This window comes from Streptomyces sp. YPW6 (assembly GCF_018866325.1).
In the GTDB taxonomy this organism is placed as follows: Bacteria; Actinomycetota; Actinomycetes; order Streptomycetales; family Streptomycetaceae; genus Streptomyces.
This window is the reverse complement of sequence record NZ_CP076457.1, coordinates 624,949-681,541: the sequence shown is the minus strand read 5'-3', so window position 1 is coordinate 681,541 and position 56,593 is coordinate 624,949. Positions and strand designations below refer to the sequence as shown.

Annotated in this window: 54 protein-coding genes, 1 tRNA gene, 1 pseudogene and 1 riboswitch (2 of these 57 running past the window's edge); of the genes and pseudogenes, 40 read left to right on the top strand and 16 right to left on the bottom strand. The window is 72.1% G+C overall.

Translation table 11 applies throughout. The features are described from left to right. Both KME66_RS03070 and KME66_RS03065 read left to right on the top strand, forming a co-directional pair. Nucleotides 1-486 carry the 3' portion of an HdeD family acid-resistance protein gene (locus tag KME66_RS03070; RefSeq protein WP_073226443.1) on the top strand. It extends 138 nt beyond the left edge of the window, so only the last 486 of its 624 coding nucleotides appear in the window; its start codon lies beyond the left edge, outside the window; it ends in the stop codon at nucleotides 484-486. A gap of 145 nt (nucleotides 487-631) precedes the next feature. Next, nucleotides 632-1,087 carry an ATP-binding protein gene (locus tag KME66_RS03065; protein ID WP_073226440.1) on the top strand — a complete coding sequence of 152 codons (456 nt, stop codon included), beginning with the start codon at nucleotides 632-634 and terminating at the stop codon, nucleotides 1,085-1,087. Nucleotides 1,088-1,332: 245 nt separating this feature from the next. Here the strand turns inward: KME66_RS03065 and idi are convergent, their stop codons facing one another. From idi to galE, 4 genes and pseudogenes are all read right to left on the bottom strand, one after another. Next, the gene (gene idi, locus KME66_RS03060; protein WP_073226435.1) at nucleotides 1,333-1,926 is read right to left on the bottom strand and encodes an isopentenyl-diphosphate Delta-isomerase; all 594 of its coding nucleotides are present in this window, start codon (nucleotides 1,924-1,926) and stop codon (nucleotides 1,333-1,335) included. A 148-nt stretch (nucleotides 1,927-2,074) separates the two neighbouring features. Next, nucleotides 2,075-2,584 (bottom strand): annotated as a pseudogene (locus tag KME66_RS03055) (GNAT family N-acetyltransferase); the annotation flags it as partial. Nucleotides 2,585-2,712: 128 nt separating this feature from the next. Next, nucleotides 2,713-3,654, bottom strand: a complete 942-nt coding sequence (locus KME66_RS03050; protein WP_073226427.1) for a cation diffusion facilitator family transporter — start codon at nucleotides 3,652-3,654, stop codon at nucleotides 2,713-2,715. A 182-nt stretch (nucleotides 3,655-3,836) separates the two neighbouring features. Further along, nucleotides 3,837-4,826 carry a UDP-glucose 4-epimerase GalE gene (gene galE / locus KME66_RS03045; RefSeq protein WP_216318613.1) on the bottom strand — a complete coding sequence of 330 codons (990 nt, stop codon included), beginning with the start codon at nucleotides 4,824-4,826 and terminating at the stop codon, nucleotides 3,837-3,839. A gap of 327 nt (nucleotides 4,827-5,153) precedes the next feature. Here galE and KME66_RS03040 point away from each other — a divergent pair, with 327 nt between their 5' ends. The 17 genes from KME66_RS03040 (at nucleotide 5,154) to KME66_RS02960 (ending at nucleotide 23,110) form a co-directional block, all read left to right on the top strand. Next, entirely contained in the window at nucleotides 5,154-6,908 is a 1,755-nt protein-coding gene (locus KME66_RS03040; protein ID WP_216318610.1) for a DUF5941 domain-containing protein, read from the top strand. Beyond that, entirely contained in the window at nucleotides 6,905-7,642 is a 738-nt protein-coding gene (locus KME66_RS03035) for a sugar phosphate nucleotidyltransferase (RefSeq protein WP_073226416.1), read from the top strand. Before KME66_RS03040 ends, KME66_RS03035 begins: the two co-directional genes overlap by 4 nt. Then, a complete protein-coding gene (locus KME66_RS03030; RefSeq protein WP_073226412.1) occupies nucleotides 7,630-8,691 on the top strand; it encodes an iron-containing alcohol dehydrogenase family protein in 1,062 nt (353 codons plus the stop codon). Before KME66_RS03035 ends, KME66_RS03030 begins: the two co-directional genes overlap by 13 nt. Next, nucleotides 8,669-9,448, top strand: coding sequence for a CDP-alcohol phosphatidyltransferase family protein (locus KME66_RS03025; RefSeq protein ID WP_216318608.1), 780 nt, complete (start codon nucleotides 8,669-8,671; stop codon nucleotides 9,446-9,448). The genes KME66_RS03030 and KME66_RS03025 overlap by 23 nt, the downstream gene beginning before the upstream one ends. Nucleotides 9,449-9,456: 8 nt before the next feature. Then, nucleotides 9,457-10,329, top strand: coding sequence for a glycosyltransferase (locus tag KME66_RS03020; protein ID WP_178379124.1), 873 nt, complete (start codon nucleotides 9,457-9,459; stop codon nucleotides 10,327-10,329). Nucleotides 10,330-10,430: 101 nt separating this feature from the next. Then, complete coding sequence (locus KME66_RS03015) at nucleotides 10,431-11,360, top strand: ABC transporter permease (protein ID WP_073226402.1); 930 nt, start codon at nucleotides 10,431-10,433, stop codon at nucleotides 11,358-11,360. Further along, complete coding sequence (locus KME66_RS03010) at nucleotides 11,353-12,138, top strand: ABC transporter ATP-binding protein (protein WP_073226398.1); 786 nt, start codon at nucleotides 11,353-11,355, stop codon at nucleotides 12,136-12,138. Before KME66_RS03015 ends, KME66_RS03010 begins: the two co-directional genes overlap by 8 nt. A gap of 424 nt (nucleotides 12,139-12,562) precedes the next feature. Continuing rightward, on the top strand, nucleotides 12,563-13,474 hold the full coding sequence (gene hpnC / locus KME66_RS03005) for a squalene synthase HpnC (RefSeq protein WP_216318604.1): 912 nt from the start codon (nucleotides 12,563-12,565) through the stop codon (nucleotides 13,472-13,474). Nucleotides 13,475-13,482: 8 nt separating this feature from the next. Continuing rightward, a complete protein-coding gene (gene hpnD / locus KME66_RS03000) occupies nucleotides 13,483-14,424 on the top strand; it encodes a presqualene diphosphate synthase HpnD (RefSeq protein WP_073223886.1) in 942 nt (313 codons plus the stop codon). A gap of 118 nt (nucleotides 14,425-14,542) precedes the next feature. Then, the gene (gene hpnE / locus KME66_RS02995) at nucleotides 14,543-15,928 is read left to right on the top strand and encodes a hydroxysqualene dehydroxylase HpnE (RefSeq protein WP_216318601.1); all 1,386 of its coding nucleotides are present in this window, start codon (nucleotides 14,543-14,545) and stop codon (nucleotides 15,926-15,928) included. Beyond that, nucleotides 15,925-17,028, top strand: coding sequence for a polyprenyl synthetase family protein (locus tag KME66_RS02990; RefSeq protein WP_178379052.1), 1,104 nt, complete (start codon nucleotides 15,925-15,927; stop codon nucleotides 17,026-17,028). Before hpnE ends, KME66_RS02990 begins: the two co-directional genes overlap by 4 nt. Nucleotides 17,029-17,135: 107 nt before the next feature. Beyond that, nucleotides 17,136-19,136 carry a squalene--hopene cyclase gene (gene shc / locus KME66_RS02985; RefSeq protein ID WP_216318598.1) on the top strand — a complete coding sequence of 667 codons (2,001 nt, stop codon included), beginning with the start codon at nucleotides 17,136-17,138 and terminating at the stop codon, nucleotides 19,134-19,136. Continuing rightward, nucleotides 19,136-19,783, top strand: a complete 648-nt coding sequence (locus tag KME66_RS02980; protein ID WP_216318595.1) for a 1-hydroxy-2-methyl-2-butenyl 4-diphosphate reductase — start codon at nucleotides 19,136-19,138, stop codon at nucleotides 19,781-19,783. The genes shc and KME66_RS02980 overlap by 1 nt, the downstream gene beginning before the upstream one ends. 5 nt (nucleotides 19,784-19,788) lie before the next feature. Next, nucleotides 19,789-20,808 (top strand): adenosyl-hopene transferase HpnH, encoded by a 1,020-nt coding sequence (gene hpnH, locus KME66_RS02975; RefSeq protein WP_073223844.1) that lies wholly within the window; start codon nucleotides 19,789-19,791, stop codon nucleotides 20,806-20,808. Further along, the gene (locus tag KME66_RS02970) at nucleotides 20,805-22,202 is read left to right on the top strand and encodes an aspartate aminotransferase family protein (RefSeq protein ID WP_216318592.1); all 1,398 of its coding nucleotides are present in this window, start codon (nucleotides 20,805-20,807) and stop codon (nucleotides 22,200-22,202) included. Before hpnH ends, KME66_RS02970 begins: the two co-directional genes overlap by 4 nt. 60 nt (nucleotides 22,203-22,262) lie before the next feature. Beyond that, nucleotides 22,263-22,871, top strand: a complete 609-nt coding sequence (locus KME66_RS02965; RefSeq protein WP_216318589.1) for a helix-turn-helix domain-containing protein — start codon at nucleotides 22,263-22,265, stop codon at nucleotides 22,869-22,871. Between the two features lie 65 nt (nucleotides 22,872-22,936). Then, a complete protein-coding gene (locus KME66_RS02960) occupies nucleotides 22,937-23,110 on the top strand; it encodes a DUF6126 family protein (RefSeq protein WP_216318586.1) in 174 nt (57 codons plus the stop codon). A 34-nt stretch (nucleotides 23,111-23,144) separates the two neighbouring features. On the opposite strand, the gene KME66_RS02955 is transcribed toward KME66_RS02960, so the two are convergent. Beyond that, nucleotides 23,145-23,957 (bottom strand): tyrosine-protein phosphatase, encoded by an 813-nt coding sequence (locus KME66_RS02955; RefSeq protein ID WP_073223841.1) that lies wholly within the window; start codon nucleotides 23,955-23,957, stop codon nucleotides 23,145-23,147. Nucleotides 23,958-24,400: 443 nt separating this feature from the next. Beyond that, nucleotides 24,401-24,561, top strand: a riboswitch (cyclic di-AMP (ydaO/yuaA leader). A gap of 3 nt (nucleotides 24,562-24,564) precedes the next feature. Between KME66_RS02955 and KME66_RS02950 the strand changes: the two genes are divergently transcribed. Beyond that, nucleotides 24,565-25,548, top strand: a complete 984-nt coding sequence (locus tag KME66_RS02950) for a LysM peptidoglycan-binding domain-containing M23 family metallopeptidase (RefSeq protein ID WP_216318583.1) — start codon at nucleotides 24,565-24,567, stop codon at nucleotides 25,546-25,548. 161 nt (nucleotides 25,549-25,709) lie between these two features. Then, complete coding sequence (locus KME66_RS02945; RefSeq protein WP_073223839.1) at nucleotides 25,710-26,549, top strand: SGNH/GDSL hydrolase family protein; 840 nt, start codon at nucleotides 25,710-25,712, stop codon at nucleotides 26,547-26,549. 8 nt (nucleotides 26,550-26,557) lie between these two features. On the opposite strand, the gene KME66_RS02940 is transcribed toward KME66_RS02945, so the two are convergent. The 6 genes from KME66_RS02940 to KME66_RS02915 are packed head-to-tail and all read right to left on the bottom strand — an operon-like array spanning nucleotide 26,558 to nucleotide 32,792. Next, the gene (locus tag KME66_RS02940) at nucleotides 26,558-27,475 is read right to left on the bottom strand and encodes an STM4011 family radical SAM protein (protein WP_216318580.1); all 918 of its coding nucleotides are present in this window, start codon (nucleotides 27,473-27,475) and stop codon (nucleotides 26,558-26,560) included. Between the two features lie 7 nt (nucleotides 27,476-27,482). After that, nucleotides 27,483-28,868, bottom strand: coding sequence for an STM4012 family radical SAM protein (locus KME66_RS02935; protein ID WP_216318577.1), 1,386 nt, complete (start codon nucleotides 28,866-28,868; stop codon nucleotides 27,483-27,485). Beyond that, nucleotides 28,865-29,695, bottom strand: coding sequence for an STM4013/SEN3800 family hydrolase (locus KME66_RS02930; protein ID WP_216329048.1), 831 nt, complete (start codon nucleotides 29,693-29,695; stop codon nucleotides 28,865-28,867). The genes KME66_RS02935 and KME66_RS02930 overlap by 4 nt, the downstream gene beginning before the upstream one ends. 37 nt (nucleotides 29,696-29,732) lie before the next feature. After that, nucleotides 29,733-30,890 (bottom strand): STM4014 family protein, encoded by a 1,158-nt coding sequence (locus KME66_RS02925; RefSeq protein WP_216318574.1) that lies wholly within the window; start codon nucleotides 30,888-30,890, stop codon nucleotides 29,733-29,735. Further along, nucleotides 30,871-31,821: an STM4015 family protein gene (locus KME66_RS02920; protein WP_216318573.1), complete on the bottom strand. Its 951-nt coding sequence runs from the start codon at nucleotides 31,819-31,821 to the stop codon at nucleotides 30,871-30,873. The genes KME66_RS02925 and KME66_RS02920 overlap by 20 nt, the downstream gene beginning before the upstream one ends. 8 nt (nucleotides 31,822-31,829) lie before the next feature. Beyond that, on the bottom strand, nucleotides 31,830-32,792 hold the full coding sequence (locus tag KME66_RS02915; RefSeq protein ID WP_216318571.1) for an STM4015 family protein: 963 nt from the start codon (nucleotides 32,790-32,792) through the stop codon (nucleotides 31,830-31,832). A 174-nt stretch (nucleotides 32,793-32,966) separates the two neighbouring features. On the opposite strand from KME66_RS02915, the gene KME66_RS02910 reads away from it, so the two are divergent. Next, nucleotides 32,967-33,293 carry a hypothetical protein gene (locus KME66_RS02910; RefSeq protein WP_073223832.1) on the top strand — a complete coding sequence of 109 codons (327 nt, stop codon included), beginning with the start codon at nucleotides 32,967-32,969 and terminating at the stop codon, nucleotides 33,291-33,293. 97 nt (nucleotides 33,294-33,390) lie between these two features. Then, nucleotides 33,391-34,392, top strand: a complete 1,002-nt coding sequence (locus KME66_RS02905; RefSeq protein ID WP_216318569.1) for a DUF6745 domain-containing protein — start codon at nucleotides 33,391-33,393, stop codon at nucleotides 34,390-34,392. Between the two features lie 224 nt (nucleotides 34,393-34,616). Here KME66_RS02905 and KME66_RS02900 read toward each other — a convergent pair whose 3' ends face one another. Then, a complete protein-coding gene (locus tag KME66_RS02900) occupies nucleotides 34,617-35,258 on the bottom strand; it encodes a TetR/AcrR family transcriptional regulator (protein ID WP_216318567.1) in 642 nt (213 codons plus the stop codon). A gap of 178 nt (nucleotides 35,259-35,436) precedes the next feature. On the opposite strand from KME66_RS02900, the gene KME66_RS02895 reads away from it, so the two are divergent. Beyond that, nucleotides 35,437-35,877, top strand: coding sequence for a PPOX class F420-dependent oxidoreductase (locus KME66_RS02895; RefSeq protein ID WP_216318565.1), 441 nt, complete (start codon nucleotides 35,437-35,439; stop codon nucleotides 35,875-35,877). 102 nt (nucleotides 35,878-35,979) lie between these two features. After that, on the top strand, nucleotides 35,980-37,191 hold the full coding sequence (locus KME66_RS02890) for an MBL fold metallo-hydrolase (protein WP_216318563.1): 1,212 nt from the start codon (nucleotides 35,980-35,982) through the stop codon (nucleotides 37,189-37,191). Between the two features lie 105 nt (nucleotides 37,192-37,296). Here KME66_RS02890 and KME66_RS33790 read toward each other — a convergent pair whose 3' ends face one another. After that, entirely contained in the window at nucleotides 37,297-37,533 is a 237-nt protein-coding gene (locus tag KME66_RS33790; RefSeq protein ID WP_253208219.1) for a hypothetical protein, read from the bottom strand. Nucleotides 37,534-37,855: 322 nt separating this feature from the next. On the opposite strand from KME66_RS33790, the gene KME66_RS02880 reads away from it, so the two are divergent. The 4 genes from KME66_RS02880 (at nucleotide 37,856) to KME66_RS02865 (ending at nucleotide 40,454) form a co-directional block, all read left to right on the top strand. Further along, complete coding sequence (locus tag KME66_RS02880) at nucleotides 37,856-38,347, top strand: hypothetical protein (RefSeq protein WP_216318561.1); 492 nt, start codon at nucleotides 37,856-37,858, stop codon at nucleotides 38,345-38,347. Nucleotides 38,348-38,437: 90 nt separating this feature from the next. After that, nucleotides 38,438-38,866, top strand: coding sequence for a pyridoxamine 5'-phosphate oxidase family protein (locus KME66_RS02875; RefSeq protein ID WP_216318559.1), 429 nt, complete (start codon nucleotides 38,438-38,440; stop codon nucleotides 38,864-38,866). Between the two features lie 84 nt (nucleotides 38,867-38,950). Further along, nucleotides 38,951-39,880 (top strand): oxidoreductase, encoded by a 930-nt coding sequence (locus tag KME66_RS02870; RefSeq protein ID WP_216318557.1) that lies wholly within the window; start codon nucleotides 38,951-38,953, stop codon nucleotides 39,878-39,880. A 61-nt stretch (nucleotides 39,881-39,941) separates the two neighbouring features. After that, complete coding sequence (locus KME66_RS02865) at nucleotides 39,942-40,454, top strand: nuclear transport factor 2 family protein (protein WP_216318555.1); 513 nt, start codon at nucleotides 39,942-39,944, stop codon at nucleotides 40,452-40,454. A gap of 90 nt (nucleotides 40,455-40,544) precedes the next feature. On the opposite strand, the gene KME66_RS02860 is transcribed toward KME66_RS02865, so the two are convergent. Further along, nucleotides 40,545-41,990, bottom strand: a complete 1,446-nt coding sequence (locus tag KME66_RS02860) for a glyceraldehyde-3-phosphate dehydrogenase (RefSeq protein ID WP_073223824.1) — start codon at nucleotides 41,988-41,990, stop codon at nucleotides 40,545-40,547. 518 nt (nucleotides 41,991-42,508) lie between these two features. Here KME66_RS02860 and KME66_RS02855 point away from each other — a divergent pair. From KME66_RS02855 to KME66_RS02830, 6 genes are all read left to right on the top strand, one after another. Next, a complete protein-coding gene (locus KME66_RS02855; RefSeq protein ID WP_253208218.1) occupies nucleotides 42,509-44,506 on the top strand; it encodes an ATP-binding protein in 1,998 nt (665 codons plus the stop codon). Nucleotides 44,507-44,511: 5 nt separating this feature from the next. Continuing rightward, nucleotides 44,512-44,946: a roadblock/LC7 domain-containing protein gene (locus KME66_RS02850; RefSeq protein ID WP_006128963.1), complete on the top strand. Its 435-nt coding sequence runs from the start codon at nucleotides 44,512-44,514 to the stop codon at nucleotides 44,944-44,946. Nucleotides 44,947-44,948: 2 nt separating this feature from the next. Continuing rightward, entirely contained in the window at nucleotides 44,949-45,320 is a 372-nt protein-coding gene (locus tag KME66_RS02845; RefSeq protein WP_073223822.1) for a DUF742 domain-containing protein, read from the top strand. Beyond that, the gene (locus tag KME66_RS02840) at nucleotides 45,298-45,921 is read left to right on the top strand and encodes an ATP/GTP-binding protein (protein ID WP_216318553.1); all 624 of its coding nucleotides are present in this window, start codon (nucleotides 45,298-45,300) and stop codon (nucleotides 45,919-45,921) included. Before KME66_RS02845 ends, KME66_RS02840 begins: the two co-directional genes overlap by 23 nt. After that, nucleotides 45,918-46,502: a GAF domain-containing protein gene (locus KME66_RS02835; RefSeq protein WP_073223820.1), complete on the top strand. Its 585-nt coding sequence runs from the start codon at nucleotides 45,918-45,920 to the stop codon at nucleotides 46,500-46,502. The genes KME66_RS02840 and KME66_RS02835 overlap by 4 nt, the downstream gene beginning before the upstream one ends. Nucleotides 46,503-46,843: 341 nt before the next feature. Next, nucleotides 46,844-47,794, top strand: coding sequence for an NAD-dependent epimerase/dehydratase family protein (locus KME66_RS02830; RefSeq protein WP_216318552.1), 951 nt, complete (start codon nucleotides 46,844-46,846; stop codon nucleotides 47,792-47,794). Nucleotides 47,795-47,968: 174 nt separating this feature from the next. Here KME66_RS02830 and KME66_RS02825 read toward each other — a convergent pair whose 3' ends face one another. Continuing rightward, on the bottom strand, nucleotides 47,969-48,871 hold the full coding sequence (locus tag KME66_RS02825) for a transketolase family protein (protein ID WP_216318550.1): 903 nt from the start codon (nucleotides 48,869-48,871) through the stop codon (nucleotides 47,969-47,971). Nucleotides 48,872-48,906: 35 nt separating this feature from the next. After that, nucleotides 48,907-49,632 (bottom strand): transketolase, encoded by a 726-nt coding sequence (locus KME66_RS02820; protein WP_216318548.1) that lies wholly within the window; start codon nucleotides 49,630-49,632, stop codon nucleotides 48,907-48,909. Between the two features lie 127 nt (nucleotides 49,633-49,759). Here KME66_RS02820 and KME66_RS02815 point away from each other — a divergent pair. The 5 genes from KME66_RS02815 to KME66_RS02795 form a co-directional block, all read left to right on the top strand. Beyond that, nucleotides 49,760-49,833: transfer RNA gene (locus KME66_RS02815), tRNA-Pro, on the top strand. Between the two features lie 242 nt (nucleotides 49,834-50,075). Further along, nucleotides 50,076-51,410, top strand: a complete 1,335-nt coding sequence (locus KME66_RS02810; RefSeq protein ID WP_216318546.1) for a toll/interleukin-1 receptor domain-containing protein — start codon at nucleotides 50,076-50,078, stop codon at nucleotides 51,408-51,410. 28 nt (nucleotides 51,411-51,438) lie between these two features. Then, nucleotides 51,439-52,431 (top strand): MoxR family ATPase, encoded by a 993-nt coding sequence (locus tag KME66_RS02805; protein WP_216318543.1) that lies wholly within the window; start codon nucleotides 51,439-51,441, stop codon nucleotides 52,429-52,431. Between the two features lie 8 nt (nucleotides 52,432-52,439). Then, complete coding sequence (locus KME66_RS02800) at nucleotides 52,440-53,417, top strand: hypothetical protein (RefSeq protein ID WP_216318541.1); 978 nt, start codon at nucleotides 52,440-52,442, stop codon at nucleotides 53,415-53,417. Between the two features lie 47 nt (nucleotides 53,418-53,464). Then, nucleotides 53,465-56,593, top strand: the 5' portion of a protein-coding gene (locus KME66_RS02795) for a tetratricopeptide repeat protein (RefSeq protein WP_216318539.1). The gene runs 1,095 nt beyond the window's last position; 3,129 of the gene's 4,224 nt are visible here — the first part of the coding sequence; its start codon is at nucleotides 53,465-53,467; its stop codon lies beyond the right edge, outside the window.

The following is a 56,593-nucleotide window of genomic DNA, read 5'->3' as shown; positions in this document are numbered from 1 at the left end:
TTCGGCTGGCTGCTGCTCGTCGGCGGTCTGGTGGGGCTGCTGCACGCGATCGAGTCGCGCGGCACCAGCTACTTCTGGCTGGGGGTGGTGGTCGCGGCCCTCAACATCGCCGCGGGCGTCGTCGTCATCAAGCATCCCGAGGGCACCGCCGAGGCGCTGACCATGTTCGCCGCCCTGCTCTTCCTGACCGGCGGCGTCTTCCGGCTCGTCGGCAGCGTCGTGGTGCGCGGCCCGCAGATGGGGTGGACCCTGCTGCAGGGCGCCTTCGGCCTGCTGCTGGGTCTTCTGGTGCTGTTCGACTGGCCGCACAGCAGCCTTTACGTGCTCGGCTGCTTCTTCTCGCTGGCCCTGCTGTTCGACGGACTCGGCCTGATCGCCATCGGCATCGGCGGCCGCCGTATCGTCAGCATGGTCTCGGAGCGGCTCGATGAAACGGCCCCGGCTGCGGACGAGCCGATCACGGCACCGGAGGACGAGCAGAAGTAGTCCCCTGGCTGCCGACAGCCAACAGGTTTGGTCGAATAGCGCCGATACCTGGCTACTTCCGGTCAGTGGCACGGTCCGGACCAAGCCATTCCCACACTCTTTACTCGACGGTCAGTGCAGTGCGAGTGAGAGCTGGTGCCGGACGATGGAGAGCCTCGGGAGTGCCCCTGCCGACCCCGTGTCGTACGAGGGGGTGTGGCGCTTCACCGCCCCCGCCGTGGAGGCGTCCGTGCCCGGCGCCCGGCACGCCGTACGTGATCTGCTCGGCCGGCAGGGGGTGCCGATCGAGGACGACATCCTCCAGGGACTTCTGCTGATCGTCTCGGAGCTGGTCACCAACGCCGTCAAGCACGCGGCGCTGCTCTCGCCCGAACTGGCCGTCGAGGTGGCCATCGGCGCCGACTGGGTCAGGGTCTCGGTGGAGGACAACCACCCCTACCGCCCGACCGCCCTGGAGACGGACTACGCGCAGACAGGCGGCCGGGGCCTGCTGCTGGTCAAGGTGGTCACCGCGGAGGCGGGCGGCACCTGCGACGTGGAGCACACCGCGAGCGGCGGGAAGATCATCTGGGCGGCGCTGCCGTTGAAGACGCAGCTCTGACCGCCGCCCCGCACGCGACCGCCCGGCCCCTGCACGCGCCCCGCGTCCTCCGCACGGCGCCCGCCCGGCCCCTCTTGCGCCACCGCCCGCGCCCCCGTACGGCGACGGCCCGGCCCCGTACGACCGCCAGACCCCCCGTACGGCGACCGCGCGGCCCTGCGCGGCCCCGCCCCGTGTAAGAACCCGCCAGGCCGCCCTCGTGCGCGACCGCCCGTCGCCCCCGTACGCGACCGGGCGGCGGCGGGTCACCAGCCCGCCGAGGGCCCCGTCAGCTCGCGGATCGCCGGCCGTGCCGCGTCCAGCACCGTCATGAACCACGCCGAGAACGGGTCGTCGGCGTGCCGCTTCTCCAGCTCGGCCGCCGTCACGAAGGCGGTCTCGCCGACCTCCTCGGGGTCCGGCTTCAGCGCCGCCTGCGCCATCCCCACGAACAGGTGGTTGAACTCCTGCTCCACCAGACCCGACGCCGGGTCCGGGTGGTTGTAGCGCACGGTGCCCGCCTCGGCCAGCAGCGACGGCGAGATGCCCAGCTCCTCGTACGTACGCCGGGCGGCGGCCGCGAACGGGGACTCGCCCGGGTAGGGGTGTCCGCAGCAGGTGTTCGACCAGACGCCGGGAGAGTGGTACTTGCCGAGTGCCCGGCGCTGGAGCAGCAGCCGCCCCTGCTCGTCGAAGAGGAACACGGAGAACGCGCGGTGCAGCTGTCCGGGGGCCTGGTGGGCCGCCAGCTTCTCCGCGGTGCCGATGGTGGTGCCGTTCTCGTCGACCAGTTCGAGCATGATCGCTTCTGCGGTGCCGTTCGACGAGCTGTGCGTCGCGGTGGCTGGTGTGGTCGGCATACCCATCCTTCGCTTTGGTCCCCGGCCTCGTGCGCCGGTGCCCCTGGAGTCCGGTCAAGTCTGCCGCACAAAAGCCGCTTGTCCGTACTTCGGGGCCGGGCATGTCCGTCCCGCCGTACCCTGCGCACGCGGCGGGACGGACGGGGCGTCAGACCCCGAAGGCCGCCGGATAACGGATCAGACCCGCCGGAACAGGAACGGAATCGTCCAGTACCAGGGCCATCATCGCCTCGTCCGGCACCTCGAAACCTGGCCGGATTCCGTAGCGTGAGGCCGGACCGAAACCGAAGCGCGCGTAGTACTCGGGATGACCGAGCACCAGCACCAGCGCCTCACCGCGCTCCCGGGCGGCCTCCAGCGCCGCCCGCACCACGGCCTGCCCCGCGCCCTGCCGCTGGTGCGCGGGGACCGTGGCCACCGGGGCCAGGGCGAGCGCCGGGGCGTCGCCGACCCGGCAGCGGGTCAGCAGCGCGTACGCCGCGAGCGACCCGTCGGACGCCTCGGCGACGTAACTCAGCTCCGGCAGCCACGCCTCGGGGTCGGCCCGCAGGGCGTCCACGAGGTCGGCCTCGTCCCGGGTGGGGAACGCGGCCGTGTTGACGCCGTGCACGGTGTCACGGTCCGCCGGGGCCTCCGGGCGGGTGGTCCATCGGGGCTCGGTGTGGTCGGTCACGGGGGAACCTTTTCGTGCGAGGGTCCGGGCGTGATCCGGGGAGCGACGGACCTGGCCCCGGACCCGGGGGACGGACGAGGAACCGGTGGGTGCGGCGCTCCCCGCGGCATCGGTCAATGACAGAGATGCGCCTCGTGCTCCGCGTGACCGCTCGGCTCCAGCTGGAACGTGCAGTGTTCCACGTCGAAGTGGTCACCGAGGCAGCCCTGCAGCTCGTGCAGCACCTTCTCGTGCCCTATCGAGTCGAGCATCTCCTGGCGCACCACCACATGGGCGGAGAGCACCGGCATCCCCGAGGTGATCGTCCACGCGTGCAGGTCGTGGACGTCCAGCACCCCGGGCAGGGCCGTGATGTGGGCCCGGACCTCCGCCATGTCGACCCCCTTGGGCGCGGCCTCCAGCAGCACGTTCAGGGTCTCCCGCAGGAGCTTCACCGTCCGGGGGACGATCATCAGGCCGATCACCAGTGAGGCGATCGGGTCCGCCGCCTGCCAGCCCGTCGCCATGATGATCCCCGCCGAGACGATCACGGCGATCGAGCCCAGGGTGTCGGCCATCACCTCCAGGTAGGCGCCCCGCACGTTCAGGCTCTCCTTCTGCCCGCGCATCAGCAGGGAGAGGGAGACGACGTTGGCCACCAGGCCGACCGCGGCGAACGCGATGGCGAGGCCGCCCTTCGTCTCGGCCGGAGTGATGAACCGCTCCACCGCCTCGTAGATCAGATAGGCCCCGACGCCGAGCAGCAGCAGGCAGTTGGCGAGCGCGGCCAGGATCTCGGCGCGGGCGAAACCGAAGGTGCGGTTCGCGGCGGCCGGGCGGTTGGCGAAGTGGATGGCGAGCAGCGCCATCCCGAGCCCCAGCGCGTCGGTGGCCATGTGGGCGGCGTCCGCGATCAGCGCGAGCGAGTCGGAGAGCACCCCGCCGACGATCTCCATGACCATCACGCTCAGGGTGATCCCCAGGGCGATCCGGAGCCTTCCCCGGTGCGCGGCGGCCGCCGTCCCGGTCGGGGGCGGCCCGCCGTGCGTGTGCCCGTGATCGTGGCCAGCCCCCATGCGAAACGCCTCCAGGTCTGTGGGTCGGGCCGGGGAGAATCACCCCGGTCAGGCCCAGTGAACTACGGGTGGGGGGTATCCGGCAACACGGGACTGAACACCGTTGTCATCTGCTCTGACCTGCGGAAACGTTCCGCAGGTCAGCGGGGCGACACGATCGGACACCCGCCTCGCGGAGACGGTCAGGGGCGCCGCGGCGCGCGGGCCCCGGGGTGGTGCAGGCACCAGCCCGCCCAGGCCGACTCGACCATCTCGCGCACACCCCGCCGGGCCGTCCAGCCCAGCTCCCCGGTGATCCGCGCGGCCGACGCCACCGCCTTCGGCGCGTCGCCGGCCCGGCGCGGCTCGACCACCGGCTTCAGGTCGCTCCCCGTCACCTCGCCGATCACGTCGGCGAGCTCCCGCACCGAGACGCCCTCGCCCCGGCCCACGTTCAGCGTCAGATCGCCCGCGCCCGTCTCGTCCAGCCGCCGCGCGACCGCGAGGTGCGCCTCCGCCAGATCGGCGACGTGGATGTAGTCGCGGATGCAGGTGCCGTCCGGTGTCGGGTAGTCGTCGCCGAAGATCCGGGGGGCCTCGCCGTGCGTCAGCCGCTCGAACATCATCGGCACGATGTTGAAGACCCCGGTGTCCGCGAGCTCCGGAGCGGCCGCGCCCGCCACGTTGAAGTACCGCAGGCAGGCGGTCGAGAGCCCGTGCGCCTTGCCGGCGGCCCGCACCAGCCACTCACCGGTGAGCTTCGTCTCGCCGTACGGGTTGATGGGGTTGCAGGGCGTCTCCTCCGTGATGAGATCCACGTCCGGTACGCCGTAGACGGCCGCCGAGGACGAGAAGAGGAAGCGCCGCACCCCCGCCGCGACCACGGCCTCCAGCAGGACCGCCAGTCCCGCGACGTTCTCCCGGTAGTACAGCAGCGGCTTCTCCACGGACTCGCCGACCTGCTTCTTCGCCGCGAGGTGCACCACACCGCTCACCGCGTGACCGGCCAGCACCCGGTCCAGCAGGGCCCGGTCGGAGGCGGAGCCCTCCACCAGCGTGACGGCCTCGGGCAGCCGCTCGGTGACGCCGCTGGAACGGTCGTCCAGCACCACGACCCGCTCGCCCGCCGCGACCATGGCCCGCGCCACGTGTGCCCCGATGTAACCCGCCCCACCTGTGATCAGCCATGTCATGACCGCCAGCCTAAGCGCCTGCCCGCACGGCGTTCCCGCCGCCCGCCCCACGGGTTTGTGGGCCGGGCCCCCGATCGATGATGATGATCGCGAACGGCGCCCGACGGCGCAGGCCCACCCGAACGGCGCACAAACGGGTGGTGAACTCGGTCTTCCGTTCATCCGATAGCCTCAGCCGACACGCCGCCGGCCCGCCATGTGGCGGTGCCCCCGTGTGTCGTCCACGTCAGTGCCAAGGAGTGAGTTCGTCTGTCGACCGCCATCCTCACCGGTACGCCGGTACCCGGGTCGTCGCTCGCGGACGACCTGCGCTCCCTGGGCTTCGACGTGCAGAGTGCCGCCGACGCCGGTGACGCCGCGGCCCTGCTCGCCGCCGTTCCGGCCGGCCGCCGGGTCGCCCTCGTCGATCCGCGGTTCGTCGGCCACGTCCACGCACTGCGGCTCGGACTGACCGACCCGCGCTTCGCCGCCGCGACCGTGCCCGGTGCGCTCACCGCCCGGCCCGAGGCGCGCGGCGCCCTGCTGCGCGCGCTCCGGCGCACCACGGCCGCCGTCGGCGCCGGCGCCCCCGTCGTCGCTCCGGACACCGACCCGGCACCGGAGGACCGCACCGTCCCCGGCCGGATCGCCGTGGCCCTGGAAGCCGAGGGCACCGCCGTCAAGCGCCCCGAACTGGGCTCGCTCACCGCCACCGTTCCCACCGACGCCGGAGCGCGGGCGGACGCCGAGAGCGCCCGCGACGCGGTCGACGACGAGGCGATCCGGCTGCGCAGCGCGGTGAAGGCCCACGACGGCTTCTTCACCACCTTCGCCATCAGCCCGTACTCGCGCTACCTCGCCCGCTGGTGCGCCCGCCGGGGCCTCACCCCGAACCAGGTCACCACCGCCTCCCTGATCACCGCGCTCGTCGCGGCGGGCGCGGCGGCCACCGGAACCCGCGGCGGCTACGTCGCCGCCGGGATCCTGCTGCTGGTCTCCTTCGTGCTGGACTGCACCGACGGGCAGCTCGCCCGCTACTCACTCCAGTACTCCACGATGGGCGCCTGGCTGGACGCCACCTTCGACCGGGCCAAGGAGTACGCCTACTACGCCGGCCTCGCCCTCGGCGCCGTGCGCGGCGGCGACGACGTGTGGGTGCTCGCGCTCGGCGCGATGATCCTCCAGTCCTGCCGCCATGTCGTGGACTTCTCGTTCAACGAGGCCAACCACGACGCGGTCCCCAACACCAGCCCCACCGCCGCCCTCTCCGACAAGCTCGACAGCGTCGGCTGGACGGTCTGGGCGCGCCGGATGATCGTGCTGCCGATCGGCGAGCGCTGGGCCATGATCGCGGTGCTCACCGCGCTCACCACCCCCCGTATCGTCTTCTACGCCCTGCTCGTCGGCTGCGCGCTCGCCGCCTGCTACACCACGGCGGGCCGCCTGCTGCGTTCGCTGACCCGCCGCGCCGAGCGCACCGACCGCGCCGCCCGGGCGCTTGCGGACCTCGCCGACTCCGGCCCCCTCGCCCAGGGCGTGGCCGCCGTCGCCCCCGGACTCCGGGGGGCGTTCACGGCCCCGGTCGTGGCCCTGCTCGGGACGCTCGCCATGATCGGCTGCGCTCTCCTCCTCCCGTACGGCAGCCTGCTCACCGTCGCCGCGGCCGCGGTGTACGTCGTCCTCTCCGGCCTCGCCGTCGCCCGCCCGCTCACGGGCGCGCTCGACTGGCTGGTGCCGCCGTTCTTCCGGGCGGGGGAGTACGTGACGATCCTCGTCCTGGCGGCCCGCAGCGACGTCCCGCACGCCGTTCCGGCGGCCTTCGGGCTCGTCTCGGCCGTCGCCTACCATCACTACGACACGGTGTACCGCATCCGCGGAGGCACCGGCGCGCCGCCCCAGTGGCTGGTGCGGACGATCGGTGGGCACGAGGGCCGTACCGCGCTGGTGGCCGTCCTCGCCGCCGTACTCACCCACACCTCAGGTTTCACCACGGCCCTGACCGCACTCGCGGTCGCCGTGGCTCTGGTGGTGCTCGTGGAGTCCATCCGCTTCTGGGTGTCCTCCTCGGCGCCCGCCGTACACGACGAAGGAGAACTCGCATGATCGGCCTCGTACTGGCAGCCGGTGCAGGACGACGTCTGCGCCCCTACACGGACACGCTCCCCAAGGCGCTCGTCCCTGTCGACGGCGACAAGACGGTCCTCGACCTCACGCTGGCCAACTTCGCCGAGGTCGGACTCACCGAGGTCGCGATCGTCGTCGGCTACCGCAAGGAAGCCGTCTACGCCCGCAAGGCCGAGCTGGAGGCGACCTACGGCCTCAGCCTCACGCTGATCGACAACGACAAGGCCGAGGAGTGGAACAACGCCTACTCCCTGTGGTGCGCCCGTGACGTCATCAAGCGCGGTGTGATCCTCGCCAACGGCGACACCGTGCACCCGGTCTCCGTCGAGAAGACCCTCCTGGACGCCCGCGGCAAGGGCCAGAAGATCATCCTCGCCCTGGACACCGAGAAGGTGCTCGCCGACGAGGAGATGAAGGTCATCACCGAGGAGGGCAAGGGCGTCCAGCGCATCACCAAGCTGATGGACCCGGCCACCGCGACCGGTGAGTACATCGGCGTCACCCTGATCGAGGGCGAGGCCGCCGAGGAGCTGGCGGACGCGCTGAAGACCACCTTCGAGCGCGACCCCGACCTCTACTACGAGGACGGCTACCAGGAGCTCGTGAACCGCGGCTTCACCGTCGACGTGGCCCCCATCGGCACCGTGACCTGGGTCGAGATCGACAACCACGACGACCTGAAGAAGGGCCGGGAGATCGCGTGCCAGTACTGACCCGGCTCATTCCGTCCCCGGTCGTCGTCGACATCCGACGCGGCGCCATGGACGATCTGGCGGGTCTCCTGGCCGATCAGCGGATCTCCTCCTCGGGCAAGCTCGCCATCGCGATCAGCGACGGCTCCGGGCGCGCCCTGAAGGAGCGGCTCGCCCCGGTCCTGCCGGGCGCCGACTGGTATCCGGTCTCCGACGGCACGATCGACTCCGCGGTGAGGCTCGCCGACGGCATCAAGGGCAACCGGTACGACGCCGTGGTGGGCCTCGGCGGCGGCAAGATCATCGACGTGGCCAAGTACGCCGCGGCGCGGGTCGGGCTGCCCCTGGTCGCCGTCGCGACGAACCTCTCGCACGACGGCCTGTGCTCGCCGGTCGCCACCCTGGACAACGACAACGGGCGCGGCTCCTACGGGGTCCCCACCCCGATCGCCGTGGTCATCGACCTCGATGTGATCCGTGAGGCGCCCGCCCGTTACGTCCGCTCCGGCATCGGTGACGCGATCTCGAACATCTCCTGCGTCGCCGACTGGGAGCTGGCCCACGAGGTCAACGGCGAGGAGATCGACGGGCTCGCGGCCGCGATGGCCCGCCAGGCCGGCGAGGCCGTGCTGCGCCACCCGGGCGGCGTCGGCGACGACGCCTTCCTCAAGGTGCTCGCCGAGGGGCTCGTGCTGACGGGCATCTCGATGTCGGTCGCGGGCGACTCGCGTCCGGCGTCCGGCGCCTGCCACGAGATCAACCACGCCTTCGACCTGCTCCACCCCCAGCGCGCGGCCAGCCACGGCGAACAGGTCGGCCTCGGCGCCTGTTTCGCCATGCATCTGCGCGGTGCCCGCCAGGAGTCCCTCCTGATGGCATCGATACTGCGCCGCCACGGTCTGCCGGTCCTGCCGGAGGAGATCGGGTTCAGCGTCGACGAGTTCGTCGAGGCCGTCGACTACGCGCCGCAGACGCGTCCGGGACGCTTCACGGTCCTGGAGCACCTCAACCTGTCCACCGACCAGATCAGGGACGCGTACGCCGACTATGCGACGACCATCCGTAGCTGAACTCCGCCCGGTCGTGCACCCCCCGGGGGTGAAGGACCGGCGAAGCGGCGAGCACTGGGCCGGGCGCATGTACATGCGCGAGGTCTCGCTGCGCGTGGACCGCTACCTGGTCAACACCCGCGTCACGCCGAACCAGGTCACGTACGTCATGACGCTGGCCGGAGCCCTGGCCGCCCCGGCGCTGCTGGTGCCGGGCGTCTGGGGCGCCGTGCTCGGCGTCGTGATGGTCCAGCTCTACCTGCTCTTCGACTGCGTGGACGGCGAGCTGGCCCGCTGGAAGAAGCAGTACTCCCTCAGCGGGGTCTACCTGGACCGGGTCGCCGCCTATCTGTGCGACGCGGCGGTGCTGGTGGGCCTCGGCCTGCGGGCCGCCGACATCTGGGGCGAGGGCCGGACCGACTGGCTCTGGGCGTTCCTCGGGACGCTCGCCGCGCTCGGCGCGATCCTGATCAAGGCCGAGACGGACCTGGTGGGAGTGGCCCGTCACCAGGGCGGGCTGCCCCCGGTGAAGGAAGCGGCCTCCGAGCCGCGCTCCTCCGGGATGGCGCTGGCCCGCAAGGCCGCCGCCGCGCTCAAGTTCCACCGGCTGATCCTCGGCATCGAGGCATCCCTGGTGATCCTCGTGGTCGCCGTCGTGGACGCGATCGGGGGCGACCTCTTCTACACCCGCCTGACCGTGGCGGTCATGGCCGGCATCGCGCTGCTGCAGACCCTGCTGCACCTGGTGTCCGTCCTGGCGTCCAGCAGGCTGAAGTGACCCCTCCCCTGAAACTGGGCGCGGTGATCATCACCATGGGCAACCGCCCGGACGAGCTCCGCGCCCTCCTCGATTCGGTCACCGCCCAGCACGGTGACCGGATCGAGGTCGTGGTCGTCGGCAACGGCGCCCCGGTCCCCGACGTGCCCGCCGGGGTGCGCACGGTGGAACTGCCCGAGAACCTGGGCATCCCCGGCGGCCGCAACGTCGGCATCGAGGCGTTCGGCCCCTGCGGGGCGGACGTGGACGCGCTCCTCTTCCTGGACGACGACGGGCTGCTCCCGAACCGGGACACCGCCGAGCTGTGCCGGCAGGCCTTCGAGGCGGACCCGAGGCTCGGGATCGTCACCTTCCGCATCGCCGACCCGGACACCGGCGTCACCCAGCGGCGGCACGTGCCCCGGCTGCGGGCCGCCGACCCGATGCGCTCCTCGCGCGTCACGACGTTCCTCGGCGGTGCCAACGCCGTACGCACCAAGGTCATCGCCGAGGTCGGCCCGCTGCCCGAGGACTTCTTCTACGCCCACGAGGAGACGGACCTCGCCTGGCGGGCGCTGGACGCGGGCTGGATGATCGACTACCGGGCCGACATGGTGCTGAACCACCCCACCACCGCCCCTTCCCGGCACGCGGTCTACCACCGTATGGTCGCCCGCAACCGGGTCTGGCTCGCCCGCCGGAACCTGCCCGCCCCGCTGGTCCCCCTCTACACGGGGGTCTGGCTGCTGCTGACCCTGGTCAGGCGCCCGTCCCGACCGGCGCTCGCGGCATGGTTCGGCGGATTCCGGGAGGGATGGACGGCGCCTTGCGGAACCCGGCGTCCGATGAAGTGGCGTACGGTGTGGCGGCTGACGAGGCTGGGCCGACCTCCGGTCATCTGAGACGCTTTCCTCTGAGAGCATGAGGCGTATTTTCTTTCCGGAACCTGTCCGCCTGAGCCGCGCCCGCGACTGGCTGCGCGTGAAGACGAGAGTTTCAACTTGTGAGTGACACGACCCACGACGGTGGGGTGGCCCTCGGGACCCCGCCGTCCGCCGACGAGGGCCTCGACGCGGCCCAGCTGGCTGCCAAGTACGGCCTGACCGTGAGCGGGGCCCGGCCGGGGCTGTTCGCGTACATGCGACAGCTCTGGGGCCGACGCCACTTCATCCTGGCCTTCTCCCGCGCGAAGCTGACCGCCCAGTACAGCCAGGCCAAGCTCGGCCAGCTGTGGCAAGTGGTCACGCCCCTGCTGAACGCCTGTGTCTATTACCTGATCTTCGGCCTGATCCTGGGGACCAGGGAGGGGATTCCCCACGACGTCTTCGTGCCGTTCCTGGTCACCGGCGTCTTCGTCTTCACCTTCACCCAGAGCTCGGTGATGGCGGGTGTCCGGTCGATCTCCGGCAACCTCGGCCTGGTCCGGGCCCTCCACTTCCCCCGGGCCTCGCTGCCCATCTCCTTCTCGCTCCAGCAGCTCCAGCAGCTGCTCTTCTCGATGATCGTGCTGGTCGCGGTCGCCGTGATCTTCGGCAGCTACCCCTCGCTGTCGTGGCTCCTGGTGATCCCGGCCCTGCTGCTCCAGTTCGTCTTCAACACCGGCCTGGCCCTCGTCATGGCGCGGCTCGGCGCCAAGACCCCCGACCTCGCCCAGCTGATGCCCTTCGTCATGCGCACCTGGATGTACGCCTCGGGCGTCATGTTCTCCATCCCGGTGATGCTGAAGGACAAGCCGCAGTGGATCGCGGACGTGCTCCAGTACAACCCGGCGGCGATCTACATGGACCTGGTCCGCTTCGCCATGATCGACGGGTACGGCTCCGAGAACCTCCCCGACCACGTCTGGGCCGTCGGCCTGGGCTGGGCGGTGCTGCTGGGCGTCGTGGGATTCGTGTACTTCTGGAAGGCGGAGGAGCGGTACGGCCGTGGCTGACGACAACGCGCAGGGGCGCATCCCCACGGTGATCGCCGACGACGTGCACATCGTGTACCGAGTCAACGGCACGGGCGGCGGCCGGGGCAGCGCGACGGCCGCGCTGAGCCGCATGGTGCGGCGCGGCAAGGGGGAGCCGCGCGGCGTCCGGAAGGTGCACGCCGTACGCGGTGTCTCCTTCACCGCCTACCGCGGCGAGGCCATCGGCCTCATCGGCACCAACGGCTCCGGCAAGTCGACCCTGCTGCGGGCCATCGCGGGACTGCTGCCGACCGAATCCGGCCATGTCTACACCGACGGCCAGCCCTCGCTGCTCGGCGTGAACGCGGCCCTGATGAGCGACCTCACCGGCGAGCGCAACGTGGTGCTGGGCGGTCTGGCCATGGGGATGACCCAGGCCGAGATCCGCTCGCGCTACCAGGAGATCGTCGACTTCTCCGGGATCAACGAGAAGGGCGACTTCATCACCCTGCCGATGCGGACCTACTCCTCCGGCATGGCGGCCCGGCTGCGCTTCTCGATCGCCGCGGCCAAGAACCACGACGTCCTCATGATCGACGAGGCGCTGGCCACCGGTGACCGCAAGTTCCGCGTCCGCTCCGAGGAGCGGATCCGCGAGCTGCGCAAGGAGGCGGGAACGGTGTTCCTGGTCAGCCACAACAACAAGTCGATCAGGGACACCTGCGACCGTGCGCTCTGGCTGGAGAAGGGCGAGCTGCTCATGGACGGCCCCACCGAGGAGGTCCTCAAGGCCTACGAGCGCGAGACGGGGAAGTAACCCCAGGACCTGACCGGTCACCGCGTGGCCCCCGCCGGATCCGTCCGACGGGGGCCACGCGGTGCCTGACGCCGGGCAGACCCTCCGCAGTAGCGGCCCGGGGGGCGATCTCCTCCCGGCGGATGACGTCAAGTCAGCCGGGCCCGGGGAAGGTTGACGGGGACGGCCGGGGCGTGGAGGCGGGCGCTCCACCCCGCCGATCCGCGGTGGGCTGTACGACGTAAGCTGGAGCGGTGCTGATTCATGGCAAGTAGGGCGATACGCCGCGGCACCGACGCTCTGCCGCAGTGCACTCGGAAGACTGAGCGGCGTGTCCGAAAAGGGTTGTTTTGGGTCAGCAGTGTAGAACGGGAGATGTGACGGCAATGACGGAAGATCTCCAGCTCCGACGTGGTTTCGCCGTCCCCGCGCCGGGCGGTCCCCAGTGACCCCGACCCCTGCGGCGCACACCGGCGACGCTACCCTCGGCAAGGCCGCGGACGAGAACTTCCCCGTGGCTCCCTTCTTCCTGCCCCGCGCCTGGCGCGGCGACCTGATGGCGGTCTACGGATTCGCCCGGCTCGTCGACGACATCGGCGACGGCGACCTCGCCCCCGGCGGCGGGGACGCCCGCAGCCTCGGCCTGGAGCCGGAGCAGGGCGACGACCGCCTCGCCCTGCTCGACGCGCTGGAGACCGACCTCCGCCGGGTCTTCGCCACCACCGGCGAGGAGCCGCGCCACCCCCTGCTGCGCGACCTGCGCCCCACCGTGCGGCGCCGCGCGCTCACCCCCGACCCCTTCCTCGGCCTGATCGAGGCGAACCGCCAGGACCAGAAGGTCCGCCGCTACGGCACCTACGCCGAGCTCGCCGCCTACTGCGAGCTCTCCGCGAACCCCGTCGGCCGCCTGGTCCTCGCCCTCACCGGCACCACCAGCCCCGAACGTGTCCGCCGCTCCGACGCGGTCTGCACCGCACTCCAGATCGTCGAGCACCTCCAGGACGTCGCCGAGGACCTGGCACGCGACCGGATCTATCTCCCCGCCGAGGACATGGAACGCTTCCGGGTCACCGAAGCCGACCTGGCCGCGCCCTCCGCCGGAGCCTCCGTCCGCGCCCTGATCGCGTACGAGGCCCAGCGCGCGAGCGACCTGCTGGACGCGGGCCCCCCGCTGGTGGGCAGCGTCGACGGCAGGCTGAAACTGCTCCTCGCCGGATTCGTCGGGGGCGGCCGCAGCGCGCTCACGGCGATCGCGGCCGCCGGGTTCGACGTCCTGCCCGGACCGCCCAGGGCCACCAAGCCCAGCCTGCTGCGTGAAGTGGGAACCGTCTTGCGAAGAGCACGTGGAGAGAGGTGAGCCGGACCGTGGAGGGACAGACGACGTACATGTCGCCGCCGGTGCAGGCCGCATACCGTTACTGCGAAGCGGTCACCGGACAGCAGGCCCGCAACTTCGCCTACGGCATCAGGCTGCTGCCGTACGAGAAGCGGCAGGCCATGTCGGCGCTGTACGCCTTCTCCCGTCGGGTCGACGACATCGGCGACGGAGAACTGGACGCCGGCACCAAGCGGACTCGGCTGGAGAGCACCCGCGAGCTGCTGGACCGGGTCCGGCACGGCAAGGTCGAGGAGGACGACACCGACCCGGTGGCCGTCGCGCTCGCCGACGCCGCCCGCCGCTTCCCGCTCCCGCTCGGCGGACTCGACGAGCTGATCGACGGCGTCCTGATGGACGTGCGGGGTGCGACCTACGAGACCTGGGACGACCTCAAGGCCTACTGCCGATGTGTCGCGGGAGCCATCGGGCGCCTCAGCCTCGGCGTCTTCGGCACCGCGCCGGGCGCCCGCGGGGCCGAGCGCGCCGCGGAGTACGCCGACACCCTCGGCCTCGCCCTCCAGCTCACCAACATCCTGCGCGACGTCCGCGAGGACGCGGGCAACGGGCGCACCTACCTCCCCGCCGACGACCTGGCCAAGTTCGGCTGCTCGGCAGGGTTCCACCGGACCACCCCGCCCCCCGGCGCCGACTTCGCCGGCCTCGTCCACTTCGAGGTCCGCCGCGCCCGCGCCCTGTTCGCCGAGGGCTACCGGCTGCTGCCGATGCTCGACCGCCGCAGCGGCGCCTGCGTCGCCGCGATGGCCGGGATCTACCGCCGCCTCCTCGACCGGATCGAGCGCGACCCCGAAGCCGTCCTGCGCGGCCGCGTCTCCCTGCCCGGTCACGAGAAGGCCTACGTCGCGGTGCGCGGCCTGTCCGGTCTGGACGCCCGCCACGTCACGCGGCTCACCACCCGGGGGCGGGCCTGATGCGGCCGTGCGGCGCCGGCGCCGAGGCAACCCTCCGGTGGCCCGCCGCGTCACCCACTGCGACGATCTGCAGGGTGAGGACCCGGCGTACGGCCACGACCCGGCGGGAGGGGCAGGCATGAGCGACGACAGCCCGCGCCCCGTCGGCGTCGTCGTCGGCGGTGGCCTCGCCGGAGTGACGGCGGCGCTCCGCCTCGCCGACGCCGGACTCGACGTGACCCTCCTGGAAGGCCGGCCCCGCCTCGGCGGCCTCGCCTTCTCCTTCCAGCGCGGCGACCTCACCGTCGACAACGGCCAGCACGTCTACCTGCGCTGCTGTACCGGCTACCGCTGGTTCCTCGACCGCATCGACGCCGCCCACCTGGCCCCGCTCCAGGACCGCCTCGACGTGCCCGTGCTGGACGTCGGCCGGGCCGCCGGGCCGCGCCTGGGACGGATCCGCCGCACCGCCCTGCCCGTACCGCTGCACCTGGCGGGCGGCCTCGCCGCCTATCCGCACCTCTCGCTCGCCGAGAAGGCGGCCGTGGGCCGGGCCGCCCTGGCGCTCGGCCGCCTGGACCCCGCCGACCCCGAGCTGGACCGGACCGACTTCGCCACCTGGCTGCGCCGGCACGGCCAGTCCGAGCGTGCCATCGAGGCCCTGTGGGATCTCGTCGGCGTCGCCACCCTCAACGCCACCGCCCCGGACGCCTCGATGGCGCTCGCGGCGAAGGTGTTCAAGACCGGCCTGCTCTCCGACCCCGGCGCCGCCGACATCGGCTGGGCCGGCGTCCCGCTCGGCGACCTGCACGACACTCTCGCCCGCAAGGCCCTGGACACCGCGGGCGTCCGCACCGAGCTGCGCGCCAAGGCCGGCTCCCTCACCCGCACCGAGGACGGTCGCTGGAGCGTCGAGAGCGCGGGGGAGCGGATCACCGCCGACACCGTCGTGCTGGCCGTGCCGCAGACCGAGACCCACGCACTGCTGCCCGCGGGCGCGCTGGACGAACCGGCCCTGCTGCTCGACATCGCATGCGCCCCCATCCTCAACGTCCACGTCGTCTACGACCGCACAGTGCTGCGCAGGCCGTTCTTCGCCGCGATCGGCTCCCCGGTCCAGTGGGTCTTCGACCGCACCCACTCCTCGGGCCTGACGGGCCCCGGGCAGTATCTGGCCGTCTCGCAGTCGGCCGCCCAGGCCGAGATCGACCTTCCCGTCGCCGAACTGCGCTCCCGCTACCTGCCCGAGCTGGAGCGCCTCCTGCCCGCCGCCCGCGGTGCGGGCATCCGCGACTTCTTCGTCACCCGGGAGCGCACCGCCACCTTCGCCCCCGCCCCGGGCGTCGGGCGGCTGCGCCCCGGCCCCCGCACCCGGCTGCCCGGCCTCCAGCTGGCCGGAGCCTGGACCGACACCGGCTGGCCCGCGACGATGGAGGGTGCCGTGCGCAGCGGCGCCGCCGCCGCCGACGCGGCCCTCCACGACCTCGGCCGCCCCCCAGGACATCCGCTGATGGAGGCGGCATGAGCAGTACCACCGGAACAAGAGGAGAGTCTGTGACCCCGGCGAATCCGGCTTTCGACACCGTGGCCGACACCGCGGACGTCACCGCGCTTCTGGAGCGCGGACGAGCCCTGTCAGCGCCGGTCCTGCGGGCTGCCGTGGACCGGCTCGCGCCGCCCATGGACACCGTCGCCGCCTACCACTTCGGCTGGATCGACGCCGAGGGACGGCCCTCGGACGGCGACGGCGGCAAGGCCGTGCGCCCCGCGCTCGCCCTGCTGTCCGCCGAGGCGGCGGGCGCCCCGGCCGAGGCCGGCATCCCCGGCGCCGTGGCCGTCGAACTCGTGCACAACTTCTCGCTGCTGCACGACGACCTGATGGACGGCGACGAACAGCGCCGCCACCGCGACACCGTGTGGAAGGTGCACGGCCCCGCCCAGGCGATCCTGGTCGGTGACGCGCTCTTCGCCCTCGCCTACGACCTGCTGCTGGAGCTCGGCACGGTCGAGGCGGGCCGCGCGGCCCGCCGGCTGACCACCGCCACCCGCAAGCTCATCGACGGGCAGGCCCAGGACATCTCCTACGAGCACCGCGAGCGGGTCACCGTCGAGGAGTGCCTGGAGATGGAGGGCAACAAGACCGGCGCCCTGCTGGCCTGCGCCGTCTCCATCGGCGCGGTGCTCGGCGGCGCCGACGACCGTACCGCCGACACCCTGGAGGCGTACGGCTACCACCTCGGCCTCGCCTTCCAGGCCGTCGACGACCTGCTCGGCATCTGGGGCGACCCGGAGTCCACCGGCAAGCAGACCTGGAGCGACCTGCGCCAGCGCAAGAAGTCCCTGCCGGTCGTCGCGGCGCTCGCCGCGGGCGGCGAGGCGTCCCGGCGCCTCGGCGAACTGCTCGCCGCCGACGCCAAGAGCAACGACTTCGACAGCTTCTCCGAAGAGGAGTTCGCCGCCCGTGCGGCGCTCATCGAGGAGGCGGGCGGCCGCGAGTGGACCGCCCGGGAAGCCCGGCGCCAGCACGCGGTCGCCATCGAGGCGCTGCACGCCGTCGACATGCCCCACCGGGTGCGGGAGCAGCTCACCGAGCTCGCCGACTTCGTGGTGGTACGAAAGAGATGACCACTCTCTCCATATGACTCGCAGTCGCCGGCCGGCGCCCTCACCGGGGCGCCGGCCGACGGAGACCCCAGCACAGCAGAGAACCGACTGCACGTAAGGGGAAGCTCATGACAGCGACGACCGACGGATCGGCCGGGGCCGCGAACATCGCCGGGGCCCCCGACGCCGGTCCGGCCGACACGAGAACCGCCGCCGACGATGTCACCGGCATCGCGCGGCGGGCCGCGGAACGCTCCGTGGAGCACCTCCTCGGCAGACAGGACGAGCAGGGCTGGTGGAAGGGAGACCTCGCCACCAACGTCACGATGGACGCCGAGGACCTGCTCCTGCGCCAGTTCCTCGGCATCCAGGACCCCGGGACCACGCGGGCCGCCGCCCTCTTCATCCGCGGCGAACAGCTCGGCGACGGCACCTGGAACACCTTCTACGGCGGACCCGGCGACCTCTCCGCCACGATCGAGGCGTACGTCGCCCTGCGGCTGGCCGGGGACCGACCCGACGAACCGCACATGGCCCGCGCCTCCGGCTGGATCCGGGAACAGGGCGGCATCGCCGCCGCCCGTGTCTTCACCCGCATCTGGCTGGCCCTGTTCGGCTGGTGGAAATGGGACGACCTCCCCGAACTCCCGCCCGAGCTGATGTTCTTCCCCAAGTGGGTCCCGCTCAACATCTACGACTTCGGCTGCTGGGCCCGGCAGACCATCGTGCCGCTCACCATCGTCTCCGCGAAGCGCCCCGTGCGCCCCGCGCCCTTCGCCCTGGACGAGCTGCACACCGACCCGGGCCGCCCCAACCCGCCCAGGAAGCTTGCCCCGCCCACCCGTTGGGACGGGCTCTTCCAGCGCCTCGACAAGGGGCTGCACCTCTACCACAAGGTCGCCCCGCGCCCGCTGCGCCGCATCGCGATGAACGTGGCCGCCCGGTGGATCATCGAACGCCAGGAGAACGACGGCTGCTGGGGCGGGATCCAGCCCCCGGCCGTCTACTCGATCATCGCCCTGCACCTCCTCGGCTACGACCTCGACCACCCGGTGATGAAGGCCGGCCTGGCCTCGCTCGACCGGTTCGCCGTCCACCGCGAGGACGGCGCCCGGATGATCGAGGCCTGCCAGTCGCCCGTCTGGGACACCTGCCTCGCCACCATCGCCCTCGCCGACGCCGGGCTGAGACCCGACCACCCCGCCCTGGTGAAGGCCGCCGACTGGATGCTGGCCGAGGAGATCACCCGGCCCGGCGACTGGTCGATCCGCAAGCCCGAACTCGCCCCGGGAGGATGGGCGTTCGAGTTCCACAACGACAACTACCCGGACATCGACGACACCGCCGAAGTCGTCCTGGCACTGCGCCGGGTGCGCCACCCCGACCCCGCACGGCTGGAGGCCGCCATCGCCCGCGGGGTCCGCTGGAACCTCGGGATGCAGTCCCGCAACGGGGCCTGGGGCGCGTTCGACGCCGACAACACCAGCCCCTTCCCCAACCGGCTGCCCTTCTGCGACTTCGGCGAGGTCATCGACCCCCCGTCGGCCGACGTCACCGGGCATGTCGTCGAGATGCTCGCCGTCGAGGGGCTCGCCGGCCACCCCCGTACCCGCGAGGGCATCGAGTGGCTGCTCGCCGAACAGGAGGCGTGCGGCGCCTGGTTCGGCCGCTGGGGCGTCAACTACGTCTACGGCACCGGGTCCGTGGTGCCCGCCCTGGTCACCGCCGGACTGCCCGTGGGGCACCCCGCGATCCGGCGGGCCGTCGCCTGGCTGGAGTCCGTCCAGAACGACGACGGCGGCTGGGGCGAGGATCTGCGCTCCTACCAGGAGGAGAAGTGGATCGGGCACGGTGAGTCCACCGCGTCCCAGACCGCCTGGGCACTGCTGGCCCTCCTCGCCGCGGGCCGCCGGGACACCGCCTCCGTGACCCGGGGCGTCACCTGGCTGACCGAGGCGCAGCAGGCCGACGGCTCCTGGGACGAGCCGTATTTCACCGGCACCGGATTCCCCTGGGACTTCTCGATCAACTACCACCTCTACCGCCAGGTCTTCCCCCTCACCGCACTCGGGCGCTACGTCCACGGAGACCCGTTCGCGGACCGCGCGGGCGCCGCCGAGGGGGCCTGATGGGCGGTCCGCGAGGGCCGGGGAGCCCCGTGACGCCGCTGCTGGTCGCCTGCGCCCTGGGCATCGAGCAGGTGGCGCTGCGCAGCGGCAGGGGCGCCCCGGGCCCGGTCCGGGTCCTGCGCACCGGCATGGGGCCCCGGGCGGCGGAGGCGGCCGTGGCACGCCTGCTGGCCCCCGGCGGGGTCCCCGACGCCGCCGTGATCGCCTCCGGTTTCTGCGCCGGACTCGCCCCGGGCATGCACCCCGGGGACCTCGTCGTCGCCGAGGAGACCCGGGACGCGGACGGCACCACCCCCTGCACGGGCACCGGCGTCCTGGTGGCCGCCCTCACCCGCGCGCTCCCCGGCCGCAGGGTCCACACCGGCCCCCTCACCGGCTCCGACCACGTCGTACGCGGTCCCGAGCGGGCCGAGCTGCGGGCGAGCGGGGCCATCGCCGTCGACATGGAGTCCGCCGCGACACTGCGTACCGCCCTGTGCCACGGACCACGCCCGGTTGCGGCCGTCCGGGTGGTCGTGGACGCTCCAGAGCATGAGCTCGTCCGTATCGGCACGGTCCGCGGTGGAATATCGGCGTTCCGCGTCCTTCGTGCCGTCCTTCCGGCCTTTTGTGAATGGCACCGATCGTTACTGCTCCCCAGGAGGTGAGCCAGATGGCCATGCCGCTTCGTCAGTCCATCAAGGTTGCGACGTATCTCTTCGAACAGAAGCTCCGCAAGCGTGAGAAGTTCCCGCTGATCGTCGAGCTGGAGCCGTTGTTCGCCTGCAACCTCGCCTGCGAGGGATGCGGCAAGATCCAGCATCCGGCCGGTGTCCTGAAGCAGCGCATGCCGGTCGCCCAGGCGGTGGGCGCGGTGCTCGAATCAGGGGCCCCCATGGTGTCCATCGCCGGTGGCGAGCCGCTGATGCATCCGCAGATCGACGAGATCGTGCGCCAGCTCGTCGCCCGGAAGAAGTACGTCTTCCTCTGCACCAACGCGATGCTGATGCGGAAGAAGCTCGACAAGTTCACCCCGTCCCCGTACTTCGCCTTCGCCGTGCACATCGACGGACTGCGCGAGCGGCACGACGAGTCGGTCGCCAAGGAAGGCGTCTTCGACGAGGCCGTCGCCGCGATGAAGGAAGCGAAGCGCCGCGGCTTCCGCGTCACCACCAACTCCACCTTCTTCAACACCGACACCCCGCAGACCGTCATCGAGGTCCTCAACTACCTCAACGACGACCTGCACGTCGACGAGATGATGATCTCGCCCGCCTACGCCTACGAGAAGGCTCCCGACCAGGAGCACTTCCTCGGCGTGGAGCAGACCCGCGAGCTCTTCAAGAAGGCCTTCGCGGGCGGGAACCGGGCCCGCTGGCGGCTCAACCACTCGCCGCTCTTCCTGGACTTCCTGGAGGGCAAGGCGGACTTCCCGTGCACCGCCTGGGCGATCCCCAACTACTCCCTCTTCGGCTGGCAGCGCCCCTGCTACCTGATGAGCGACGGCTACGTACCGACGTACCGTCAGCTCATCGAGGAGACCGACTGGGAGAAGTACGGCCGGGGCAAGGACCCGCGTTGCGCCAACTGCATGGCGCACTGCGGCTACGAACCCACGGCGGTGCTCGCCACGATGGGATCCCTCAAGGAGTCCCTGCGCGCGGCACGGGAGAGCGTGGGCGGCAACCGGTGACGGACGGCGGGCCGGGCGGCTTCGACCTCGGACGGCTCCTCGCCGAGCGCGGCGCCGAGCGGTACGAGCTCCATGCGCGCCACCTGAACCACCAGCTGCCGCGCATGCTGCACACCATCGGCTTCGACAAGGTCTACGAGCGGGCCGAGGGCGCGTACTTCTGGGACTCGGACGGCAACGACTACCTCGACATGCTGGCCGGGTTCGGCGTCATGGGGCTCGGCCGGCACCATCCGGTCGTCGCCAAGGCCCTGCACGACGTGCTCGACGCCCAGCTCGCCGACCTCACCCGCTTCGACTGCCAGCCGCTGCCCGGACTGCTCGCCGAGAAGCTGCTGACCCACAGCCCTCACCTGGACCGCGTCTTCTTCGGGAACAGCGGCACGGAGGCGGTCGAGACGGCGCTCAAGTTCGCCCGGTACGCCACCGGGAAGCCCCGGGTCCTCTACTGCGACCACGCCTTCCACGGGCTCACCACGGGATCCCTCTCGGTCAACGGGGAGAGCGGCTTCCGCGACGGCTTCGCCCCGCTGCTCCCCGACACGGCCGTCCCGCTCGGCGACCTCGACGCGCTCCGCCGTGAGCTGGAGCGGGGCGACGTCGCGGCCCTGGTCGTCGAGCCGATCCAGGGCAAGGGCGTGCACGCCGCGCCGCCCGGCTATCTGCGCGAGGCCCAGGAGCTGCTGCACCGGCACCGGGCGCTCCTGATCGCCGACGAGGTCCAGACGGGCCTCGGCCGTACCGGCGACTTCTACGCCTACCAGCACGAGGAGGGGGTGGAGCCCGACCTCGTGTGCGTGGCCAAGGCCCTCTCCGGCGGCTATGTGCCCGTCGGCGCGACCCTCGGCAAGGACTGGATCTTCCGCAAGGTCTACTCCTCCATGGACCGGGTCCTCGTCCACTCCGCGAGCTTCGGCTCCAACGCGCAGGCGATGGCGGCCGGGCTCGCCGTCCTGGCGGTGATGGAGGACGAGGAGACCGTGGCCAACGCCCGGCGCACCGGGGACCTGCTGCGCGCGCGGCTGGCCGCCCTGGTGGACCGCTACGAGCTGCTGCACGAGGTGCGCGGCCGGGGGCTGATGATCGGCATCGAGTTCGGCCGGCCGTCCTCGTGGAAGCTCCGGAGCCGCTGGACCATGCTCCAGGCGGCCCGGAAGGGCCTCTTCGCGCAGATGGTCGTGGTCCCGCTGCTCCAGAAGCACCGGATCCTCACCCAGGTCTCCGGCGACCACCTGGAAGTGATCAAACTGATCCCGCCACTGGTCATCGGGGACGCGGAGGTGGACCGCTTCGTGGCGGCGTTCACCGCCGTCATGGACGAGGCGCACAGCGGCGGCGGCCTGATGTGGGACTTCGGCCGGACACTGGTGAAGCAGGCCGTGGCCAACCGCTGAGCTGTTTGCCTCTCAGGCAAGAAAATTGCCCCAGAGGAAAGATCCTGGCCCAATAGAGGCATGAAACCTCCGGACGAAGGGGCGCCGGACGAGCTCCCCGGCGTCGCCCCCCGCCTGCGCGACCTGCGCCGTGCCCGTGGTCTCACCCTGGAGACCGCGGCCCGGCGGGCCGGGCTCTCGCCGGCCCATCTCTCCCGGCTGGAGACCGGCCGCAGACAGCCCTCGCTGCCCATGCTGCTCGGGCTCGCCCGCATCTACGGTACGACGGTCTCCGAGCTCCTCGGTGAGCAGCCGCCCGAACGGGACGCGGTCATCCGCGGCGGCGGCTTCGAGGGGGCGGAGGCCGACGGCTGGATGTACCGGCAGGCGGGCGGCTCCGGCCGTGCGATGCAGGCGCTGCGGGTGCGCGTCCCGTACGGGGCCCAGGGCGACCTGGTCCGGGTGCACCCCGGCGAGGAGTGGCTGTACGTCCTGGAGGGCCGGCTGCGGGTCGGGCTCGGCGACACGGTCCACGACCTCGAACCCGGCGACAGCGCCCACTTCGACTCGCTCACCCCGCACCGGATCGCCGCCGTCGACCGCTCCGGCGCGGAGCTGCTCTTCGTCCATTCCCTCCTGCAGAGCCCGGCCGCCGAGATCTGCCTCGGCAGTGGGCCGCACCCGCGCTGACCGGCCGTCCCCGCCGGCCCCACCCCTTCACTCCACCGGCCACCAGGCCGACCGAGAGGACCGTCATGTCCGATTCCGAACACTACGACCCGCTGGGCCCCGGCCGCCGCGCGGACGAGGACCCGCAGGAGAAGCGGATGCCGCGCGGAGTCATCATCCGGCTCTTCGCCTATCTGGTGGCGGGCCACATCATCGCGGCCTTCCTCTACCTGCTCTTCGCGGTGGCCGGGAGCAAGTGACCGGCCGCCCCGGGGCGAGCGGCCGCCCCAGGGGTCAGCCCTCGTCGAGCAGCCGCTCGCGCAGCCGCTCCCGGGTCTCCGGGGAGATCCCCAGCCCCTCGGCCAGATAGCGGTCCGTCGATCCCCAGTTCTCCTCGATGGCGGCGAAGGCCGCTGCGAGATAGGCGGGCCGCGCCCCGAACAGCGGGTCCAGCAGCTCCGCCACCTCGGGCGACATACCGGTCCCGGACGGGTCCGAGCGCTTCACCTTGTACCGGCGGTGGGGGTCGTTGGACTTGAGGTAGTCCTCCTCGATCGCCTCCGGAACGACCCCGACGGCGAGCAGGGCGACCGCGATCGAGAGGCCGGCCCGGTCCTTGCCCGCCGCGCAGTGCATCAGTGCCGGGACGCTGTCCTCGGCCAGGGCGTGCAGGACCCGGCTGTGCTCGGCGGTGCGGTCCTCGATCGTCGCGCGGTACATCCGGACCATGCGGTCGACCCCCTTGCCTCCCGCCAGGACCGAACGCAGCTGCTCGATGTTCCCGCTGCCCACCAGGCGCCAGAACTCCGCGCCGTCCGCCGGGTCGGAGAGCGGAATGCTGACATTGCGGACACCGGCCAGCTCGATGTCGTAGCCGTCGAGCTGATGGTCGGCGGAGTGGCGGAAGTCGAAGACGGTGTGGAGCCCCAGCCCGCCGAGGAAGGCCGCGTCCTCGGCGGTGGCGTGCGCCAGATGGCCACTGCGGTAGAGCCGGCCGAAGGCGGTCCGCCGCCCGTCCGCGGTGGGGAGTCCGCCCACGTCGCGGAAGTTGCGGACTCCGGTCAGCACGATCTCGTTCGGCGGGACCTGCGGCACCTGCTGCGTCACGGGGGCTCCTGGGATCTCGGGCGTCGGCGCGGCTCTCCGGCGAGGGCGCTCCCGTGACGATACGACATCGATTCGACAGAAAATCATCACGGCTGCCTCCTGGTGCCGGGCGCCGGGCGGGCCGGGGTGACCCGGCGTCAGGAGACCCGCGAGCGACATGTCCGTATTGGAGCATTTCGCATAACGTGCCCCGTTAGTGGGGGAGATGGGATTCCAGGGGTGAGCGGGATCATATCCGTGACGGTCCGTGGTGAGAGGGCGAGGGGGTATTCCCGTTACTCGCACGGAAAGGCAAGATCCGTAATCCACGGAGTGTGACCGGAAATCCGGGGCGTCATCGAATCGATGATTCCACCGGGCAACCGATGGCTTGTTCCGCCCGTCCTGACCGGTTTACGGTCACCGTCAATCCGGACGGACCGCCTAATCCTGCCGCCGCCCGGAATTCGCACCCACCCACTCACGTGTGGCAGGAGCGGGGGAACCAGGTAAGCCGCCGGTCCGGAGAGATCCGGGCCGGCTCGGGGTGAAGTCGCGGCAACGCGACCGGGCATCTCCAGCCCGAACCCGACAGCTCACCTCGCAGGCGCCGGAGAGGAACTTCCCCATGCCCGCACAGGGTAAGCACCGCCGTCCGAAGTCCGGCCCGATCTCCCGCGGCGTCCTCGCCGCAGGGACCGGCGGCGCCGCACTCGCCCTCCCGCTCATCGGCGCCACCGTGGCGAACGCCGCGGACCAGGCCGTGCCGGCCGCCAAGCCGGCCGCCGCCTCGGTCGCCGCCGCGCACACCGCTCCCGCCGCCGCTCCTGTCACGTCGAAGGCCCCGAAGACGTACACCGTGGTCACCGGCGACTACCTGTCGAAGATCGCCGCCGAGCACCAGCTCAAGGGCGGCTGGGAGAAGCTCTACCAGGACAACCGCTCCGCGGTCGGCGACAACCCCAGCCTGATCCACCCGGGCCTGAAGCTGACCCTCGGCGCCAAGGGCTCCGCCCCGGCCGAGAAGTCCGCGGCCCCCGAGGCCGCCCCGAAGAAGGCCGCCCCGAAGAAGGCCGCGCCGAAGAAGGCGGCACCGGCCCCGAAGGCCGCGCCGGAGGAGGCCCCGAAGGGCGACACCATCTCCGCCGACGACTCCGAGGGCTCCGGCGCCTCCGCGCAGAGCGGCTCCTCCGAGGCCACCGGTTCCGGCTGGTCCGCCCCGCTGGCCAGTGCCAACGTCACCACCCCGTACCGCGCTTCCGGCTCCAGCTGGTCCAGCGGCTACCACACCGGCGCGGACTTCCGGGCCGCCTCCGGCACCCCCGTCCTCGCCATCGGCTCGGGCACCGTCGTCTCGGCCGGCTGGAGCGGCTCGTACGGCAACGAGGTCGTCATCAAGCACGAGGACGGCATGTACTCCCAGTACGCCCACCAGACCTCGCTGAACGTCTCGGTCGGCCAGACCGTCACCGGCGGCCAGCAGATCGGCCTCTCCGGCTCCACCGGCAACTCGACCGGCCCGCACCTGCACTTCGAGGTCCGCACGGGCCCGAGCTACGGTTCGGACGTCGACCCGATCGCCTACCTGCGTCAGCACGGCGTCTCGGTCTGACCGAGCGGCGGGAGAAAAGTCCGAGGGGTGGTGCGCGGCGGCGCACCGCCCCTCGCTTTATTCCGGGTTTACCGAAAACTGACCGGGTGGTCTATCTCACCCTCCGTCAACCCCGTATTACGGTCGCGTAGGTCACATCGGGCAATGCAGGATACGTCCTTGTGGCAGACGATTCGAGAAACAACCAGCAGCACACCATCGGGTCGTACGCGGCGATCGGCGACAGTTTCACCGAGGGCGTCGGAGACCCCGGTCCCGACGGGACCTTCGTCGGATGGGCGGACCGCTTCGCGGTGCTCCTCGCCGACCGGCTCCCGGCCCCCGACCCGGCCGGCCCCGCGGGCGCTCCGTACGAAGACTCCCCGCACGGGGACTTCCGCTACGCCAATCTCGCCGTACGAGGACGTCTCCTCGACCAGATCGTCGAGGAGCAGGTCCCGCGCGCCAAGGAGCTGGCCCCCGATCTGGTCAGCTTCTGCGCCGGCGGCAACGACATCATCCGGCCGGGCACCGACCCCGATGATCTCGCCGAGCGCTTCGAGCGCGCCGTCGCCGATCTGAGCAACGCCGTCGGCACGGTCATGGTCACCACCGGCTTCGACACCCGGGGTGTCCCGGTGCTGCGCCACATGCGCGGCAAGATCGCCACGTACAACGTCCATCTGCGGGCCATCGCCGACCGCTACCGGTGTCCGGTGCTGGACCTGTGGTCCCTGCGCTCGGTCCAGGACCGCCGCGCGTGGGACGCCGACCGGCTGCACCTGTCGCCCGAGGGCCACACCCGTGTCGCGCTCCGCGCCGCCCAGGTCCTCGGCCACGAGGTGCCCGCCGACCCCGACCAGCCCTGGCCGCCGCAGGCCCAGCGCAGCCCCTTCGACGAGCGGCGCGACAACCTCCAGTGGGCCCGCGAGTACCTGGTGCCCTGGATCGGCCGACGGCTGCGCGGCGAGTCCTCCGGCGACCACGTCGAGGCCAAACGCCCCGACCTGCTGCCGCTGTAGCGGGCCCCTCAGGGCTCCAGCAAGGGGAGCGCACGCCGGGACGGGTTCGGCACGACGAGCCTGTCCGGCGGCGTCCCCGTGCCGTATCCGGCCGGTATCCGCTCCAGGACACCGCCGGCGAACACGTCGTACAGCGGCAGCGACTCCAGATGCACATAGCCGATGTGGCAGTCGCACACGGCGAGCGGACACGCCCGTGGGCCGAGGGCCCGGCGGTAACTGCCGTCGTAGAGGTTGCCCAGCTCCGCCTCGACGAAGTGGCAGCGCCGGACCGTGCCGTCCCCGTCCACCGAGATGACCGACTCGCCCGTGCGGCAGGGCAGACCCGCCGAGCGGTGCGGATCGCGGCTGTAGGGGAAGAGCGGATCCAGCTCCGTCCAGCGCGCCGCCTCCGCGTCGGTGTACGTGTGGCCCTCGGCCGCGTTCACCCAGAGATAGACCGTGTCCGGCAGCTCCGCCCGCAGTCGCCGCGCTTCGCCGAGGTGCTCGTCGAGCCCCACCACCCCCACGCTGTAGCGGATACCCTGCGCCGACAGATCCCGGCATTTCCCCAGAAACCGGTCGTACGGGGTCTGCCCCGGGTGGTACGTGCACCAGAGCGCGATCCGCTCCGCGTCGGCGTCCGCCGCCCAGTCCGTGCGGCCGCTCAGGTTCGTCTGGATCGCGACCCGGGCGATGTGCGGCAGCCGCGACAGCTCGGTCAGCGCCCGCCGGTACCACGAGCGCACCAGCCCCTCGCCCCACGGCGTGAACAGCACCGACAGCCGGTCGCCCGTCTGCTCTGCCGCCCAGCCGGTGAACCGCTCCAGCGCCTCCCGGTCCGCCGTGAGCTGCGCACGGCTGTCCCGCCGCTTGGCGAACGGACAGTAGGGACAGTCGTAGTCGCAGGAGGCGAGCGGCCCCCGGTAGAGAATCGTCAGGTCCACGGCCCGGTCACTTCCGCTCGTACGCGGCCATCGCCGCCCGCACCCCGGGGGAGAACAGCGCGGGACCCAGCGCGTCGGAGTGGGCGAGGCCCGACGGCGACAGCCTGAGCAGACCGTCCGGCGCCGACGTGTCGAGCCAGCCCCGGGCCGCGAACCCCGCCAGCTCGGCCGGGAAGTCCGCGCCCGGATCCGTGCCGAACCGGGCCCGGTACTCCGCCACCGGCAGCCCCGCCGCCTGGAGCAGCGACTGCAGCAGGTGCCGCCGACGCGCCTCGTCCGCGTCGACGTACCGGCCGACCTCGGCCCGGGAGAAGTCCTCGGTGGCGGTGAAGTCGTCGATGATCGACCGGATCTCCCGCATCTCCACCGCGTAGTCGAAGGAGTAGTGGAGGGCGGACGTGTACGAACGGGCACCACAGCCCAGACCGATCATGCCGTCGGTCTGGCAGGCGTGGTCCGACGGGCCCTCCTGCTCGCGCGGGGCGTCGGAGCGCCGGAACATCCGCATCGACACCTGCTCGTAGCCGCGCGCCAGCAGATGCTCCCGCCCCACCGCGTACAGCCGCAGCCGCTGCTCGTCCCAGGCCGTCTGCTCCCGGGCCTCCGCCTCCGGGCCGGCCACCACCGGGCCGAGGCGGTGCAGGCCGGTGAGCGGGCGCACGTACAGCGGATAGAGATACAGCTCCTCGGGCCGCCAGGCCAGCGCCGCGTCCAGCGAGGTGAGCCAGCTGCGCTCGGTCTGCCCGTCGATGCCGTAGATCAGGTCGATGTTCAGCACCGGGATCCGGGCGTCGCGGATCCGGCCGAGCGCCGCTTCCACATCGGCCCGGCGCTGCGGACGGACGGCGGCCCGTGCCTCCTCGTCCACGAAGCTCTGCACGCCGATGCTGATCCTCGTCGTGCCCCGGTCGGCCAGCACCGCCAGCCGGTCCGCCGTCGCCGTGGACGGCGAGGTCTCCACGGACAGCGGGACCGCGCTCAGGTCGGCCCCCATCCGCTTCTCGGCCAGGTCGCAGAGCCGCTCCAGCTCAGCCGCGGTCAGAAACGTCGGAGTGCCGCCACCGAAAGCCGCCGCGGCGAACCGCACCGGCTCGTCGTCCCCCAGCGCCTCCCGCACCGCCAGAGCCTGCCGGTCGAGCGCGTCCAGATAGCGCGTCGTCAGTCCCTCGGGCGCGCCGATCCTGGTGAACAGATTGCAGAACCCGCAGCGGACCTCGCAGAACGGCAGGTGGAGGTAGAGGGAGAGCGCGTCCTTCGGCTCCGCCGCCCAGAGCGACCGCAGGGCCGGGCGGTCGGCCAGCGGACGGTAGGCCGTCTTGTGCGGATAGGCGTAGACGTAGCTCTCGTACGGCCTCACGGCGGCCGGCGCGGGAGTACCGGTGGTGATCGTCATCGGGTGGCCTCCGGCTCCTGCGTCGCGGGCGGTTCGAGGAAGAAGTGCGCGTACGGGACGGTCCAGACGGCCGGGTGGCCGAGCCGATGGCCGGTGTAGCCGTCGTCGCCGTAGGCGGTGCCGTGGTCGGAGCAGACGATGGCGAAACACCGGCGGCGGCTGCTCGCGGCGGCGAAGAGCCGGCCGATGTGCCGGTCCACGTACTCCAGGGCCGCCGCGTGCGTGGCCCGGGAGTCGCCCGCCTCGCGGGTCGCGCCGGGCAGATGGAACCAGTTCGGCTGGTGCAGGGCGGACACGTTGACGAAGAGGAACAGCCGCTGCTCCCGGGGCAGCGCCGCGACGACCTGCTCCGCCCTCGCCACCTGCTCCTCGAACGAGGTGGGTGAGGCGACGCCGAATCCGGGCTCCCAGTGGCTCTCCTGGAACATCCCGGGCAGCACCGATCCGAGCGGCCCCTGATGGTTGAAGAAGCCGACCCCGCCGATACACACCGTGCGATATCCCTCGGCGGCCAGCCCCGAGACCAGATCCGGCGTGTCGAACACGAACGTGCCGTCCGCCGTCGTCTCGCTGCCCGCGAACCGTGCGGCGAACAGCCGCGGATGCGGCCCGGGGGAGGCGGGCGTCGGCAGGAACCCGGCGAACATCGCCTGGTGCGAGGCGTAGGTGAAGCTCCCCGGGGCGTGCCGCTCCTCCCAGCCGCCGCCGGGCAGTCGCCGGGCCAGGTTCGGGATGCGCCCGGCGGCCGCCAGCTCGACGGCGACGTCGTGGCGCAGGGTGTCCAGAGTGACCAGCAGCAGGTCGTGGCTGCCCACGACCTCGCCCATGTCGGGCCGCCGGTCGGGCGCAGGGGGTGTGGCGGGGTCAGGAAGCGGTGACGGCACGGTGGTTCCTCGCTCGGTCCAGTACGGCGGCGACCTGCGCCGCATAGGTGTCCAGGCCCTCGGCGCCGCTGCCCGGCAGACCGGTCAGTCCGGGCAGCAGATCACCGAAGGCGTTGACCTCGCCGACGGCGAAGCGCCGCCAGCCGGCCGTGGGCAGAAGGTCGACGCCGACGCAGGGCGTCCCGGGGAAGCAGGCCGCCGCCCGCTCGCACATCGCCAGCGCCTCACGCCAGCAGCCGCCCGCCGCCGCCACGGCGGCCCGGACCTCGTCGAGGTCACCGCGCGCGCCGCCCAGATGCAGGTTGGTCATGGGGCTCGTGCTCGTCCGCACCACGGCGTGCGTCGCCCGGCCGCCGACCACCACGATCCGCAGGTCCGCGGCCCGCCCCCGCTGGGACGCCTTGGGAAGCCAGCGCTCGATGTGCAGCCCGTCCGGGGCCAGCGTGTCCACGACGGCGCCGACCTCCCGTTCCGAGGTGTAGCGCCGCACCCGCAGCGAGTTGAACAGCCGCCCCGACGCGTCCCGTTCCACCGACGTGCTCGCCCGGACCCGGCCGGGACCGGCCGTTTCCACCGCCAGCACGCCGGAGGCGGAGGAACCGTGCGCGAGCTTCACGAACGCGCGGGGCATCCGGTGCTCACGCAGCAGCTCCCGTACGTCGGACCAGCCGCGCACCGGGGCGCCGGCCGGTCCGGAAGTGGGCGAGGCGGGCACGGGGACTCCCGCCCGGTCGAGCAGCCCGTGGCACAGCCGCTTGTCGAAGAGCACGGCGATGTCGGCGGGCGAACCCAGCACCTGGGCACCGGCTGCGGACGCCGCACCGGACAGCGCCTGCGCCGCCGCGGTGAAGCGGGCGTACCACCGGGCCGAACCCTCCACCCGGGTCGGGTCGTCGACCCCGCGGAGCAGCCGGTCCACCTCGGCGTCCTCACCGGGCGAATCGATCCGCACGCTCTCCCCGGGAGCGAACGCCGCATCCCCGCTCAGTACCTGGAGCCACGGCACGACCCTGGCCGACGGCAGACCGGCGGACCGCACAGCCTGCTGGAAGAAGGCGACCCGCCGGTTGTCCGGGTTGCCCACGACCGCGAAGCGCGGCTTTGGACCGCCCCCGCCGCTACTCGCCGACCGCGACATAGCGTTCCGGCTCGTCGTCCTCGTCGTCCGGGTCGGCGTAGTCCTCCTCGGCCTCGCCGCCCTCGACCACGGCCGGGGCGCACGAGGTCCTGATGCGCTCCAGCACCGGCCCGGTGAGGTAGTGGTGGCGCAGGTCGAGCAGGGACAGGTGGTTCAGGGGCTGACCGTTGAGCAGCGCCTCACCGCCCGTGTCGCTCAACGTGCCCATGGACAGGGCCAGGGACTCCAGCTGGGCGACGACCGGGGCCGAAGCCACGGCGCCGGCTATCTCGTCCTGGAACTCGCTGTTCTGCAGACCCAGGTGGCGCAACCGCGGGAACGACCCGCCCGACAGGACCGGGCGGACGTCCTCGATCGTCGCGTCGCCGCCGTACCACGTGCTGCCGAACCACAGCTCCAGCCTTTCCAGCGCGGGCAGTTCGCTCCCGGCGACGGCGCGCACCAGCGTGCCGGGCAGCCCGCCGGACTCGAAGCGCAGCGCCTCGTGGCGCAGCGGCCGCAGGGCGAGTCCCTCCTGGCCGCAGCCGCGCACGCCGAACTCCTCCAGGGACGGCAGCGCTTCGAGCACCGGGGTGATGTCGCACATACGCAGCCAGGACACCTCGCACTCCTCGCTCACCACATCGGCGAGAAAGAGCCCGCGCAGCGCCGGGAAGAGCGGAGCGCTCTCCACGAGCAGTTCCATCACCGGGTCGAACGGCGTGTAGTCGTCGTTCCACCAGGGGCCGATGACGAGCGCCCGGACCCGCGTCGTGTCCACCGTGTCGACGAACCGGCCCCACAGGGTGGTGAAGTCGCTGTCCTCGTCGTACGCGCACTCCAGCCGCCAGGCCACGGTCTGCGGGCCGGGCAGGGACGCGGCCGGGAACGCCGGGGTGTGGACCGGCAGCCCGTGGAAGCGGTCGACGTGCCGAATGCCGATGTACGTCATGAGTGCCGCTACTCCGACACCGCGGTGTAGCGGCCCTCGGCGCCCCGGTCGCCCCACGGCTCGCACTTCTCCGAGAGGTCGACCCGCACCCCGTGCGGCTCCAGGGCGGAGCGCACCCGGTCCGCCATGGCCTCGCCGAGGAAGTGGTGGTGGAGGTCGAGGACTTCCAGGTGGGTCAGCGGCTGCCCTTCGAGAAGAGCGGCAGCCCCCTCGTCGCCCAGCGTCCCGTTGGACAGGTCGAGCACCCGCAGCCGGGCGACGACCGGAGCCGAGGCGATGGCGGCGGCGATCTCGTTCTGGATCTCGCTGTTGCGCACGCCCAGGTGGCTCAGCCGGGGGAATCGGGTGCCGGAGAGCAGCGGAGCCAGGTCGGCCACATCGGTGTCGCCCTCGTAGGCGGACACCCCGAGCCAGAGGTCCAGCCGCTCCAGCGCGGGCAGTTCGCTGTCCAGCACTCCGCGCACCACCTCGACCGGCAGCCCGCCCGCCTGGATCGTCAGCGCCCGCAGCCGTTCGTGCTTCGTCGGCGGGAACAGCAGCTCCGAGCCGCCGCGCACCCCGAGCTCCGTCAGCGCCGGGAAGGCGGCCAGCAGCGCCGTGACATCCGACTGCTGGATCCAGGTGATCTCGGCCTCCTCCGCCTCCAGATCACCGATGAACACCGCCTCCAGCGACGTGAGCCGGCCGGCGGCGGCGATCACCAGGTCGATCGGCACGGAGGAGTCCTCCTCGTACGCCTCGCCCCACTGACCGATGATCAGGGCCCGGACCCCGGCCGGATCGACGGTGTCCAGGAAGTCGGCGAACTCCTCCGCCCAGGGCCGGTCCCGGTCTTCGTCGCCGCCGTACGGATCGACGAAGACGCGCCACGCCGCGGCATCCGCGGCGGGCCGGGAGTCCCCGTCGGCCGAGTGCTGGAAGTCGACGGCCGGAAGGCCGCCGAACTCGTGCAGACGCTGCGCACCGTACATGGCCCTGAGCTCCTGATCCTGGGGACGGCTGTTGTCCGCAAGGTTTATCAAGCCGCACTGACAACGCCGCGGCCGGGACCCGTCCACGGCTGTCGCCGGGGGCGTTGTCAGACCCTGCCCGTAGCGTTTTGCGCAGGGTCGGCACAGCGGGTGCCGCGACGAGGGGAGACGTCTGTGTACCGGCAGGGAGATGTCCTGATCATGGAGCTGGACGAGTCGGCGGTGCCCGCCCCCTTCCTGGAGGCCCCGGGCGAACTGCGCGACGGGCGGGGACGACTGGTGCTCGCACTGGGGGAGGTCACCGGACACGCGCACGCCGTGCAGGGCCCCGGCCGGCTGATCCGGGAAGCGGGCCCGTTCGGCCCGATGCTGCTCCATCTCCCGGAGGGCGGCCGGGTCGTGCACGAGGAGCACGCGGTGATCCCCCTGCCCAAGGGCTGGTTCCGCGTCGTGCGCCAGCGGGAGTACGCACCGGGCGCGGTCCGCATCGTGGCGGACTGAAGGATCCGCGTGCCGGAGCCCGCACGCACATCCGGCGCCGGCACAGCCTTCCAGCACAGCCACAACAGATCGAGCACGCAGGGGACGGGGACAACCGATGCAGAACGTGAATGCCTGGCGCGGCGTGGCCGCGGCGACCGGCGGGGCGGACCGGGCGGCGGCCGAGGCCGGGGTGCGCCGCGCCTACCGCACCGCCGGACTGGCCGAGCCGGACCGGATCATCTGGACCGCATCGCCCCGGGCCGCCGTCGAGACGGTGGAGAAGCTGACCGACGCCGGCCGGTCGGTGCGCGAGGAGGTCCGCACCCGGCCCTGGGCGGACGAGCGCCGCCGGATGTACGACGAGCTGGGCCCGGCGGGCTGGTCGGCGCTCTGGTCCGCCACCGGGGCCCAACTGTGGGAGACGACGGCCGCGCTCGCCGAGCGGATACGGACCGGCGTCGTCGCCGACCTCGCGCCCCGGCCCCAGGACGAGGGCGCCGTCCGGCTGTTGCTCCTGGACGCGGTGCTCGGCCAGCACGATGCCGCCTGGCTCGCGGCCTTCGACGGGCACGGCGAGCGACTCGCCGGCCTCGCGGAGGTGGCCCGCAACGCCGGCTGGTGGTGGCCCTACGAGCACGCCGTGGTCATCACCGAGCGGCCCGACGTCCTCCACCGCGACGAGGCGGGCCGGCTCGACCACGGGGAGGGGCCGGCACTCGCGTACGGGGACGGCTTCGCCCTGCACGCCTGGCGCGGCATGCCCGTTCCCGCCGCGTTCCTGGACGAGCTTCCCTCCCTCGCCCCCGAGCGGATCCGCGCCGAGGAGAACGCGGAGCTGCGCCGGGTGATGCTGGAGTACTACGGCTACGACCGGTATCTCACCGAGTCGGGCGCCCAGCCCGTCCACCGCGACGAGACCGGCATCCTCTGGCGCATCGCCCTCGACGGCGACGAGGACGTGGTGATGGTCGAGGTGGTCAACTCCACCCCCGAGCCCGACGGCACGTACCGCACCTACTGGCTGCGCGTGCCGCCCGCCACCCGGACGGCGAAGGACGGGGTGGCCTGGACCTTCGGTCTGGAGGGGGCGGCCTACGCGCCGGTACGTCAGACCTGACGCGGAGGCCGGCCGTCCGTCGGCCGGGGGACGGGGACCGAAGCGGGGGCGACCGGCCCGCGCCGTCGCCAGGGAGCGAGGAGGGGGTGGCGAGTCCGTCGTCGCCCGGGAGTCAGGGGCCGAGGAGCGGTTGGCGAGTCCGCCGTCGCCCGGTGATCGAGGGCGAGGATGGGGGCGGCGACCAGGCCCCGGCCACGGACCAGGGGCTGTGACGGGGAGGACGGTCAGCTGTCGGCCGGGGAGACCACGGCCGGCCCGCCGGTCAGGCAGAGGAGGTCGATCCCCAGCTCGCGGGCGAGCGCCTCGTCGGTCCATCGCAGCATCGTGGTCCGCGAGAGCGGCCCCGCGTACGAGGTGGTCTGCACCGCCATCCCGTCCAGGAGGGCGGTCAGCCGCCAGGCCGCCGACCGGGGGTCCTCGCACCGGAACTCTCCGGCGGCGGCGCCCTCCTCGATGACCTGGGCCAGCGCCGACTTCCACCGCTGGTCGAGGTCGCCCGCGACCTCACGGAGGGCGGGGTCGCGCAGCGAGGCGGCCCAGCCCTCGATCCACAGCCGCCAGCCCTTGGCCGTTCCCGTCGGCGCGTACCACCGCACCGCCGCCCGCAGCCGGCGCACGGCCGTGGTGCGGCGGGCCAGCAGCTTGCGGAGGTGGGCCAGATCGGCCTCGGCGGCATACGCGAAGGCGGCCGAGACCAGCTTCTCCTTGGTCGAGAAGTGGTAGAGGACGAGGGCGTTGCTCACGCCCAGCACGGAGGCCACATCGGCGATCCGCACGGACGACACCCCGCGGACCTCGATCTGCTCGACCGCGGCGCGCAGCAGCTCCTCACGGCGCTCCGCCACGTTCAACCGGACTCTTGCCACCGAGACACCCTAACGAATCGGCCAGGTCAGCGGCGGCACGGACGATGGCCGGTGACCGGCGGCGACCCGGGAAACGGACGTTCACCGGAAGGACGTAACGGGGGCCGACGGATGTGACATCACCACGTGAGGGAATCCGTACCGGAATCCTCCGGCCGGCCCGGACGTTGCCTGTGGCATGACGCGAATCGAACCGGACCGGGAAGCACTGCTCCGTCTCCTCGGCGAGCAGGACGGCGGGGTGCTGGTCACCCTGAAGCAGGACGGACGCCCGCAGCTCTCCAACGTCAACCACGCCTTCTCCCCCGAGGAGCAGGTGGTCCGCGTCTCGGTCACCGAGGGCCGGGCGAAGACCCGCAACCTGCGGCGCGACCCCCGGGCGAGCTACCACGTGACCAGCGACGACCGTTGGGCATGGACCGTCGCCGAGGGAACCGCCGAGCTGACCCCGCCCGCCGAGGCCCCCGACGACGCCACCGTGGAGGCCCTGGTCACGCTCTACCGGGACGTCAAGGGTGAGCATCCCGACTGGGAGGAGTACCGACGGGCCATGGTCGAGGACCGCAGGGTCCTGCTCACTCTGCGCATCGATCACGTCTACGGGCAGCCGCGTGGCTGACACCCCCGGTGGCCGGGCCGGCTGCCCCGTTCAGCATCTTCTGGTCGCCCTGTCGCACAGGCCGACCATAATGAAACGACACCGACTCCCTCAGGAGATGTTGTGACCGGCGCTGACTATCTGCTTCCGCTCCGCACGAAACTGCGCTCCCTGCGCACCGAGTCCTTCGGGGCCGATCCCGCCGGATCGCGGATGGAGCGCATTCGCCGCTCGCCCCATTTCGTCGACGGTGCGTTCCAGAACCCGGTGGGGGCCCGGATCAGGCCCTCCGGGTCCACCGTCGAGTTCGCCAAGACCTATTTCCAGAAGGAGCAGCGGGCCCTGAGGACGCCGAACGGCGCCGTGCCCGTCCACCCCACCACGCTCGCCGATCTGGCCGCTCCGCCCGTCAGCGGGCTCCGGCTGACCTGGATGGGTCATTCGAGCGTGCTGGCGGAGATCGACGGCCGACGGATCCTGTTCGATCCGGTCTGGGGCGAGCGCTGTTCCCCGTTCCCGTTCGCCGGGCCCAAGCGGCTGCACCCCACTCCGCTGTCGCTGGCCGCGCTCGGGCCCGTCGATGCCGTCGTGATCTCCCACGACCACTACGACCACCTCGACCTGCCGACGATCCGCGCTCTGGCCGGCACCGACACGGTCTTCGCCGTGCCGCTCGGTGTCGGAGCCCATCTGGAGCGCTGGGGTGTCCCCGCCGCCCGGATGCACGAGCTCGACTGGAACGAGACCGCGACGGTCGGCGGGATCAGCCTCACCGCCACCCCCGCACGCCACTTCTGCGGTCGCGGGCTGCGCAACGGGCAGCACACCCTCTGGGCGTCCTGGGTCGTCGCGGGCCCGGAACACCGGATCTACCACAGCGGGGACACCGGCTACTTCCCCGGCTTCCGGGACATCGGCGCCGAGCACGGCCCCTTCGACGCCACCATGATCCAGATCGGCGCGTACTCGGAGTACTGGCCGGACATCCACATGACCCCCGCCGAAGGCATGCGCGCCCACCTGGACCTCCAGGGCGACCGCCCGCACGGAGTGCTGCTCCCCATCCACTGGGGCACGTTCAACCTGGCCCCGCACGCCTGGGCGGAGCCGGGCGAGTGGACGAAGGACGCCGGTGACGAGGCGGACCAGCCGGTGGCGTTCCCCCGGCCGGGCGAACCGTTCGAGCCCGCCGGGATCCTCCCCGTGGAGCCCTGGTGGCGGGCCCTGTCCCCCGCGCTCGCCCACCCCTGGCGCCGCTCCGGGGAGCAGGCCGCTTCCGGACACGGCCCCGCCCCGGCAGCGCGGGGCGACCTCGACCTCGCGGGGGAGCGCTGACCGCGCGCAGGACGTACGGCTGGGGGCCGCCGCCGGGATCGCCCGACGGCGGCCCCCAGCGGCGGCGGACTCTCGAAGACCCGGCCGAGCCGGTACAGACCGGGCTCAGCACTCGCTCTCCGCTACGGCGATGGAGAGGCTGACCTCGACACTCGTCATGTCCGGCTCCGGGTCCGGCGGCGACACGCTCAGGCAGAACGCGGCATCGACGTCCTCCGCCGTGACCTCGAACAGGTCGACAGCGGGATCCGCGTCCTTGTCGTAGGGGTCGTCCGCGTTCTCGACGTGCAGACCGCCGGTCGAGGGACCCTTGCCGCTCTTCTCCAGGGCGTCGCGGATCATGCCGTCGTCATCGCCGGTCCACGGGTCAGCGTTTGCGGCGTTGCCTCCAGGTCTCGGACGGCCACGTGCACGGCGTCGCGCAATTCGTCCTCGCATCCAGGAACCGCGTGCGCGCAGCGAGCAGAGGAATACGCCGGCGAACAGCAGGGACCCGATGATGAGGCCCGCTCCGACCGGATGTCTCGGGTTGTAGACATAGCGGCTTGTTCCCCAGTTCGAGCGGACCAGTATCGGCTCGTCGTCATGGCCCCGGCTCATGCCCGGGAGCCCAGTCGTCGGCTGACCAGGCAACGTGCGTCGCCTCTTGCGCGTCTCATCGAGCATGAATGATCATCCTGAGAGCCCTGCCCATGAGCTGGTCGAGGGCCCCGGCGACTCCGAGGACGCAGAGGTGCGGCCCGGCCCCCTGTGGCGCCATGCGCTGTGGGTCGTGGCCGTCACCGCCGCCGGAGTGGCGCTGGGATGGGTGGGCGCGCTCTTCCGTATCGGGCCCGAGGAGTTCGGCCTGCCGCCCGCCGCTCCGGGAGCGCTCTGGCCCTATCTGCTCGCCTGGACCGCGATCGGCCTGGCGCTGGCCGCCTTCCTGCGTTTCGTCGCCGCCAAGGTGCCCGTCCACGAACCGGAGACGGCCGCCATCGGCGTCGTCATGATCGGTACGCGGCTGTCCCTCGGCTGGCGGCCCGAGCCGCTCGAAGTCGCCGGTCTCGCGGCCCTCGGACTGCTGCTCGTGGCGGTCTGGTGCGCCGTCGCCCTGCGAGGGGCGGCCGTCGTACGGCGGACCGAGGAGGCATCCCGGGCCCGGCGAGCCGCGTAGGACACGCCGACGGCAAGGACCGGGGACGGGGCCCGGCGCGCGGGGCACACTGGGGCAGCCCCCGCACCCCCGCACGAGAAGGAGCCTCCCGTGGCACTCACCCGTGAAGAGCGCGAACAGTTCCTCGCCGAACCCCATGTCGCCGCACTGGCCGTCGCATCGGGGAACGGTGACCGGGCCCCGCTCAGCGTGCCCATCTGGTACGCGTACGAAGCGGGCGGCGACGTCCGTGTCCTCACCGGCCGCACCTCGCGCAAGGCCGAACTGATCGCCGCGGCCGGCCGGTTCACGCTGCTCGTCGACCGCCTGGAGCCGACCGTCCGGTACGTCTCGGTCGAAGGCCCCGTCATCGACACCCGCCCCGCGACGCGCGCCGACCTGGAGCACATGTCGGCGCGCTACCTCCCGGCCGAGAAGGTCGCCGGTTACGTGGAGTTCGCCTGGGAGAACCACGGAGAGCAGGTGGTGATCACCCTGCGCCCCGAACGCTGGGTCAGCTCGGACCTGGGCCAGGTCTGATCCCGGGCTGCGCGGGCGGGGCCCCGCGGGCGGGCCCTGCGGGAGCTCAGGTGTGGCGACGCCGACACGGGGGAAGCGTGCCCCATGCACTCCTGGACTCTTGACGACATGCCCGACCTCGGGGGCACCACTGCCGTGGTCACCGGTGCCAACAGCGGCATCGGCGCGGTGACGGCTCTCGTACTGGCCCGCTCGGGCGCCCGTACGCTTCTCGCGTGCCGCGATCCCGAGCGGGGCCGACGCGCCGTGGACGCTGTCCGCCGGGCCGCGCCCGCTGCGGACGTGCGGCTCGTCCGCCTCGACCTCGCCGATCTGGGCAGCGTGGCCGAGGCCGCGGAGGCCATCGCGAAGGAGGCCGACGGACGGCTCGACCTGCTGGTGAACAACGCCGGGGTGATGGCCCTGCCCCTCCTCCGTACGGCGGACGGCTTCGAGATGCAGTTCGGCACCAACCACCTCGGGCACTTCGCCCTGACGCTCCGGCTGCTGCCCGTTCTCGGCATTCAGGGGCAGGCGCGTGTGGTGACGGTCTCCTCGCTCGGCCACCGCATCGGCCGCATCGACCTCGACGACCTCAACGCCGAGCGCTCGTACGGCAAGTGGCGGGCCTACGGCCAGTCCAAGCTCGCCAATCTCCTCTTCACGAACGAACTGGACCGGCGGGCCCGTGCCGTCGGCCGGGACCTGGTCGCAGTGGCGGCTCACCCCGGGCTCTCCGCGACGGAGCTGGGGCAGGCCGGACCCCGGCTGGCGGGCCGGAACTGGGCCGCCAAGCTGGAGCGGGCCTCGCGGCTGTACACCCAGCCGGCCTCGGCGGGAGCCCTCCCGATCCTGTACGCGGCCACCCTGGCGGACGCTCCGGGCGGCTCCTACTACGGCCCCGCCCGGCTCGGCGAGACCCGGGGAGCTCCCGCACCCGCCCGGAAGTCGCACCGCGCCCAGGATCCCGTCATGGCAAGGGCGTTGTGGGACGAGTCGGCCCGTCTGACCGGGCTGGACGCCGACGCCGTGTGACGCGCCGCGGCGTGTCGAAATGAAGTGGTGCGGCCCGGGGGCGCGTTGATAGGAAGGGGCGATGGACACCACCGATGCGCCGGGTCCCCCGGACCGTCCGAATCCCCTGGGGCCACTGGACCGTCTGTTCGCCGAGCATGCCTGCGAGCGGCTGATCGTCGAGTTCGTCCGCACGCTCGACCTGGGTGAACCCGGCGATGTGGCCGAGCTGTTCACTCCGGACGGGGTGTGGGAGTGGGCCGAGGGGGACCGGCGGATCGAGGGCCGGGACGCCCTGCGCGCCTACTTCGCCGGCCGCCCCGCCGACCGGCTCTCGCGCCGCTTGTGCACCAACATCCTGGTGACCCTGACATCCGCCTCGACCGCGACCGCGAGCACGTACTTCACGACGTTCCGCGTGGACGGCCACACCGGCGGCATGCTGCCGCCGCGCCTCCCTGTGCAGGTCGGGCGCTACGAGGACACCTTCCGCAAGGCCGAAGGACGGTGGCTCCTCGCCGCGCGGGAGCTCTTCCTCGACTTCGCCGGGCCCACCGAACGGCTGGGCCCGGCGGACGACCGTACCGGGGACTGACGCCGGGCCCCCACCTCACGCCGGTGCCCGGCAGGCTGACCTGCCGGGCACCGGGCACCGGGCGTCGTGCGGATGGGCGTATCGGGGCCGTCAGACCGCCGGGGCCGGGTAGGTCGGGTACTCCACGCCGGAGACGTGCTGGACGACCCGGATGACCTGGCACGAGTAGCCGAACTCGTTGTCGTACCAGAGGTAGAGGATCGCGTTGTCGCCGTCGACCTTGGTCGCGCCCGCGTCGACGATCGAGGCGTGGCGCGAGCCGATGAAGTCGCTGGAGACCGCGTCGGGCGCGCTGATGAAGTCGATCTGGCGCTTGAGCGGCGAGGCCAGCGAGACATTGCGGAGGTAGTCGAGGACCTCCTCGCGGGTGGTCTCGCGCTCCAGCCGCAGGCTGAGGATGGCGATCGAGACGTCCGGTACGGGGACGCGGATCGAGCTGCCGGTGATCGGCGCCTTCAGCTCGGGCAGCGCCTTGGCCACGGCCGAGGCCGCGCCGGTCTCGGTGATGACCATGTTGAGCGCCGCCGAACGGCCGCGGCGGTCGGAGCCGTGGTAGTTGTCCAGCAGGTTCTGGTCGTTGGTGTACGAGTGGACGGTCTCCACGTGCCCGCGCAGAACGCCGTACTCGTCCGCCATCGCCTTCAGCGGCGGGACGATCGCGTTGGTCGTGCAGGACGCGCAGGACAGGATCCGCTCGTCCGGCTTGACCGTGTCGTGGTTGACGCCGTGCACGATGTTCGGGACGTCGCCCTTGCCCGGCGCGGTGAGCACGACCTTGCCGATGCCCGGCTGGAGGTGCTGGGAGAGGCCCTCGCGGTCGCGCCACCGGCCGGTGTTGTCGATCAGGATGGCGTCCTTGATGCCGTACGCCGTGTAGTCGACCGTCGTCGGGTCGTCCGAGTAGATCACCCGGATCTCGTTGCCGTTGGCGATGATCTTGCTGTTCGCCTCGTCGACGGTGATCGTGCCCTGGAACTGGCCGTGGATCGAGTCGCGCCGCAGCAGTGAGGCGCGCTTGACGATGTCCTGGCCCGAGCCCTTGCGGACGACGATGGCCCGCAGCCGCAGGCCGTTGCCCGAGCCGGCCTTCTCGATGAGCAGGCGGGCGATGAGCCGGCCGATGCGGCCGAAGCCGTAGAGCACCACGTCACGTGAGGCGCGGCGCTCGATCTTGTTGTCGCCCGTCGCCCCGGCGACGGCCTGTGCGGTGAACTCCTCGACGGACAGTCCGCGCCCGTCGGCCCGGTAGGTGGCGGCCAGCATGCCTATGTCGATCTGGGACGGGCCGAGATCGAGCGTCGTCAGAGCCTTGAGGAAGGGCATCGTCTCGGTGACCGAGAGCTCCTCGCCCGCGATCTGCCGGGCGAAGCGGTGGGTCTTGAGGATGCTGACCACCGACTTGTTCACCAGGGAGCGGCTGTGCAGCAGGACATTGACGTCCTGCTCGCGGTGCAGCTTCCCGATGATCGGGATCATCGACTCCGCGATCTCCTCGCGGTGCATCCAGTTGGTGAACGAGTCGTCATTGACAGTCACAAGTTTATCTTTCGAGCTAGGCGGCGCTCATATGGTAACCGGCCGCCTTTCCGTCGCTTCGGGGGGTGCCCTCACTGCGGGTGAACCCAGGGCCGAACCTGGGCAATCGGGCTCACGTGCGAGGGCTCATACCAGAGTGGGACGGATGGCGGGCAAGTTCGACAACTGCCCGTCGCGCATACGTCCTTGACGACTACCGTGTGTGCCCGGTGATCAACGGTGGGCTCATGACGTTCAGGCCTGCCCGACCGATGACCCGCGCCTGACCGACCACCGTAGGGGCCACCACAGGGACGCCGGCACGACTGCCGGCCCCCGGTGCCCCCTGTACCGAGGACACTGATGTCTCAACTTCGCGCACCCGACGCGCGACCGGACCGCCGTGAGGGCGGGCGGCACGGCCGCCCCGGCACGCGCGGCCACTCGGCCCCGAGCAGGCCGCGCGCCGCCGGGCCGTCCCCGACGCCCGCATCCGCCCCCAGCTGCTGCGGACCGCGCTGCTCCCGGCCGTCGCCGCGGTGCTCAGCGGGGCCGCGGCCGTCATCTTCACCGTCCGCGCCGGAGGTGCAGGCTCCTCGCCCAGCCTCTGGGCGGCGCTCGGCGGTTCGGGGGCTTTGGCGGTCGCCGCCGTCACGGCCGCCTACCTCGGCGCCAACCGGGTGGCGGGCCAGGTGCTCGACCGGGCCCTCGCTCTCCGGCGCGCCAGCGCCCAGGGCCAGGCCGAGCTGCAACGCGTGGTGGAACAGCTCCGCAACGGGGAGAGCGTCGCCGCGCGGCGGCCCGCGCCGCCTCCCGCACCCGGGGGCGACGCCTTCGACCTGCTCGGACAGGAGATGGCACGGGCCCAGGAAGCCGCCGTCGCCGCCGTCGTCCAGGCCTCCCAGGTCTTCAGCAGCGCCGGCAACGAGCAGAAGGTCGAGGTCTTCGTCAATCTCGCGCGACGGCTGCAGTCCCTCGTCCACCGCGAGATCCAGATCCTCGACGAGCTGGAGCACGAGGTCGAGGACCCCGACCTCCTGAAGGGCCTCTTCCACGTCGACCACCTCGCCACCCGGATCCGCCGCCACGCCGAGAACCTCGCCGTTCTCGGCGGTGCCGTCTCCCGGCGCCAGTGGAGCAACCCGGTCACCATGACCGAGGTGCTCCGCTCCGCCATCGCCGAGGTCGAGCAGTACCCCCGGGTCAAGCTCGTCCCGCCGATGGACGGCACCCTGCGCGGCCATGCCGTCGCCGACGTGATCCACCTGCTGGCCGAGCTGGTCGAGAACGCCACGGTGTTCTCCGCCCCCCACACCCAGGTGCTGCTGCGCGTCCAGCAGGTCACCGCCGGGATCGCCCTGGAGGTGGAGGACCGGGGTCTCGGGATGCCGGACCACGAGCAGCGGCGGATGAACGCCCTGCTCTCCGACCCCGACCAGGTCAACGTCGCCCACCTGCTCCAGGACGGCCGGATCGGCCTCTTCGTCGTCTCGGCGCTCGCCCGACGCCACGGCATCGCCGTCCGGCTCCAGAGCAACATCTATGGCGGTACGCAAGCGGTCCTGGTCCTTCCGCAGTCCCTGCTCGGGACCGATCCCGACGCTGCGCCGTCGCCCGACGCCGCGCCCCTGCCGCCTCCCGGCGCCGTGCACCGGCCGCCCGTCGAGCCCCAGGCCTCCGAGGCTCCGGCGCAGAACGGGACCCCCCGCGCCGCGGCCCCGGCCTCCGGCGAGCGGGTCCCCGCGCCCCAGGCGTCCACGGCCGTCCCGCCCCCGACGTCCGGGGCCGCGCGGAACGGGCAGACGCCCGGCCCCGCGCGAAACGCCCGCCCCGAGCCACCCGCAGGCGAGGCCCCGCCCTCCCGCTGCGTGCCGAGCGCGTCGACCGGCCGACACCCCGCCTCCCCGCCCGGGCACGTCGGCCCGAGCACGCCGGCGGCCGTCCACGAGCGCGACGGCCGGGTGGCTTCGGCGGCGGCGCCCGAGCGCGGCCACGCGGCGCCGTCGCCCGCCCGGCCGGAACTGCCCAAGCGGACGAACCAGGAGAGTCTCGTCCCGCAACTGCGTGAGGCGCCCGCCCCGCGCGTCGAGGACGAGCACGCCCTGCACGACCCGGGTCTCATGGCCGCCTTCCGGCGCGGCGTCGACCTCGCCGAGGCCCAGACCGCCGAGGAGGAGGGCTCCGAGGGCGGATACGGGAACGGCGGCACCACCGGCGGCCGGGAGCGGAGTGCGCTCGACGCCCCCCTGGAGTCCCTCGCACCCCTCCCCGTACGCGGAGCGACCGCACCGCACGACCGCCCCGGTCCGGCCCGCGCGGCGCGTCCGGAGCCCGCGCTGCCCGCGGGCGCCCTGCCCGTACCGGACAGCTACCCACCCGACGCGTACCCCCACGACACCGCCGCATACCGGCGCGACAGCCACGCCGAAGGCGCCCACGGCCGTGGAACGGGCGAGCCCGGAGCGTTCGCGACCGAGCCTTTCCTGCCGGGCCAGGCCGTCCCGGAACCCCGCAAAGACACCACCTTCAAGGAGTAGACACCATGACGAGCGATATGCCGTCCGGACAGGTCTCGGACCTGGACTGGCTGCTGAGCGGGCTGGTCCAGCGCGTGCCCTACACGCGCAGTGCGGTGCTGCTCTCCGCCGACGGGCTGGTGAAATCCGTGCACGGCATGGACCCCGACAGCGCCGACCACATGGCGGCCCTGGCCGCCGGCCTGTACTCGCTGGGCCGCAGTGCCGGGGCCCGGTTCGGGGACAACGGCGACGTACGGCAGGTGGTCGTCGAACTGGACTCCACGCTCCTGTTCGTCTCCACGGCCGGATCCGGCACCTGCCTCGCCGTCCTCGCCGGGCGCGAGGCGGACGCCGCGGTGCTCGGCTACGAGATGGCGATGCTGGTCAAGAGCGTCCGTCCCTATCTGACGACCCCGCTGCGGCAGCCGGCCGGCGCGCCGTTCACCCCGGGGATCTGAGGGTGCCGGCCCCGCAGGACGGGCCCCTGCTCGACGACGCGGCCGGCCGGCTGATCCGCCCGTACACGATCAGCAACGGCCGGACCCGGCCGTCCACCGCGTTCGACCTGCTGTCCCTGATCATGGCCACGGGCATCGAGCCGGACATCCCGCTCGGCCCGGAACACACCGTCGCCCTCGGCCTGTGCGACGGGCCGATGTCCGTCGCCGAGATCGCCGCACACCTCCGGCTGCCCGCAGTCGTCGCCAAGGTCATCCTCTCCGACCTGGTCGCCTGCGGCGCGGTCACCGCGCACGCTCCCGCTTTCCACGACATGCCCACCGACCGATCCCTGCTGGAGGCAGTGCTCGATGGCTTACGACGACAGCTCTGACCGCACCGGAACCGCCGAGTTCTTCCCCGTGGCCCTCAAGGTTCTGGTCGCCGGAGGATTCGGCGTCGGCAAGACGACGTTCGTGGGCGCGGTCAGCGAGATCGCCCCGCTGTCCACCGAGGAGTTGCTGACCCAGAGCAGTGTCGGGACGGACAACCTGGAAGGGGTCGAGTCCAAGACGGCCACCACCGTCGCCATGGACTTCGGCCGGATCACCCTCTCCGAACAGCACGTCCTCTATCTGTTCGGCACACCGGGCCAGGAACGCTTCTGGTTCATGTGGGACGAGCTCTCCCAGGGCGCGCTCGGAGCGGTGGTGCTGGCCGACACCCGGCGCCTGGCCGAATGTTTCGGAGCGGTCGACTTCTTCGAACGGCGCGGCATCGGATTCATCGTCGCCGTCAACGAGTTCGACGGCGCCTACCGCTACGAGCCGGACGAGATCCGCGCCGCGCTCGATCTCGGGCCCGAGGTGCCCGTCGTCCTGTGCGACGCCAGGATCGCCAGCTCCGGCACGGGTGCCCTCGTCACCCTGGTCCAGCACCTCATCAACGCCACCTCGGCGCCCGCCCCACTCCAGACCTTCGGAGCCCACCCGTGACATCCTTCGCCACCGGCCGGATGCTCCTCACGCCCACCGACCGGCACGGCCCGGCGCGCGCCGAGCGGCTGCGCGAACTGGACCTCGGTGAACGTCCCGACGCCTCCTACGACAGCTTCGACGCCTTCGCCGACAAGGTCGCCGAAGCCACCGCCACCCCCTTCTCGATGGTCAACTTCATCGACGAGAACCGGCAGTTCTTCGCAGGACTGCACACGCCGGCGGGCAACCGCGGCGGCCAGGACCTCGGTTCGGCCGCGGCGGGCAGCAACCGCAGCGGCCGCTACCTGGCCCGCGACCACGGCTACTGCCCGCACGTCCTCGTCCGGCGCAAGGCCCTCGTCCTCGACGACGTCTGCGACTACCCGCGCTTCGCGGGCAATCCCGTGGTGGACGACATAGGCATCCGCTCCTACCTCGGGGCGCCGCTGATCGACCGCACCGGCATCGCGCTGGGCACCGTCTGTGCCGTCGACACCGTGCCGCGCCCCTGGGGGCGGGCCGGCCTCGACACCATCAAGTCGCTCGCCCATGAACTCGTCCGCCAGATCGACGACCGGGAGGGGCACCGCACCGTCTGACCCCGCCCGGCCCGGTTCCCCGGCCGTACGGGGCCACCCGCACGGACGCGTGCCGGGCGGCCGTCGTGCTCCGGCCGCCCGATGGGACGTACGGCTCCGGTCCGACGCCCATCGCCCGTTCCCCGCCCCCCTCCCGGAAGCCGGAGCCGGTCAACCGAGGACGTTCGCGGAGAAGGCGTCGGTCCCGGGCGGGGTCTCCCGCCCGGGACCAGGTGCGTTAAGGGGTCTAACGAAAACTGTTGCGATCAGTGCTCTCGAAAGTTATGGTCTCTAACAGAAGTGAGCGGCTCAAGGGAGATCGCTTCCGCCGCTTCCGCTTCCTCCAGCCGAAGGGACCTGCCATGACCTTCACCCAGCCCCTCCATGCCGTCCTCGGCTCCGGGCCCGCCGGTACCGCCCTCGCCCGTGAGCTGGTCCGCCGAGGCCACCGGGTGCGACTGGTCGACCGGTCGGGGAGCGGCCCCGCGCTCGACGGTGTCGAGCGGTACGCCGCCGACGTCGCCGGCCCCGAAGGCGCCTGCGACGCCGTGGCCGGGGCCGCCGTCGTGTACCACTGCGTCAACGTCGGCTACCACCTCCAGGTGGAGGTCATGCCGAAGATCCAGGAGGCGGTCCTCGCGGCCGCAGAGGCGGAGGGCGCACGGCTCGTCGTACTCGACACCCTCTACCCCTACGGCCGGACGCACGGCGCGGTGATGACCGAGGACTCCCCGTGGAACGCCACCACCCGCAAGGGCCGGATGCGGGCAGAGCTGGACGCCCGCTATCTCGCCGCCCACCGCGAGGGCCGGCTCCCCGTCGTCCTCGGACGCTCCGCGGACTTCGTCGGGCCCGGGGTCCTCAACTCCACGCTCGGCGGGGCCGTCTTCCCGGCCGCGCTCACCGGGCAGCCCGTCCCCGCTCTCGGCGACATCGACCTGCCGCACAGCTACACGTACATCGACGACGTCGCGGCCGGTCTCGCCACCCTCGGCGAACACCCGGACGCCCACGGCCGCGTCTGGCACCTGCCCACCGCGCCGGCCCGCACCACCCGGGAGATCCTCGCCCTCGTCCACGAGCGCACCGGCCGGCCGATGGAGCTCACCGTCGTGGCCGAACCCCGCCCCTTCGGCCCGTTCGACGAGGCGTTCATGGCGGAGTACGCCGAGATGTTCTACCAGCACACCGAACCGCAGATCCTCGACTCCTCGGCCATCGAGAAGGCCTACGGGCTCACCCCCACCCCGCTGGAGACGGCGCTGGACGCCACCCTCGCCTGGTACGGGACGTTCCTCGCCGCCCACCGGTGAGGCGCGGCCCGGCCCCGGGCGGCCTGCCGCACACCCGGGGCCGGGCCGCTGCTCGGACGGTTCAGCGGTGCGGCCACGGCGGATGCCGGCTGCCGGGCGGCGGGGGAGGAGCGACGGCCGAGAGCGCGGGCGCTCCGGGGCGGGACGCTGCGGCGGCGGTCCCAGCCGCCCCGGTCAGGGGCGCAGGAAGCCGGAGATCCGCTCCCGCAGGCCCCGGGGGTCCAGGCCGTGGGCCGTGAGGTGCTCCTCCATCTGCCCGTAGCGCCGCAGCTCGGCGCGGCCCACCCCCAGCCCCAGCACGCGATGGGGCAGATCCAGGAGCGCGTCGCCCGCCGCGGCGGAGGAGGTGCCCGCGAGGTACGGCTCCACGACCACCACGTCCGCGACCGCCGACGCTCCGGCCGCCCGGCGTACCCCCGCCGCGTCGAAGGGCCGCACCGTCGTCGCGTACAGCACGGTGACGTCCAGCCCCTCGGTGGCGGCGAGGACGTTGTCGAGCAGGGGGCCGACGGCGATCACCGTCCCGTGCCGCCCCTCGCGCACCACCGAGAACCCGTGGGCGCCGCTGACCGGCCGCGCCTCCCGGTTCTCCTGGAGCGACAGGCGCAGGTACACCCGGTCGTCACCGGTGACCGCCTCCCGCAGGAGCGTCTCCGCCTCGTCCGGATGGCCCGGCACGTGCACCGTCCAGCCGTCCAGCGTGTCGAGCAGGGCGACGTCGCCGGGTGCCATGTGGGTGAAGCCTCCGGCCGGCCAGTCGTACGATCCGGCGGCGCTCACCAGGATGCCGCCGACGTCCTGGTGGCCGAAGTCCAGCTTGACCTGCTCGAACGGTCGCTCGACCAGGAAGCTGGCGAAGGTGTGCACGATCGGCCGCATTCCCGTCAGCGCCATACCGGCAGCCGCTCCGACCAGCAGCTGTTCCCGGATGCCGACGTTGATCACGCGGTCCGGGTGGGTGCGCCGCGCGCGGGCGAAGCCGTCGGCGCTGATGTCGGCGAGCACGACGGCCAGTCGTGGCTCCTCGTCCAGGAGCTGCGAGGCGGTGCCGATGAATCGGTCACGCATGGTGTCCATGAAGGGTCCCTCCCGGGGCTCTCGGTGCGCTGCGGTCAGTTCTTGGGTTCGACGCGGGCGACGACGGCCAGGGGCCTGCCCGGGTGGGGTGTGGTGAACGCCTCGTGGAGGGCTTCGTGGTCGCGGCCGTTCACGGTCAGCGCGTCCCATCCGGCGGACGCGAAGCGGGAGGCGATCCCGCCGGGCCAGCCGTGGGTGGCGGACGCGTTGTCGATCACGAGGGTGTGCAGCTGTTCGAGACCGGCGGGGCCCGCGTGGGCGATGGCCTCGTGGTTGCTGCCCTCGTCCAGCTCGGCGTCGCCGATCAGGACCCAGACCCGGGGGTCGGTGAGGTGCTGGGCACGCAGGCCCAGCACCGTCCCGACGGCGAGCGGCAGCCCGTGCCCCAGGGATCCGCTGCCGATCTCCGCCCCCGGCACCAGCAGCCGGTCCGGGTGGTGGCCGAGTGGCGAGTCGTACGACCCGAAGCCGGGCAGCAGGCCCTCGTCGAAGAAGCCGTGGGCGGCGAGGACGGCGTAGTAGGCCATCGGCCCGTGCCCCTTGGACAGCAGGAAGCGGTCCCGTCCGGGATCGTCGACCGTGTCCGGTGTGACCCGGAGCACCCGGTGATAGAGGACCCACAGGGCGTCGAGCGTGGAGTGGGCGGCCGGGGCGTGCTTCTCCGCCCCGGTCATCAGGGCGATCAGACGGGGCAGATCCCGGAAGTCGGGGGCGGGCGCGGCCCGGCGGCCGGGGGCGGGTGCGGCTGTCGTGTTCGTCATGGCCCCGAGCGTTCAACATCAACCATGGTTGAGGTCAAGCGGGGAATGGTGTTGGTGACCACCCGCCGGAGTGCGGTATTGTTCTCATGCGCGTTCGGCCGGGGGAAACCCCAGGTCAGGCGGGCATCGGGACGTGGCGCAGCTTGGTAGCGCACTTGACTGGGGGTCAAGGGGTCGCAGGTTCAAATCCTGTCGTCCCGACTGGAGACAGTCGTCGTTCAGGGTCGGCTCCGGAGGAATCCGGAGCCGACCCTAACTGCTTTCCGGGCCCGCCCACGACGCGGCCTGAGCCTCCGCGGCCGCCCGGGTCCGGCGGGCCGTTCCCGGCTACCGGGACGCTGACCCGAAGTATCTTGCGCAACCGCCTGCCGAGGCGCCGAGCTGTCCAGCACAATCAGGGGCAGGGGCAGCACGCGGTACGGACAGGGTGGCCGGCACCGCCGGTGAGGGGCGGGTGTGCGCTGAAGATCTTCATCAGTCACGGCAGTGGCAAGGACGCCGAGGTCGTGGAGGCGCTGGACATCATCGCTCCTGAGCTGGACGCTCGGGGATACGACGTCTTCAAGGACGTGGAGAAGCTCCGCACGGGCCAGTCGTGGAGCCCCGCCCTGTACGAAGAGATGTATCTGTGCGATGCCGCGATCGTCCTGCTGGGACCCAACACGATCGCGGACTCGGATTGGGTGCGCCGCGAGTCCGAGGTCTTGATGTCCCGTCGTTTCGTGCGCAGCCTGGCCACGGTGCTGCCGTGTTTCCTGGGCACCGACAAGACGAAGGAAGCGAGGAAGCGGGGGTTCGGAGCGCTGCTGACCCTGCAGGCCGAGTTGGGGCAGAGGGTGAAGAATCCGCTCCCCGAAGGCGAGATCACCCGGAGGATCGCGCAGTGGGTGCTGGACGAGTTCGCTCTCGTCGCGGGCCCTCCGGGGGACGGCGCGTTCTTCGAGTGGGCCAAACGGATCGCGGCCTACCTGCGGGTCGCACGGGAGCGCGACCCGCAGGCGCTGAACGAGATGGCGGAGGCGCTGCACTGCTCGACGGAGGACCTGCTCCACGTACGGGCCAGTGTGGGAGCCGAGATGTTCCTCGCGCACTTGCTCTTCCGCGCGGGGGAGGCGGTGCGGCTCGGGCAGGCGTCCCCTCTGCCGACGGCCGTCGCGGCGTTGCGGCCGAGCCTGGGGTCGAGCCGGTCGGGTCTCGCGGCCGAACTCATGTCGTCCTGGGTCGACCCGGTCGTCGCCGCGGATTTCGCGCCCGGCGCTCCTCAGTGCGGCACCCCGGTGTCGGCTCCGCTGATCTTCTTTCGCGCCGGCGGTTCCTGGGCGGCGGAGCAGCACATCAGGCGTGCGCTCTGCAACGCGCCCCGTGCTTTCAACCACCGTGCGCTCGCCGCCGGCGGTGACCTCCCCATGGACGAGAGCGACGCGGGGGAGGAGTTGCTCTCCGCGTGCCTCGACGCACTCCAGGAGGTGTTCGACATCCCCCCGGGGTTCAGCCTTTCCCCCGGACTCGTCGAACCGCGTCCGGGCTGCCGCGACTATCTCGTCATCAATGGCCGCGGATATGCATACGAGGACATAGCCGCCGCGGTGAACGCGTTGCATCAGGACTACCCGTGGCTGGTCATCATCGTCCTCCAGCATGAACTGCTCCCTGCCCAGCAGCAGTTGAATGAACTCGATATGGGAAGAGCCGTCAGAGTCGATTTCTCCCGTGCCACCGAGATGCGCGCCTACTCGTTCATGCGAAGTCTCGAAGACGTGGCCGGAATCGCCGACTGACACGCAGGTGAGGAATGAGGTTCTGACAATGGACACGCGCGGAGACGCACCCGACGCCGGCATGGTGTACGTGATGCCCGATGAATTACGCCTCGCGATCAGGGTCGCGTTGGCGGCGGGAAGGCCGTTGCTGCTGCGAGGGAAACCCGGGTCCGGCAAGAGTTCGATGGCCCCCTTCGTGGCACAGGAGAAGTCGTGGCGCTACTACAACTACGTGGTCACTTCGCAGACGCGGGCGCGGGACCTGCAGTGGACCTTCGACGGGGTGCGGCGCCTCGCTGACGCGCAGAACAACCGCCTCTTCAAGAGCCGTGAGCTCGATGTGGACGCCTATGTCGAGCCCGGACCCCTGTGGTGGGCATTCGCGCCGGAGTCGGCCGCCGCTCACGCCCGGCGTGGTGCGCAGGTCCGGCGCGGGGCTCCTCAGCGAGCTCATGCCCAAGACGAGTACAGGCATCCCGAGCAAGTGCGGAACGAGGGCCGGAAGGCCCACCACTCCGTCGTGCTGATCGACGAGATCGACAAGGCGGACCCGGACGTGCCGAACGGCCTGCTGGTCCCGCTGGCCTCGCAGGAGTTCACGGTCGCCGAGTCCGGGACCCGGGTGATGGTCGAGGCCGACCCGGAGGCTCTGCCCGGGCGCCCCTTCCACCAGCATCTGGTGGTCATCACGACCAACGAGGAGCGGGAACTGCCCCAGGCCTTCCTGCGTCGCTGCGTGATCGCCGAGCTGGCTCCTCCGACCACGTCGGAGGAGTTGATGAAGATCGCCGAGAAGCACCTCAAACTGCGCCTCAAGACCGATCCCGAGCGGAGCGACATGCAGCTCGCACAGGCTCTGGCGCACGAACTGGAGCAAGTACGGGAATCCGCGCGCCGCCAGGGTGTCCGCGAGCCCAGCACGGCGGAGTATCTGGACGCCCTGTGGGCGTGCCGGGAACTCGGGATCAAGGTCGGCGACGACCAGTGGGACGCCGTACGCAGGCTGACCCTCGTCAAACCGCAGCATCTGCGGAAGTGAGAGTGCGTATGGAGCAGAGGGACGACCCGCAGGCCGGCCGCCGCGGTGAGAACTGGATCGCCGACATGGCCCGCGTGGTCACCGCGTTGGGGATCTCGCCGTCCGACCACGAGACCCTCAGCCGTGTCGCCGGGCTGCTGGGCATGGAGAGAGCCGCCCCCGTACGGTCCGCCGCCCGTGAGGAACCGGCCAGGCGGCCTGCTCCGGCGACGGCGGGCAGACCGGTGACGGGCCCCGGCAAGCCGACGGCCCCCCGCCTGCGGGAGCCGACGGGCTTCCCCGACGAACTGCAGATTCTCAAGCCGATCGGGATGCAGGAGGCGCCGAACACCGGCCGGGGCTGGAGCGAACCGGCGCTCGCCGAGCAGCAGTCCCGGAAGCCCGAGCCCCTCCCGCACCAGCCGCTTCTGCCGCCGGCCTCGGAGTCCGCGACGTTGCATCTGCTGTTGTCGCGCGTCGTCCACGAAGGACCCGTCGACGTCGACGCCCTGCTCGACACGGTGTGCCGGGGTGATGCCCTGTCCCAGCTGCCCCGCGAACCCGTCAGAACACTGCGCTTCGGCGTCCAGGTCCTCGTCGACCTGAACGTGGGCATGCAGCCCTTCCACCGGGACCAGGCGGAACTGGTGCGGCGCATCGGCGCGCTGGCGGGCGAACACAACTGCAGCACCCGGTACTTCTCGCAGTCCCCCCTGCAACGCAGCGGAGCCCGGGCCGGGTGGTCGTGGAAGGCCTACGAGCCGCCCCCGCCGGGTGCGCGGGTGCTCGTGCTCAGCGATTTCGGTATGAACACGGGGGGAGCGACGGCCGAGTTGCAGGGCGAGTGGCGGCGGACCGTGCAGCTCATCCGGTGGGCGAGCTGCCGGCCGCTCGCGCTGGTCCCCGCGCCGCCCGAGCGGTGGCCGCACTGGCTGCCGGCCCTGATGCCGGTGCTCAGCTGGGACCGGTACACGACCACCGCCCGCGTCCACTCCGCGCTGTCATGACCGGCGAGCGGCCGGAGCGGCCGTGGGGGGTTCCGGCAGTCGAGGGCATGCCCGAGCCGGTCAGACTGCTGGCCGTGGTGCTGTGCACGGCGACCCGCATCGAGCCGGAGCTGGTACGGGCGGTCCGCATCGAGGTGCGCCCCGATCTGGGAGTCTCCGCCGAGGCGGCGCTGTGGTTCGGGACCTGGTCGCTGCGCAGCAGCGCGCGGTACATGGCCCTGGACCGGAATCTGCTGGGCCCTCTGCGGGAGATGCTGCGGGCGGAGCTGGCCCGGAGCGCCGACGACGCCCTGGTGCGCGAAGCGGGCAACGTCATCTTCCGGGTCCACGAGAGACACCTCTCGCCGACCCTGGCCCTGGAGGAGCAGGTGACGTGGGCGGCCGTCCGCGCCGACGCCGGCCTCGGGCCGCGGGAGGCCGACGCCGACATCGACCGGCTCCTCGAACGCGTCCTCCGCGCGGCCGTGGAGGTCCCGGCCCGCCGGGAGTCCCTGCGCCGCTGGTTCGCGGGCGCGTGGCAGCGCTTTCCCGACCGGGTCCGGCAGACTCCCGCCGCCTTGGAGCTCTTCGCCGTCCTGGGGGGCGAAGAGTCCCGTGGCCGAGGGGGAACCGCCGGTCAGGGACGGGGCGCGCATCTCGACGGGGTCGAGGACGTGATCCTGGCGGTACGGCACGACGGCGCGCATCTGACGGTCGGCGACCCCCGGTGGCCGGCCCAGGGCATCCACGTTCCGGACACGCAGCCGCGCGTCCTGGAGGTCGCTTCCGGTATCGAGACGTGGCGCGAGGCGGAGAGGCTCCGTGTCCCGCGCGGCGGGCGGATGACGCTGCCCGTCTCCCACGTACCGGTCTTCGTGCGCAATGCCCGGGGCACGGTGTACGAGGTGGGTGCTCACGGGGTGTCCGACGTGCTGGCGTACGCCGCGCGGAGCACGGCCGGTTCTCCGCACCGCGGCCTTCTGGGATCCCGGGTGGCGGAGCTGCGTGACGACGACGCGCTGGCGTTCGGCATCGCGCCGCGTCTGCTCATCCGGTACGTCGGAGCCAGGGCCGCCGCGGATCCGGGCCGGTGGGTCCAGAAGGACCTGGTCCCGAGAGTGGCCCGCGCCAGCGACATCGTGCTCCCGTTGTTCCTGCAGGACGCGTCCCGCGACAACGGACTGGTGGTGGTGTCGGGAGGGCCGTCCAGCGGACGTACGCGAGCCGCGTGGGAAGCTCTGCGGCAGGCGCTGGGCGACTGGTGGGTGTGGGCCCCACCGCTGATCGGACGCAGCCGGGCCGTGGTGGACGCGGTCGCCGACGACCGTATCGGCTCCCATACGGTGCTGTGGCTCGACGACCTCGACAGAATGCTGATCGGCGACGCCGGCGAGGACCTGGCACGTGCGCTGCTGAAGGTCCTGGACGACCCCGCCGTGGCGCCCGTGCTCATGCTCGCCACCGCGGAGCCGTCCCTGGCGGCGGGGAAGGCGTGGGGGCCCGCCGCACGGGTACTGATCGCCCGTGCCTCGTTCGTGCAGGCGGCCACCGGTAAGCAGGGACGGGCGGTGCCTCCCGGCGACGCCGTCTCCGCGGTCTGTGAGCGGGTCGTCGCGCGGGCCGCGGCCGCGGAACCCGGCCACAGGATCGAGACTTCCGGCCTCCTGCCCGAGCGGCTCGAGCACTTCACCGGGCGGGCGCGGGCCCTGGAGCGGCTCCACGCACTGCTGGCCGACAGGACCGTGAAACGGGGCATGGTCGCTGTGCTGACCGGTCTTCCCGGATCGGGGAAGACGGCGCTCGCCGTGGAAGCGGTCTTCCAGGCGCGCGAGCGGGGCTGGTTTCCCGGCGGAGTGCTGTGGATCGACGCGGCGGAGCAGCCCTTCACGGCGGCGGTGCTGCTGCGGGCCCTGGGCGTGCGGGCTTCCGCCGTGGAGGCCATGCTGCCCGGTGAGGCATGGCTGATGTGCTCCGCGCTGATGCATCAGGTCACCGCTGCGGGCGTCCGCCCCGCCCTGCTGGTCCTGGACGGCGTGGTGCCGGGGGACGACGCTCCGTTGAGCCGGCTGGCGCCGGGCCTGTCCGTCCTGCTCACCACGCGGTCGCAGGTGCCGTTCACCGCCGAGCTGATCACCGTTGGCCCCCTGTCCGCCGAGGAAGCCGTGAGCCTGCTGATCCGTACGGTGCCCGCCGGTCCCGAGCGCGACGGGCCGTCCGACTCCCCGCCGACCGGACTCGTGGCGCTGAGCGACCGGTGCGGACGACTGCCCCTGGCGCTGGAAGCCGCGGCGAGCATGCTGGGGACCGATCCGGCCCCCTCGGTGCCCGCGCTCGTTCTCGCACTCGACCGGGCACCGGTCCGGGCGGACGTCTTTCCCCCGGGAAGGGACTCCGTCCGAAGCGCACTCGACTGGAGCTACCGTCGGCTCTCCCCGCGGGAGGCGTCCGGCTTCCGGCTGCTGGGTCTGGTCCCGGGCGGGAGCTTCTCCGCCGTGGCGGTACTGATCCTGACCGGATCACCGCCGAACCGGCTGCTGGACCGGCTGACAGGACTGCACCTGTTGCAGCGGTCGGCACGGGACGAAGGCCGCTGGAGCATCAACAGCCTCATCCAGCAGCACGCCGCAGACCTCTATCGGCAGCACGCAGGGAGGGACGAGCGGCGTGAAGCACTGAACCGGCTCATGGGCTACTACGAGCAGTGGGCCCGTGAGGCCGACGCGTGGACCCGAGAGGCCGACGCGTGGGCCCGTGAGGCCGACGCATGGGCCCGAGCGGCACCCCGGACGCAGCGCATCGTCTTCTCGTCGCGCCAGCAGGCGGTGGCGTGGATGGAGGAGGAACGGGAGAGCCTGGTCGCGGCGGTCGACGTCTGTCTGCGCGAAGGCCTCACCCAGACAGGTCAGGCCATCGCGCTGGCGCTGTCGGAATTCCTGACCCAGACGCGTCAGTTCGACGACCTCCTTCGCGTCATGGAGGCGGTCCTGCGCGCACCCGAGGCCGAGGAAGCCGACCGGTACACGAGGACTGCGGCGCTCAACAACTTCGCCGTGGCCATGGCCACCACCGGGGACTTCGAGGCTGCCGTGACCGCGTTGCAGGACACGGGGAGTCTGAGCGGCGAGACAGGCGACCGTTCCCCCGTCCTCGCCCTGATGCTGGGAAATCTCGGCGCGACCCTGATGGTCGGGCGGCGC

Coding starts and splice junctions, on each gene's coding strand:
- KME66_RS02980 (WP_216318595.1), top strand. CDS start 19,136: ATGGGCGGTCCGCGAGGGCCGGGGAGCCCCGTGACGCCGCTGCTGGTC.
- KME66_RS02870 (WP_216318557.1), top strand. CDS start 38,951: ATGCACTCCTGGACTCTTGACGACATGCCCGACCTCGGGGGCACCACT.
- KME66_RS02840 (WP_216318553.1), top strand. CDS start 45,298: ATGGCTTACGACGACAGCTCTGACCGCACCGGAACCGCCGAGTTCTTC.
- KME66_RS03025 (WP_216318608.1), top strand. CDS start 8,669: ATGCGACGACCATCCGTAGCTGAACTCCGCCCGGTCGTGCACCCCCCG.
- KME66_RS02830 (WP_216318552.1), top strand. CDS start 46,844: ATGACCTTCACCCAGCCCCTCCATGCCGTCCTCGGCTCCGGGCCCGCC.
- hpnE (WP_216318601.1), top strand. CDS start 14,543: ATGAGCGACGACAGCCCGCGCCCCGTCGGCGTCGTCGTCGGCGGTGGC.
- KME66_RS02915 (WP_216318571.1), bottom strand. CDS start 32,792: ATGTACGGTGCGCAGCGTCTGCACGAGTTCGGCGGCCTTCCGGCCGTC.
- idi (WP_073226435.1), bottom strand. CDS start 1,926: ATGCCGACCACACCAGCCACCGCGACGCACAGCTCGTCGAACGGCACC.
- KME66_RS02895 (WP_216318565.1), top strand. CDS start 35,437: ATGACGCGAATCGAACCGGACCGGGAAGCACTGCTCCGTCTCCTCGGC.
- galE (WP_216318613.1), bottom strand. CDS start 4,826: ATGACATGGCTGATCACAGGTGGGGCGGGTTACATCGGGGCACACGTG.
- KME66_RS02800 (WP_216318541.1), top strand. CDS start 52,440: ATGGAGCAGAGGGACGACCCGCAGGCCGGCCGCCGCGGTGAGAACTGG.
- KME66_RS02865 (WP_216318555.1), top strand. CDS start 39,942: ATGGACACCACCGATGCGCCGGGTCCCCCGGACCGTCCGAATCCCCTG.
- KME66_RS02990 (WP_178379052.1), top strand. CDS start 15,925: ATGAGCAGTACCACCGGAACAAGAGGAGAGTCTGTGACCCCGGCGAAT.
- KME66_RS03035 (WP_073226416.1), top strand. CDS start 6,905: ATGATCGGCCTCGTACTGGCAGCCGGTGCAGGACGACGTCTGCGCCCC.
- KME66_RS02850 (WP_006128963.1), top strand. CDS start 44,512: ATGACGAGCGATATGCCGTCCGGACAGGTCTCGGACCTGGACTGGCTG.
- KME66_RS02820 (WP_216318548.1), bottom strand. CDS start 49,632: ATGACGAACACGACAGCCGCACCCGCCCCCGGCCGCCGGGCCGCGCCC.
- KME66_RS02880 (WP_216318561.1), top strand. CDS start 37,856: ATGAATGATCATCCTGAGAGCCCTGCCCATGAGCTGGTCGAGGGCCCC.
- hpnH (WP_073223844.1), top strand. CDS start 19,789: ATGGCCATGCCGCTTCGTCAGTCCATCAAGGTTGCGACGTATCTCTTC.
- KME66_RS02960 (WP_216318586.1), top strand. CDS start 22,937: ATGTCCGATTCCGAACACTACGACCCGCTGGGCCCCGGCCGCCGCGCG.
- KME66_RS02805 (WP_216318543.1), top strand. CDS start 51,439: ATGGACACGCGCGGAGACGCACCCGACGCCGGCATGGTGTACGTGATG.
- KME66_RS03065 (WP_073226440.1), top strand. CDS start 632: ATGGAGAGCCTCGGGAGTGCCCCTGCCGACCCCGTGTCGTACGAGGGG.
- KME66_RS02935 (WP_216318577.1), bottom strand. CDS start 28,868: ATGACGATCACCACCGGTACTCCCGCGCCGGCCGCCGTGAGGCCGTAC.
- KME66_RS33790 (WP_253208219.1), bottom strand. CDS start 37,533: ATGATCCGCGACGCCCTGGAGAAGAGCGGCAAGGGTCCCTCGACCGGC.
- KME66_RS02825 (WP_216318550.1), bottom strand. CDS start 48,871: ATGGACACCATGCGTGACCGATTCATCGGCACCGCCTCGCAGCTCCTG.
- KME66_RS02965 (WP_216318589.1), top strand. CDS start 22,263: ATGAAACCTCCGGACGAAGGGGCGCCGGACGAGCTCCCCGGCGTCGCC.
- KME66_RS02950 (WP_216318583.1), top strand. CDS start 24,565: ATGCCCGCACAGGGTAAGCACCGCCGTCCGAAGTCCGGCCCGATCTCC.
- shc (WP_216318598.1), top strand. CDS start 17,136: ATGACAGCGACGACCGACGGATCGGCCGGGGCCGCGAACATCGCCGGG.
- KME66_RS02905 (WP_216318569.1), top strand. CDS start 33,391: ATGCAGAACGTGAATGCCTGGCGCGGCGTGGCCGCGGCGACCGGCGGG.
- KME66_RS02925 (WP_216318574.1), bottom strand. CDS start 30,890: ATGTCGCGGTCGGCGAGTAGCGGCGGGGGCGGTCCAAAGCCGCGCTTC.
- KME66_RS02930 (WP_216329048.1), bottom strand. CDS start 29,695: ATGGGCGAGGTCGTGGGCAGCCACGACCTGCTGCTGGTCACTCTGGAC.
- KME66_RS02920 (WP_216318573.1), bottom strand. CDS start 31,821: ATGACGTACATCGGCATTCGGCACGTCGACCGCTTCCACGGGCTGCCG.
- KME66_RS03050 (WP_073226427.1), bottom strand. CDS start 3,654: ATGGGGGCTGGCCACGATCACGGGCACACGCACGGCGGGCCGCCCCCG.